We start from the raw sequence: 53,937 nt of genomic DNA, 5'->3' as shown, positions 1-53,937 counted from the left end.
GCTTGGACTGCCGGTGGTTTGCAGGCGCCGATCGATCTCACCGATCGCGACGGCACCTCGGTGTGCTTCAACATCGAGCAGGCGACCCCGGACGGCTGGAAGCCCGCCGACTTCCGCCCGGACACCGGGCCGTACCGCTGCGATGTGCGGCCGTACGCCTTCCGCAGCGACTACGGCGCGCCCCTGACGCTCGGCGATGTCGGAAAATCCATGGCCGACCTGCGGTGACCGGAACGCGACCGGACGGTCTGCCCCCGTAGGGTGGGAGCATGAGCGAGGGGACGGGGGTACCGCGGCGGCCGGGGCGACCGGCGAAGCTGAGCCGGGAGCGGATCGTCGCCGCGGCCGGGGAGCTGCCGCTCCACTCGCTGACCATGCAGGGGGTCGCCGACGTTCTCGGCGTCGACCGCAAGGCGCTGAACTACTACGTCAGTGACCGGGCCGGGCTGCTGCAACTGCTCGCGCTGAATGCCTTCGAGACCGAGATCGCCGGGTTGCGGTTCGGGCCCCAGACCCGGTGGCCGGAGTTGCTCCGGCTCTGCGCGGCGGCGATGCGGGCGGCGTATCTGCAGGTGGGCGGGTTGATCTCGGCGATCGACTTCGGCGCGGTACGCGGGACCGATGCGCTCGGCACCGTCGAGCGCATTCTCACCCGGCTGATCGACGCCGGGTTCACCTCGCAGGAAGCGGGGCGGACGCTGACGCTGTTCGCCGAGATCGCCCGGGCGGCGGCCTACGAGACGCTGGAGAACACCGGGGGTCCGCCGGAGGCGCAGGCGCACAATGTGGTGCACGCGCTGGCCGGGGCAGGCGGCGAGCAGTTCCCGGCGCTGCGCCGGATCGCCGCCGAGCGGGACGCGGTGCGGGACCGGGGCGTGCAGTTCGAGTTCGACCTCGACGTCGCCCTCGCCGGGCTCGCCGCCCGCCTGCGGGACCGATCCTAGCGGGGCGCGACGCCGGCCTCCAGGTCTTCCGGGCCGGCCAGGGGTTCGGCGAAAGTGCACCGTAGGCGAGAAGTCACCGCCCGGTGCGGCGCCCCGGCCGCCACGCACCCGGAGCCCGGCCGGTGTGCCGCTTGATCAGCCGGTGCAACGTCGCCGGGTCGCCGACGCCGACGGCGGCCGCGATCTCGGTGAGCGGCCGATCGGTGGTGCGCAGCAGGTGCAGGGCGTGCCGCAGCCGGACCCGCGCCACCAGTTGCAGCGGGCTGAGCCCGGTGGCGGCGGCGGTGCGGCGGGCCAGGGTTCGCGGGCTCGTCCGGCACTGCCCGGCCAGCGACTCCAGCGTGTGCGGGTGCTCGGGGTGCGCGCGGACGACGGACTCCAGCGCGGCGACCACTTCGTCGCGGGCCGCCAGGTGCGAGGGGATGAGGAAGCTCGCCTGCGAGGCGCGCTGATCGACCACCAGCCGGGCGGCGAGTTCGTCGGTGAGCGCGGCGCCGCCGTGCGCCCGCATGATCGCGAGCATCAGGTCGACGTGGGCGAAGGCGGCGCCCGCGGTGCGGATCGGGCCGTCGCGCAGCACCATGTCGTCGAGCACGACATCGGCGCCGGGCGCGAGCCGGGCGAGTTCGGCGCCGAGCCACCAGGTGGTGACGCAGCGGCGGCCGGCGAGCAGGCCGGCCGCGCCGAGGACGAAGACCGCCGTGCAGGAGGCGGCGATCTCCGCGCCGCGGGCATGCGCCCGGACGAGCCACTGCCCGGCGGCGGCGATGTCGGGGGCGGCCAGGCGGGCGGTGATCTGCGCGCCGTCGGCGGCGCCGAGGCCGGGGACGACAACGATGTCGCGCGGCCGGGCACGGGCGAGCGGCCGGGCCGCCGCGGTGAGCCCGCCACGCACCCGGACCTGCGGCGTCGGTGCGACGAAGCGCAGGTCGAAGGCGGGCTCGCCGAGGATCCGGTTGGCGGCCGAGACCACGTCGACGGTGCTGCCGACCGCGCTCGCGCTCGCGCCGTCGAGCACCAGCAGGTCGATGTCGATCATGTGGCGAATTGTGCAAGAAAACTGTCATGCTCGCCACTGTCCGCGGGGCGGCGCCGACGGCAGAGTCGAGGCGAACGATCCGAACGAACGGAAGGCCCGACATGCCCCTGTTGCGAGTGACGCTGACCCCCGGCGCTTTCGACGACGCGCAGAAGGCGCGGCTGGCGGCCGCGCTCACCGACGCCTCGTGCCGCGCCGAGTCGCTGCCCGACGACCCGGGCAGCCGGATGGGCTCGCTGGTGCTGGTCGATGAACTCGCCCCCGGCGCCTTCTACTCCGCGGGGCACCCGGCCGATGCCGCGGTGGCCGGGGTCTTCGTCGACTGGCAGGTCAGCGCCGGGGTGCTGGACGGGGCCCGCAAGGCGCGCTTCGCCACCGAACTCCAGGACGCGGCGACAGCGGCCCGCGACGGCGACGACGGACGGCTGGTCGTCACCTCGTGCGTGATCCACGAGGTGCCGGAGGGGCAGTGGGCGCAGAACGGCGCGATCCGGCGGCTGCCGGAGATCACCGCCCGCGCCCGCTTCGAGCACCTCACCGCGCTGATCGATCAGCGGTAGCCGGTGCTCTCCGCCAGGTCGGCAGCCTCCCGCATGAGCTTCGGCACGATCTCGCCGAATGCCCGCAGCTTCGGATTGTCACCCGCGCGCTGATATCCCTGTTCCAGCACGATGGCGAGTTTCCAGCGGGCCAGGATCAGGTAGTAGTCCAGGTCGTCGACCTGCCGCCCGGAGACCTCGGCGAAGCGGGCGACGAGCTGGTCGCGCGAGGGCATGCCGCGCACGTCGAGGTAGCCCGCGGTGGCGGCCTCCGGCGCGCCGGTGTCCTCCGGCCAGTCCTTCAGGGCCCAGGCCAGGTCGAGTTTCGGGTCGCCGATGGTGCCCATCTCCCAGTCGACGATCGCCGCGAGCCGGGCGGGGCCGCCGTGCGCGAACATGACATTCGCCCACTGGTAGTCGCCGTGCATGAGCCCGGGGACGAAGTCGAGCGGGCGGTGCGCGTTCAGCCAGGTGGTGGCGGTGTCCATGCCGTCGAGGTCGCGGCCCCTGATCCGCTCGAACATGCCGGTCCAGCGCTGCACCTGGCGGTCGTGGAAGCCGTCGGGTCTGCCGAGGCCGCCGAGGCCGCGGGCCTGCCAGTCCACGGTGGAGAGCAGCGCGACGCCTTCGACCAGGCGGTAGGCCAGGTCGGACGAGTCGCGGTCGAAGGGCTCCGGCCAGCCCGTGCGGTGGTCCATCGGCGACCAGCCGTCGATGTGGCCCATGAGGTAGAAGGCCCGGCCGAGCACGGCCGGGTCGGCGCAGACCGCGACGCCTGCGGCGTGCGGGACGTCGGTGCCGTCGAGCGCGGCGGTGATCCGCCACTCGCGCAGGATGCCCCTGTCCCGCTCGGGCGGGGCGGCGGCGGGCGGGATGCGGAGCACGCTGTGGTGCTCGCCGCGGCGGAGTTCGTAGATCTCGTTCTGCGCGCCGCCGGAGAGCTGGGTGACCTCGAGCGGGGCGCCGGTGCCGAGCCCGGCCGCGTCCAGCCAGGCGGTGAGCCGCGCCGTGTCGATTCCGCTCATCGCTCGTCGCCCAGGAAGTCGGCGTACTGCGCGAGCGCCGCTTCGCGTTTGCGGGGCAGCCACTCGGTGGGCCAGAGCTCCTCGGTGGCGGAGTGGTCGCACAGCACCTGACGGGCGACGGTGGTCTTGTGCACCTCGGTGGGGCCGTCGGCGAGACCCATGACAGCGGCCCCGGTGATCATCTTCATGAGCGGGACCTCGTCGGTGACGCCGAGCGCGCCGTGCACCTGCATGGAGCGCCAGGCGATGTCGTGCAGCACGGTCGGCATGACGGCCTTGACCGCGGCGATGTCCTTGCGGACCTTCCGGTAGTCGTTGTGCTTGTCGATCTTCCACGCGGTGTGCAGCACCAGCAGCCGGAACTGCGCGAGCTGGGCCCAGGAGTCGGCGATGTAGCCCTGCACGAACTGTTTCTCGGCGAGCGAACTGCCCGCGGTCTCCCGGCTCAGCGCCCGCTCGCAGAGCATGTCGAGCGCCTTCTGCGCGAGCCCGATGGTGCGCATGGCGTGGTGGATGCGGCCGCCGCCGAGCCGGGTCTGCGCGATCACGAAGGCCTGGCCCGCACCGCCGAGCAGGGCGGAATCCGGGACCCGCACCCCGCTGTAGTGGATGAGCGCGTGCTGCCCGGCGGCCTCGGGCTCGCCGTAGAGCCGGACGTCGCGCTCGATCTCGATGCCGGGGGTGTCGGTGGGCACCAGGAACATGGACATGCCCTTGTACGCGCCCGCGGCGGGGTCGGTGATCGCCATGACGATGGAGAAGGCGGCGGTCCTGGCGTTGGAGGAGAAGTACTTGCGGCCCTCGAGCACCCAGTCGTCGCCGTCGCGGACCGCGGTGGTGGTGAACTGGCGCGGGTCGGCGCCCGCCTGCGGCTCGGTCATGGAGTAGCAGGAGAAGAGCTCGCCGTCGAGCAGCGGGCGCAGGTACCGCTCCTTCTGCTCGGGCGTGCCGTAGTGCGCGAGGATCTCGGCGTTGCCGGTGTCGGGGGCCTGGCAGCCGAAGACGATCGGGGCCCACGAGCAGCGGCCCAGGATCTCGTTGAGCAGCGCGAGCTTCACCTGGCCGTGGCCCTGGCCGCCCAGGTCGGGGCCGAGGTGGGTGGCCCACAGCCCCTGCTCGCGCACCCGCTGCTTGAGCGGGGCGATGGCAGCGCGGCGCTTGCCGGTGAGTGGCACGAACTGCTCGTGCGGCCAGACCAGGTCCAGCGGCTCCACCTCGGTGCGGACGAACTCGTCCGCCCAGTCCAGCTTGGCCTGATAGTCGGGATCGGTCTCGAAATCCCACGCCATGTCGTTGTCTCCTCGGTCGGTCGGGGTCGGGAAGGTCAGGGCATGCCGCCGTCGGAGCGCAGGGTGGCTCCGGTGGTGAAGCTGGAGGCCTCGGAGGCGAGGAAGAGGGCGGCGCCGACGATCTCGGGCGGGCGGCCAGGGCGTTGCAGGGCGTGCGCGCCGAAGGGGTTGGGCACGGCGTCGATGTCCCAGCCCGCGGTGGCGCCGGTCAGGTGCGGGCCCGCCATCAGGGTGTTGACCCGGACGGTCGGGCCGAAGGCGAGCGCGAGCCCCTCGGTCATGGCATTGAGCCCGGCCTTGGCGGCGGCGTAGGGCACGATCGACGGGCGCGGCCGGATCGAGCCGGACGAGCTGACATTGATGATCGAGCCGCGCCCCGCCGCCACCATGCGCTCGCCGATCAGCACCGAGAGCCGGAACGGGCCCTTGAGGTTCAGGTTCAGCACCGCGTCGAAGAGCTTCTCGCTCACCGAGCCGAGGGTGTCGTAGACCGGCTGCATTCCCGCGTTGTTGATCAGCACGTCGACCCGGCCGAAGCGGCTGTAGGCGGCCTCGACCAGGCCGTCCAGCTGGTCCCAGCGGCCGACGTGCACGGCGTGCGGCAGTGCGGCGCGGCCGGTCTCGCGCTCGATCTCCGCGCAGGTGGCGGCGCAGGTCTCGTAGTCGCGGCCGGCGATGACCAGGTCGGCACCGCAGCGCGCGGCGGCGTACGCCATCTCCCGGCCGAGGCCGCGGCTGCCGCCGGTCACCAGCACCACGCGGCCGGTCAGGTCGAACAGTTCGTCGGCGTAGCCCATGCTCCAGACTCTCGCTCTCAGTTCTCAGAATGCTATTCTTGATTCCGAGAGTGACATACTTGAAACGAGCGCACAAGGAGGCCATCGTGCCGATGCCAGGGCCGATCCGGCAGATCGGATACGTGGTGGCCGATATCGAGGAGCAGGTGCGCGAGTGGCTGGAGCTCGGGATCGGGCCGTGGTACGTGCTGCGCGGGGTGGAACAGACGGGGATCTACCGGGATTCCGCGTGCACCGTCTCGCTGAGCATCGCCTTCGCGCAGTCCGGGGAGGTGCAGCTGGAGGTGGTCCAGCAGGAGAACGACGCCCCGAGCATCTACTCCGACTTCGCCGGCGGCTTCCACCAGCTGGCCTGGTGGGCGGAGGATTTCGAGGCCGCGCTGGCGCGGGTGCGGCGGCCGGTGGTGTGGTCGGCGGACTCCGTGACCCGCTATGCGTTCTTCGAGTCGGACGGTGGTCCCGCGCCGTACCTCGAACTCAGCGAGTACACCGAGCGCGCCGCCGGGCTCGCGCGGATGGTCCGCGACGCCGCCGAGCGCTGGAACGGCGCCGACCCGGTGCGGTCGCTGTGAAGGCCGTCGTGGTGGCGGGCGGGGCGAGCGGGATCGGCGCGGCCACCGCCCGGCGGCTCGGCGCGGCCGGGCACCGGGTGCTGGTGGGCGATTTCGACGCCGAGGGCGCGCGGCGCACCGCGGCGGAGGTGACCGGGGCCGGTAGGACAGCGCTACCGCACGCCTTCGACCTGGCCGAGGAGGACTCGGTGCGGGAACTGATCGCCGCCGCGGTCGGCGAGTTCGGCGGGCTGGACGGGCTCTTCAACGTCGGCGCCGACATGCGCGCGCTGCGCGGCGACACCGACGTCGTCGACATCGACCTCGCCGTGTGGGACCGCTTGCTCACCGTGAACCTGCGCGGCTACCTGCTCACCATGCGCCACGCCATCCCGCACCTGCTCGAGCGCGGCGGCGGCGCCATCGTGAACACCTCGTCGGCCGCCGCCTTCCAGGGCGAACCGGCCCGCCCGGCCTACGCCGCCGCCAAGGCCGGGATCGGCGCGCTCACCAGGCACGTCGCCACTCGCTGGGGCCGCGACGGGATCCGGTGCAACGCGGTGGCGCCGGGCTTCACCGCCACCGAGGCCATCCGCGCGGCCGACCGCTGGCCGGAGCTGGAGGCGGGTGCGCTGCGCCGCATGCACAGCCCGCGGGTCGGCGAGAGCACCGACGTGGCCGGGCTGGTCACCTTCCTGCTCTCCGACGACGGCGCCTGGATCAACGGCCAGGTCCTGAACATCGACGGCGGCACCGTCCTGCGTTGAGTGGAGCCGGGGCAATGTTGCTTCCTGCGGCAATGACCCCGTCGGATAGTTGCGCGAGCGGTAACTACGCTGGTCACGGCTGCCGAAAACCGATGGGGTAGCCTCCCGGAAATGACAGATCCGGTCGATATGAAGCCGCGCAGCCGCGATGTCACCGACGGGATGCAGCGGGCCCCGTCCCGGGCCATGCTGCGCGCCGTCGGGCTGACCGACGACGACTGGGACAAACCGCAGATCGGCATCGCCTCGGCCTGGAACGAGGTGACCCCGTGCAACCTCACCCTGCGCACGCTGGCGCAGCGGGCCAAGGAGGGCGTGCGCGCGGCGGGCGGTGTCGCGCTGGAGTTCGGCACCATCACCGTCAGTGACGGGATCTCCATGGGGCACGAGGGCATGCGCGCCTCGCTGGTGAGCCGCGAGGTGATCACCGACAGCGTGGAGACGGTGGTGCACGCCGAGCGCCTCGACGGCTTCATCGGGCTGGCCGGCTGCGACAAGAGCATCCCGGGCATGCTCATGGCCGCCGCGCGGCTGGACCTGCCCAGCGTCTTCGTCTACAACGGCTCGATCCTGCCCGGCAACCACAACGGCGTCTCGCTCGACATCACCAGCGTCTTCGAGGCCGTCGGCGCCTGCGCCGCCGGCAGGATCGACGAGCACGAGCTGGGCCAGATCGAGCGCAAGGCCTGCCCCGGCGAGGGCGCCTGCGGCGGCATGTTCACCGCCAACACCATGTCCTCGATCGCCGAGGCGCTCGGGCTCAGCCTGCCCGGCTCGGCCTCCCCGCCCGCGGTGGACCGGCGCCGCGAGGACGATGCCCGCAGCTCCGGCGAGGCCATCGTCGGTATGCTGCGGCTCGGCATCCGGCCCAGCCGGATCCTCACCAAGCAGGCCTTCGAGAACGCCATCGCGGTCACCTCCGCGCTGGGTGGCAGCACCAACGCGGTGCTGCACCTGCTCGCCATCGCCAACGAGGCCGGGGTCGAGCTGCACCTCGAGGACTTCAACCGGATCGCCGCCCGGGTGCCACACGTCGCGGACATGAAGCCGGGCGGGCGGTTCCACATGCTGGAGCTGGACCGGGTCGGCGGCGTCCCGGTGGTGCTCAAGCAGCTGCTCGACGCCGGGCTGCTGCACGGCGACTGCCTGACCGTCACCGGCAAGACCATGGCGGAGAACCTGGCCGAGATCGACCCGCCCGCCCCGGACGGTGTCGTGGTGTACCCGATCGACCGCCCGATCCACCGCGACGGCGGGATCAACATCCTCAGCGGCTCGCTCGCGCCGAAGGGCAGCGTGGTCAAGGTCGCCGGGCTCACCGCCGACCAGATGCAGTTCGAGGGCCCGGCCCGGGTGTTCGACGGTGAGGACGGCGCCATGGCCGCCATCCTGGCCGGCGAGATCGAGCCCGGCACGGTGCTGGTGATCCGCTACGAGGGCCCCAAGGGCGGGCCGGGCATGCGCGAGATGCTCGCCATCACCGGCGCGCTGAAGGGCGCCGGGCGCGGCGCGGACTGCGCGCTGGTGACCGACGGCCGGTTCAGCGGCGGCACCTGGGGCTTCTGCATCGGCCACGTGGCGCCGGAGGCGCGCGACGGCGGGCCGATCGCCTTCGTCCGCGACGGCGACCGGATCCGGGTCGACGTGCACGGCAAGGCGCTCGACCTGCTGGTCGACGAGGCCGAGCTGGCCACGCGCCGGGAGGGCTGGGTGCCGAACGAGCCGCGCTACACCCGCGGCGTGCTCGGCAAGTACGCGCGGCTGGTGCAGGGCGCCGAGACCGGGGCCATCACCAACCCGCGCTGAGCACGGTGTCGATCTCGGCGACGAGCCGCGGCGTGAGCGGCTCGTCGCCGAAATCGGCCGCGGCCCAGCAGCGGAAGCCGTCGGCGACCAGCATCTGGGCCAGCCGGGCCAGCCGCACGACATCGACGTCGGGGCCCAGCTCGCCGTCGCGCTGCGCGCGCTGGAACGGCCCGAGGAACAGGTACGCGATATCGGCCGCGCTCGCGCCGTCGCCGAGCACCTGCCGCTCCAGCCGGTAGGTCTCCAGCACCGCCTCGAAGATGAGCTCGGCCGGGAAGCGGCGCGCCCGCTGCTCCAGCGTGCCGATCACCGCGGTGAGCACCTCGCGCAGCCGGTAGGGGCGGGCGACGACCGCCTCGGCGGCGGCGTGCGCCTCGCGCATGGTGAACACCTCGAGCGCGAGCAGGATCTCCTCCCGGCGCGCGAAATACACGTAGAACAGCGCCTTCGAGACCCCCGCCGCCTTGCAGATATCGGTGACGGTGGTGCCCGCGAACCCCTTCGTGCGCCACAGCGCCATCGCCGCCTGCATGATCGCCTCCCGGCTGGCGTGCGAACGCGCCCGTACCGGAGTCGCGCGCTTCTGACGCTGGTCACTTTTGGGAGTTGCTGCCACACAGCGATATTACCCCGCCTCCGATATTGACTACCGTCAGAAAAGTTGCGATCCTCGGGGAGCGCGGGAGCCGGGAGGAACAGCACATGGACGACACCGATCTGCGGGCGCAGTACGCGATCCTGTGGTCGACCCCGGTGGTGGCGCTGGTGCTCGGGGGGCTGTTCGTCGCCTTCCCCGGTTTCTTCCCGCCGATGTCGCCGGGGATGACGGCCGACGAGGTGGCGCGGTTCTACCTCGACAACACCGCGCTCACCCGGTTCAGCATGGTCGGGTTCAACCTGTGCGGGATCATGATCGTGCCGTTCTTCGTGCTGATCGTGGGCCGGATGGCGCGCATGGGCGGGCAGAGCGGGATCCTCGCCTTCTCCTACCTGACCTCGGTGGTGGCGGGCGCGACGCTCTTCGCGCTGTCGAACATCCTCTTCGCGGTCGCGGCCTTCCGTCCGGAGCGCGACCCGGCGCTCGTACAGCTGCTCAACGACCTGGCCTGGCTGCTCTTCATCGCGCCGATCGGCATGCTGGTGGCGCAGTTCGTGCTGCTGGCGCTGGCGGTGTACCTGGACGACCGCGCGGTGTTCCCGCGCTGGGTGGCGCCGTACTCGCTGCTCACCGCGGTGCTCGTGGCGCCATCGGCGGGGGCGGCGGTGTTCCGCAGCGGCCCGCTGGCGTGGGACGGGTTCGTCTCGTTCTGGCTGCGCAACGGCGTCATCGCGCTGTTCGTCGCGGTCATGTTCGTCCAGGTGCGGGCGGCGCTGCGGGAGCAGGAGCGGGCGGCGTGAGGGCGCGGAATCTCGACGTGTGGATCGCCTACTGGGGGTTCGCGGTGTTCTACGCCGCGCTCTCGGTCGGAGTGGTGTTCTTCGGCCGGGCGACCCCGCCACCGCGCCCGGACGTGACCGCCGAGCAGGCCGCGCAGTGGTTCGAGGCGCAGGCGACCGGGATCCGGCTCGGCTTCGGGGTGCTGCTGGTGATCGCGGGCGGCGCGGCGATCTCGAACGGCATCATCGGCTACTTCATGAAGCGCATGTCGTCGGGGCGGTTGCTGGCCTACGCCTACATCGCCGCCATGGGGGTGGGCGCCATTCCCGGGTTCCACCTGATCCTGGTCTGCTGGCTCGCCGCCACCTTCCGCCCGGACCGCGACCCCGGCCTCCAGTACCTGCTCTACGACCTCGGCATGCTCTCCTACAACGGCTCGCTCGGCTGTTTCACCGCTGCCTACGCGGTACTCGCCATCGCGATCTTCTACGACCGCAACGGGATCTTCCCGAAGTGGTTCGCCTACGTCTCGATCTGGCAGATCGTGACCGAGGTGGTCGCCACCCAGATGTGGGTCTTCCGCTCCGGCGCCTTCGCCTGGAACGGCATGATCACCTTCTACATCGCGGTGGTGATCTTCGGGATCTGGATCGCCTGCCTGCTTCCCCTCATGCGCACCGCCGCCAGGGCCGAAACAGTGGACACCCCGGCGCTGTACAGCGCGGAGCCCGCCCGGTGAGCGCCCCGGCCGGACGGATCTCCGGCGACATCCACATGTGGGTGATGATCCTGGGCGACCTGTTCTTCTTCGGCTGCTACTTCCTCACCTACATGGTGTTCCGGGCGCGCTCGCCGGAGCTCTTCGCGGCCGGGCAGCGGCAGCTGCTCCTCGGCCTCGGGGTCGTCAACACCGTCGTGCTGCTGACCGCTTCGCTCTTCGCCGCGCTGGCCGTGCTGGAGATCCGGCGCGGCGCGGCGCGCGCGACACAGCGGTCGCTGCTCGCGGCGGGTGGCTGCGGGGTGCTGTTCGCGGTGCTCAAGGGCTACGAGTGGCAGCATGCCGTCGCGGCCGGGCACACCGTGGCCGACGAGTTCTTCTCCTTCTACTACGTCCTGACCGGGGTGCACCTCGCGCACCTGCTGCTCGGGCTGCTGATCCTCGGCATCGTCGCACGGAGACCGGCGGTCGGCCCGGTCGAACAGGGCGCGCTGTACTGGCACATGATCGACCTGCTCTGGATCGTGATCTTCGCGATCCTCTACCTCATGAGGTGACGCCGTGACCGAGGCCCCGTCGCCGCCGCACTCCCGGCGCGCGCTCGTCCTGGTGTGGCTGGTGCTGGTGGTGAGCACCGTGGCCGCCTGGTGGTTCGCGCCTGGCCACACCACCGAACTGGTCGCGCTGGTCGTGGCGCTGGCCGTCGTCAAGTGCCGCCTGGTGATCCGCTGGTTCATGGAGGTGCGGGCGGCGCCGCGCTGGCTGCGGCTCGGCACCGACGCCTGGCTGGTGCTGCTGTGGGCGGGGCTGGCCGGGGTCTACTTCTGGGGCTGACCGTCCTCCTCCTTCGCCTGCTTGCGCCGCTGCTGCCAGCTCAGCCCGAGCACGACGGCGCCGCCGACCACGATGCCGGTGCAGAAGGTGCCGATCCAGGTGTCCACCTCGGCGGGCGCGCCGTCGAGCACCAGCTTCAGCGCGACGTAGCCGAGGGTGGCGAAGATGCCGGCCAGGACGAACCGGTTGACGGGGTTGTGCACGGGGCGCTCCTGCGTTCGGTGGGGCCGCCCACCGCGGGCGGCACAGGGTAATCCACCCCGCGGCGCGATTCGTTTACACGCGAATCGCCGCGCCACCAAGGTACCGCGACAGGAGCGCCGATCGGCGGGAGAATGGGGGACGGACAGGGGGTGCGACGATGGACGAGCCCGACCCGGTACTACCCGAGCACGACTGGCCACGCGCGCTCGCCCGCGGCACGGCGCTGGCCACCGACTACCTGGCCGGGCTCGCGCCCGGCGCGGTCGGCGTGCTCTACGGCCTCGCCGCCGAGCAGGAGGTGCACGGCTTCGAGGGCGGCAGGCAGCAGGCGCTCGCGCACCTGGCCGCCATGCTCGGCACCTACCCCGAGCACGACGTCGTGCGGGTCTGGCTGGGGTCCGCCGCCGGCGGTGTCGAGCACCGGGCCATCGGGCGCGCCGCCGAGGTCCGGGTGCAGACCCGCGGCTGGGATCCGGCGGTCGGGCCGCTGCAGTACCGGCTCGCGCACGCCTCCCCCTGGGCCACCACCGCCGACATCGAGCACCCCTCGCTCACCCTGCGCCGCGCGGGCACCGCGCCGTCCTGGGAGATCACCTTCATCGAGACCATCTTCGACGACGACGGCGAGGTCGGCACCACCGTCGACCTGGGGCTGAGCTCCGCCTCCTTCGCCGCGCTCACCGACCTGCCCGCCTCCTTCTGGTCCGCGGTCGAGAGCGCCGAGACACTCGACCAGGTGATCACCGCGGCGCACCGCTTCGGCGCCCGCGACACCACCGCCGACGCCCGCCCCTCCTGGATGTTCGGCCCCGCCGCCGCGCCCGACCCGGGTGAGGTCGAGCGCGCCAGGGAACTGCGCAGCCGATTCTGGGAGGTGATCGCCGAGGCGCACCTCGCCACCCGCGACGAGCCGGACTCGGACATGGCGCCCGGCTCGTAGCCCGGCCGCACGCCGGCATTCTGGCGTGATCCCTCCATCACCTGATTGAATCGGACGGGTACACGCGATCGGAAGAGGGCTTCATGGCTTTCGAGCGGCTCACCTGGGGTGATCTGGATACGTTGACACGCAAGCAATTACTGGACCGATTGGTGGTCGAGCAGCAGTACTGGCAGGGGCGGGACCGGGCGCACATGACGGCGCCGGATCTGGCCGCGCGGGCCGAGTTCGGCCGGATTCTCCTCGCGGTGGTGACCCCGGACGGGCCCGCCTCCCAGCGGCACCTGCCGTCGAAGTGGGTGCGCAGCAAGTACGGTGCGCGGGCGGGGTACTGGAGTCAGATTCCGGGGCGGCCGGGTTCGTAGCCGCGCAGGGCGGCGGCCGCGGCCGCGCGGGAGCGGACGCCGAGCTTGGCGCGGGCATTGGCGATGTGGCGGTGCACGGTGTGCGGGCTGAGCGTGAGCCGTTCGCCGATCCGGGCGTCGGTGAGCCCGGCCGCGACCAGCTGCAGGATCTCGCGTTCGCGCTCGGTGACGGCGGCCGGGCCGGGTGGCTCGGGGCGGGCGCGCACGGGGTGGCCGAGTCCGCGCAGAGTGGCATCGGCGACCGCGGAAGCGTCTCCGCGCCAGGGGAAGTGGTCGTCGCCGGTGAGTTCGACCAGGGTCGCGCCGCGCACCCGGCGGGCCACGTCGACGCCGAGGGCGAAGGGCACCGCGCGGTCCGCGCGGCGGTGCAGGACCGTGGTGGGCACGGTGACGGCGGCCAGGTACTCGGTGGCGTCGAGGGCGTAGCTCTCGGCCAGGGCGGAGGCGGCCTGCTCGGCCGTGGCCGAGAGCCGCTGGAAGCGGGCGAAGCGGTCACGCTCGGCTCTGCTCGCGCCCGGCACGAAAACGTCGGCCAGGAGACGGGATCCGAGCCCCCAGTGCGCGGCGACCGCCTCGACCATGGCCCGCCTGGCCGGCTCCGGCGCGATATCGGCGCCGCGCGCGAAAGCACCGTAGAGCACCAGCCGCCGCACCCGGCCGGGCAGGCGAGCGGCGAGGCCGGCGGCGACCGCCGCGCCGGAGGAGCCGCCGAGCAGCGCGACCCGCTCGACCCCGAGCGCCTCCAGCAGTTCGGCGACCACCGCGATCTCGCCGTCCAGGTCGACCGTGGCACCCCCGGAGAGCCCGCGCTCCGGCTGGTCGTAGCGGATCACCGTGAACCGCTCGGCCAACCGGGCGAGGTAGCCGCGGAAGAGCGAGTCCGCCCAGTTCAGCGCGAGGTGGCCGCACCACCAGCCGCCCATCAGCAGTGCGGGGCCGGACCCGGTGACCGCGTACGCGAGCTCGCCGCCGCCGGTCGGCAGGTGGCGGACGATCTGATCCTCGGCGGGCGGCACCCCTCGATGATGGCCGGTTCCGGCCATGCGCGGCAGCCCCCGCGCGGACCACACTGACTTCCATGACCGCTCCGACCCTCGGCCAGCGCTGTTTCGCCGCCTGGTACCCCCGCTTCATGGACCGCGTCGACCGGGCCGGGCAGGCCGAACTGCGCCGCACCCAGCTCGCCGCCGCCCGCGGCCGCACCCTGGAGATCGGCGCGGGCAGCGGCCTCTCCGTCCCGCACTACCCCGCCGAGCTGGCGGAGCTGGTCCTGGTGGAGCCCAATGCGGCGCTGCGCGAACAGCTCTCGGCCCGCACCGAGCTGCCGCTCACCGTGCTCGACGGCGACGCGCACGCACTCGACTTCCCGGACGCCGGCTTCGACACCGTCACCGCCTCGCTGGTCTTCTGCTCGCTCCGCGATCCCGCCGCCGCGCTGGCAGAGGTGCACCGGGTGCTGCGCCCCGGCGGGCAGTTCCTGTTCCACGAGCACGTGCGCGGCACCGGGGCACTCGGCGTCGTGCAGGACATCCTCACTCCGGTGCAGCGCAGGCTCGCCGACGGCTGCCACGCCAACCGGGATTTCGAGGCCCTGCTCGCCGCCTCGGCGCTGACCGTCACCGAGATCACGCACACCCGGATGCCGACCGCGCTGCCGACGATCGCGCCGCTGGTGATCGGCACCGCGGAGCGCGGGTAGTTCACTCCGGGCGCAGCGCGGACAGTGCCAGCCGGGCGTAGCGGCGCCAGACCGCGGGGTCGCCGATCTCCAGCTCGATCAGCGCCCGCGCGACCCCGGCGACCAGCACCTGCACATCCATGGCGGTCGCGTCGGGGCGCAGCCTGCCCTGCGCGTGCGCCAGCGCGAGGAGCTGCTCGAGCTGGTTGTCGAGCCGCTCGTCCTCGATGCCGTCCACGCCGCTGAGCACCTCGACCATGAGCCGGTCCTCGGCGAGCCGGGTGGCGATCCGCTCCAGCAGCGCCTCCAGGGCGTGGTAGGCGTCGGTGCGGGCGGCGTCGAGCGCGGCGCCGGCGAGTTCGTCGATCCAGTCCAGGTGCAGCAGCGCGAGCTCGCGCACCAGGTCGGCCTTGGTCGGGTAGCTGCGGTAGACGGTCGCCTTGCCGACGCCTGCCCGCGCGGCCACCTCGGGAATGGTGGCCTCCAGCCCGTGCTCGGTGAAGACCTCGATCGCGGCGGCGAGCACGCGCTCGGAGTTGTGCCTGGCGTCCACCCTGCGGCGCCGCTGCCGATTCGGTGCCGTCATCGATCCGCTCCTTTGCCGGACTGTGTCCAGGGTCTCATTTCCGCAGCTCACGTGAGTTGCTGCACACTTGAGGCGCTGAAGTGGACCCCGCAGTCCGCATCCTCCTACTCTAGACCCTGTCCGGACCATTCGGTCCATACAGGTGCTTGGAGGACGCTCATGGCGTGGCAGTTGTTCCGGCTGGGCCGGTGGTCGTTCGTGCACCGCAGGGCGGTGGCGGCGATCTGGGTGCTGCTGCTCGTCGTGCTCGGCGTCGGCGCGGCGACGCTCTCCGGCACGACCAGTGACAAGTTCGAGCTGGCCGGGATCGAGTCGACCCGGGCCTTCGACCTCATCGAGGAGCGGGCTCCGCAGTCCTCCCCCGACGGCGCCACGGCGCGGGTGGTCTTCGAGGCACCCGAGGGCCGCTCGCTGACCGAGCCCGGCTACAGCGCCGCGGTCACCGCCGCGCTCGGCGCCCTGCGCACCGAGCACGTCGCCTCGGTGACCGACCCGTTCACCGCGGGCACGCTCACCGGTGACGGCCGCGTCGGCTACGCCTCGGTCGGCTACACGCAGACCTCGAACGAGCTCACCGACGCCGACCGCTCGGCGCTGGAGAACGCCGCGCACGACGCCGAGACCGCCGGGCTGAACGTCGCCATCGGCGGCGACGCCATGAACGAGGTGGAGATGCCGCTGGCCGAGGTCGTCGGCATCGCGGTGGCGCTGCTCGTCCTCGCGGTGACCTTCGGCTCGCTGGTCGCGGCGGGCATGCCGCTGCTCACCGCGCTGGTCGGGGTGGGCATCGGCATGCTGGCGATCACCGCGCTCACCGGCTTCGTCGAGCTCTCCTCCACGACCCCGGCGCTCGGCACCATGCTCGGGCTCGCGGTCGGCATCGACTACGCGCTGTTCATCATGAGCCGCTACCAGAGCGAGGTCCGGGCGGGCCGCTCGCCGGCGGAGGCCGCGGGCCGCGCCGTCGGCACCGCGGGCTCGGCGGTGGTCTTCGCCGGGCTCACCGTGATCATCGCGCTGGTCGGGCTCGCGGTCTGCAATATCGGCTTCCTCACCCAGATGGGGCTCGGCGGCGCCTTCACCGTCGCCGTCGCGGTGCTCATCTCGCTCACCCTGCTCCCCGCCATCCTCGGCTTCGCCGGTGAGCGGGTCATGCGGGGCAAGCCGCGCTACCTGGCCAGGGCCGCCGACGGCGCAGAGCCGCGCACGCACGGCCGCCGCTGGGTCGAGTGGATCGCCGGGAACAAGTGGGGCGCGCTGGCCGGTGGTATCGCCGTCGCGCTGCTCGCCTCGCTCCCGGTCGCCTCGATGCAGCTCGCGCTGCCCGACGACGCGAGCAAGCCCGCGGGCAGCAATGCCCGCACCGCCTACGACCTGATCGCCGAGAACTTCGGCGCGGGCGCCAACGGACCGCTGGTCGTGGTGGTCGACACCGCGAACGCCGCCGACCCGGCCGGAGCGGTCGCCAGGGTGACCAACGACCTGCAGACCATGGCGGGCCGCGCGGGCACCGACGTCGCCACCGTGATCCCGGCGCTCACCAGCGACACCCCGCAGGCGCAGCAGGCCTTCGCCCAGCAGCTCGAGGTCGTGCAGTTCGCGACCGTCACCGTGATCCCCGGCTCCGGGCCGTCGGATCAGGCCACCAAGGACCTGGTCGCGGAGATCCGCGGCGCCGTGGCCGATCTGCCCGCCGAGACCGGCGCGCGGGCCCTGGTGACCGGTCAGACCGCGGTCGGGGTCGATATCGCCAACGAGCTCACCTCGGTGTTCCCGATCTACCTCGCGGTCGTGGTCGGGCTGGCGATCTTCCTGTTGATCGCGGTGTTCCGCTCGCTGTGGGTGCCGCTCAAGGCCGCGCTCGGGTTCCTGCTCTCGGTCGGCGTCTCGCTCGGCGCCACCGTCGCGGTGTTCCAGTGGGGCTGGCTCAACCAGCTCATCGGTTTGGACACCACCTCGCCGGTGCTGTTCATCCTGCCGATCCTGCTGACCGGCATCCTGTTCGGGCTCGCCATGGACTACGAGGTGTTCCTGGTCAGCCGGATGCGCGAGGCGTATGCGCACGGCACCCCGGCCCGCCAGGCCGTGATCGACGGATTCGCGCACAGCGCGCGGGTCGTGGTCGCCGCCGCGATCATCATGATCGGCGTCTTCGCCGGGTTCGCGCTCACCGACGACGTGATCCTGAAGACCATCGGCTTCGCGCTCGCCGTCGGCGTGCTGGCCGATGCCTTCCTGGTGCGCATGCTGATCGTCCCGGCGTTCATGCTGATCGTCGGCGAGCGGATCTGGTGGATGCCGAGGTGGCTCGCGCCGCTGGTGCCGACCTTCGATATCGAGGGTGAGGGGCTCACCGAGCGGCTCGACGTGCCCGCGGACGCGGACGATCGGGTTCCCGCGCTGCGCTGAGAGTTGTTCGCGCGAACGGCGTCGCGGTCGAACGCTAGCCGGAGACCCGTGCTGCCACCAGGTCGGCGAAGGCGGTCGCGACCAGGGCGACCGAAGGATCGGCATCCGCGCGAAGCGGTTGCAGGATCGCCAGGGCGCCGGTGCCGGGCAACTCGACCAGCGCCTGGATCAGCCGGAGCCGGACGCCCGCGTCCGCTTCGTGCGCGGTCAGCAGAGCGGTCAGCGCGGCCAGGATGCGATCCGCGGCGGCCGGATCCCGGGAGAGAGCACCGAGCACCTCGCCCGCGTCCACGTCGTTGGTGCCGGTGACGACCATGTCGATCAGCGCGGGTTCGGCGGCCGTCACCCCGCGAGCGCCTGCGGCCAGCGCGGCCGGGCCACGAACCGCCGGATCCGGATCGGCGAGCGCGGCGGTGAGCAACCGGGTGGCGGTGTCGCCGGGGATCTCGGCGACCGCGAGCACAGCGCGGCGGCGGACCTCGGCATCGGACGACCGCAACCCCGGTGCGAGCCCGGCCAGCCCGTCGCTCCCCGCCCTGGCCAGCGCCCAGCGCAGCGCCCCCGCCATGTTCGGCTCGGACTCGGCGAGCACCGCCGCGGTGAGCAGGTCGGTGGGGACCGGCTCGTTCGCGGCGGGATTGAGCACGGCCTGCAGACGGCGCGGCGGATCGGCGGAGCCGAGGTCGCGAACCAGTTCGACGATGCGCAGCACATCGCGCCAGCCCGCCGGCTCCGCGCCCTCGACCGCGCGCAACCGCTCCAGCAGCTCCCGCTCCCGCTCCAACCGCTCCTCGGTGCGCCGGATGAGATCCGCGACCAGCGTCTGCGGCGCGAACGCCGGATCCTCCAGCGCGCGGGCGACCTCGCGCAGGGAGAGGCCGAGCGTGCGCAGGCTCTCCACGTGGAAGATGCGCCGGATGTCGGCGTCGGCGTACTCGCGGTAGCCGCCGACGGTGCGCCCGGTGGGGCGGACCAGCCCGAGCGCGTCGTAGTGGCGCAGCATCCGGGTGCTGACCCCCGAACGCCGCGCCACCTCGCCGATCAGCACGGGGCGCCGTCCAGCGCGGCGATCCGCTTGGCCGCGTCGATGTCGAAGGCGGCGTCCGGGTCGCGCAGCAGGTGCTCGGTGACCAGGGCGTGCGCGCGCACCGCCGGGTCCGGGCTGGTCTTCGCCGTGGCCAGGACCGGCTCGATCAGGTCGCCGAGCGCGGCGAGTGCCCGGCTCAGGCTGCGTTGCACGTCGCGGCCGCCGCGGGCGAACTGCCCGGCGAGTTCGGCGGCCAGGGCCTTCCGCTCGGCGTCCGGTACCAGGACCACCGCGGCCCGCCACGCGCTGCGGGCGACCTCGTCGTCGGGATCGCGCAGCAGCTCCGGGGTGATCGCGGCCCAGGTGGCCGGGTCACCGATCTTGGAGAGCGTGTGCAGCGCCTGGCTGCGGGCCTGCGCGGGCCCTGACTCGAGTTCGGCGAGCAGCGCGGGCACCGTCTCCGCCGCCGGGAGCCGGGTGAGCGCCCAGGTGAGCATGTCGCGGACGTAGAAGTCGGGCTCGGCCGCGCAGCGCGCGAGCAGCGGGCCGAGCAGCGCGGGGTCCGGGTCGGTGCCCGCGGTGAGCGCGGCCTGCAGCCGGGTCGAGGCGTTCTCGGTGCTCAGCGCGGCCAGCAGCCGCGGGTCGACGGAATGTCCTGGTGTCGGGTTCATGGGAAACACCTCCTTCCGTTCAGTGAAGACGTTGTCACTGTGTCAAGGTCAAGCGTTCGGTGGTGGCAGGATCTCCGGCATGTCCCGCGTACTCGGGTTCGGCGTGGTCGCGCGGGCCTACGAACGCGTCCGGCCGGAGTACCCGCCGGACCTCGCCGAGCACCGCCGCACCCTGAGCGCGCACGACTACCTCGGCCACCTCGGCACCCTCTCCGCCGCGCTGCCCGCACGGGTGGAGATCATCGCCGACATCACCGCACACCTCGCATGAGCAGTTGCGGCGCAACGGCATCGGGCGCGCGGACCCGCCCCGGACGAGGACAGGGACGACCGGGGCGGGCCTGGCACCCGAATCGCACGACGCGCGAGAACGAGCGATCCGGGCACCAGTTCGGAGTTACCCGGCCACGCCGGATCCACGCTGCCGGGAGGCTCCCGAAATGTGACGCACTGCTACATCGCGTATCGACAAGCAGTGCAGCGCATACTGATCGACTCGAGCTTCCGGACACGGCCCCGACGGGGGAGGTCGCCGGCTGCTACGGCGTACTGCTCGCCGGTACCGGTCGGGCACTCCCGACCGAGACGCGCTAAGCGCCGGCGCGCAGTGCCTCGATGAACCACTCCCAGGCGGGAACCTGCGGCTCCCGGGCGGGCCACCCGTTCAGCACGCCGAGCAGCTGCCAGTACCGCTCGACCCGGCGATCGGTGAAGGTCGCCATGGAATCCGCCAGCCGCACCCGGTCCGCCGCGGGCAGCGCCGGGTCGACGATCCGATCCAGCAGCTCCCGGCCGCGCGCCGAATCGGGCGCGACCCCCTCGCTCAGCGCCTGAGCGGCGACCGCGGAGACGCGGGCCGGGTCGGGGCCGGCCCCCGGCTGGGCCCCGGCCGCCCCGGTGACCGCCATCGCGCGCACCCGCTCCTGGAACGAACCGTCCCCGACCAGCTCCGCGAGCTCGACCCAGGCATCCACCTGCTCCGGGCTCGGATCGTCGGGCAGCTCGGCCGGCATGGAGCGCATGCCCCGCGCGATGTGCGCCCCGGGCGCGTCGTCCGGGATGCCTGCGAAGGTCGCGTCCACGAAGTCGTCGATCAGCTGCTGCCGCTCGGCGGCGGACAGCTTGGCCATCTTGTGCATGATTCTCATCTCCTCGGTCGAACTTCCTCGGTGAGCGACCGAACGCAGCACCGCCCGCCGGACCCGCAGCGTGCGGATCTCGGCGTCCAGTGCCCGCACGTGCGCGGCGGCCACGTCGGCCACCGTCGTCTGACGAAGCAGCACCCGGTGCACGGTGGGCAGATCGAGCCCCAGTTCGCGCAGGGTGCGCACCAGGTCGAGCCGGGCCACCGCCTCGGTGTCGTAGAGCCGGTAGCCGGTCGGCGACCTGTCGGTCGGCGGCACGACCCCGGCGTCGGACCAGAAGCGGATGGTCCGCACCGCGAGTCCGGTGCGGCGGGCCAGCTCGCCGATGGTGAACAGTTCGTCGCGGTCACTCACGGGAATCAGCCTCGGGTTTCCAGTAGGTGGAGAGTCAACACCGATTCTCACCGGCAGCGCTCGCGGATCCACCGCGGATGGGTGAATATAGGGCGTGATCTGCCCGCACTGTCAGACCAGCCTGCTCTACCGGCAGCGCCCGAAGCGTATCTGCTCGTCGTGCGGGCGCCCCTTCGCGCTGGAGCCGAAGGAGAGCCCGTTCCGGCTGCACGACCTGCGCCTGCGGCGCCTGGCGGACAGGCTCTCCGACGGAAGGGGCCTGCTCTACACCGGCCCGCAGCTGTACTTCGCGGCCGGCCGCAGGACGCTGCCGAGCACCGGGCGCCACTACCGCTTCGCCGCGGTCGGCTACACGGTGTTGATCGGGATCGTCGGCGGCGCGTTGCTGATCACCGGGGTGCTCCCGGTCGGCCCCGGGCTGGCCGGGATCGCCGCGGTGATCCTGGTGGCGAACCTGCTCCTGCTCCGCATCCGGTCGCGGCTGGCGCGCCGCTCCACCGTCCGGATGGAGCGCAGCTACGCCGATTTCAGCACGCAGGTGCTGCGCCCGTGGCAGCGCGTCTACGGAGCGCCGCCCGCCCGGCTGACCCGCGACGACTTCCGGCCGCCCGCCGTGCCGCGGCCCCGGATCGCACTGCTGTGCCCGGACCGCCCCACCCTGTCCTGCCTGGCCGCCAACGGTGCCCCCGCCACCTGGCAGCTGGCGCTGTGCGAGCGGCCCGAGCAGGTGCCGCCCGGGGTTCCGGTGCTGGTACTGCACGATGCGGGGGTCGCAGGCATCGGCTGGGCGCGCCGGGTGCGCGAGGCGCTGGGCCCGCGCGCCGTCCTGCTCGGGCTCTCCCCCGCGACCGTGCGCACCGCGAGGTGGGCGGTGCGGGTGAAGGAGCAGCCGGTGGAAGCGGCGGAGCTGCCGCCCGCCATCGGCGCCGAGGATCGGCAGTGGCTGCTCGACGGCTGGTGGTCCCCGGTCGCCGCGCTGCCCCCGGCCCGGCTGCTCGCCCTGGTGCAGCGTGGCGTCGACCGGGTGGCCGAGGCCGCCGACCCCGACCGCCGCCGCGCCGGACAGGTAGGTTTCCTGACGTGGCCAACTCCGGCGTGATCGAGCGGTTGCTGCCGCTCGCCGTCGCCCGCGCGACCGCACCGAGCGGACTGCGGGTCACCGAGCGCCAGCTGTACTACGAGCTGTGCCGCCTGCTCGCCCCCGCGCACCGGCTGCGCGGGGGCCCCGGCTTCACCGTCCGGGTCCCACTGCGCTACAGCACCTTCCGGGAGGCGCTCGGTGATCTGCCCGGCCTGCTCACGATTCCGCCGCCGGAGCGGGCCGAGCCGGGACGGCACACTCCCGAGCCGGACCTGTTCGACTACGGCCTGCCCCGGCTGCTCATCTGCCACTCGCACGGGATCGCGCACACGCTGCGCGCCAACGGAGTGCCGGTGGAGTCGGCCTGCCCGGTGCTGAGCGCCGCCGAACTCCCGGCGCACCCCGGGGTCGCGCGCATGCTCGCGAGCGTCGAGGGCACCGCCTACGTCCTGCACGAGGTGAGCACCGCGGGCTTCGCATTCGCCGCGCGGGTCCGCGAACTCGCCGCGCTCCCGGACGAGGTGAGCGTGGTCCCCCTCGGCCTCCGCCCGCGCCAGGCCCGGGCCCTGCACCTGTTCCACCTGCCGGGACCACCCACCGAACCCCCGCCCGGCCCCGACGACCGCGAACGCCGCTGGCTCGCCCGCGGCCACACCGTCGAACTCGAAGCCGTGCGCCCCGCCGCCCTGCTGCGCACCGTCCACCGCCTGGTGCGCGGCGTCCGCTCCCCGCGCACCCCGCTGCTCGAACTCCGCCGCACCAGGGACTCCGGGTTCCTCACCTGGCCCGCCGCGTGACCGGTACCCCGAAAGGAGCCAGCCGTGCCCCCGTACCGGCAGGTCGACTACACCGATGAACTGCTCGCCGACGGCACCGTGCACCGCCGCTACGGCGACGGCCGCCAGGAGTGGCGCAGCCGCGGCCCCGGCGGCACCGTGCTCTGGCGGGACAACGAGGGCCGCTCCGGCCGGGACGAGCCGCTCGGCCCGAAGATCATCCGGCGCGACCACCCCGGCGGCGTCCTCTACGGCCGCGAGGCCGGGTACGGCCGCACCCTCTGGGGCGACGGCGTGCTCACCGTGAACCGCAGCTCCTTCGGCGGCCGGATCGGCGCGGTGCTCGCCACCGTCGCCGGCGGCGCGCTGCTCGGGGCGCTGGTCGTGCCGCCGCTGGTCATGAGCCCGGAGGAAGAGGAGGAGCTGCGCAGCCAGGCGGCGAACAGCGGCTCCGGTGGCGGGGACGACGGCGGCGACGGTTACGGCGACTGGGACGACAGCTACGGCGACGACGACGATTTCGGGTGACCCGATGTCCCGCTGGTGCGCCTTCCCGACCTCCGCCGACCCCGCCGCCCACCTGCGCGCGGTCGGCGCCGAACCGCTCGTCGACAACGGCGGGTACGCCCTCGGCCTGCTGGACGGCCCCGGCACCGCCGCGGGCCCCTTCACCGCGGGCGTGCTCACCGCCGTCGGCGAGGTCACGCTGTTCAACACGGCCGAGCTGCGCGCCCGGCTCGGCACGGGCGCGCCGCCGCCGGGCAGCCCGGACGGCCTGCTCCTGCTGCACCTCTACGAACGCTTCGGCCTGCCCGGCGTCGCCGCCGCCGACGGCATGTTCGCCCTCGGCGTCACCGACGGCCCCGACCTGGTGCTGATCCGCGACCACGTGGGCGCCCGCACCCTGTTCCACGCCCGCGCGGCCGCGGGCTGGGCCGCCTCGACCTCGCTGCGCGCGCTGCGCCGCTGGCCCGCGCTGCGCACCGGTCTGCACCTGCCCGCGGTCCGCGACTTCCTGACCTTCGCCTACCTCCCCGGCCGCGACACCCTGCTGCGCGGCGTGCACGAGGTGCTCCCCGGCCGCTGCGTCCGGCTGCGCCCCGACGGCACCAGCAGCGAGGAGACCTACTGGGAGCCGGCGGAACTCATCGACGACCGCCCCGCGGCCGAGCACGCCCTCGCCCTGCGCGCCCTGCTGGAACAGGCGGTCTCCCGCAGGCTGCCGCAGGGCGAGCCGGTCGCGGTGCTGCTCTCCGGCGGGATCGACAGCAGCCTGGTGACCGCGCTCGCCGCCGAGCTGCACGACCACCCGGTGCGCACCTACTCGATCAGCTTCGGCGACACCGCGCCCAACGAGCTCGGCTACTCCGGGCTGGTCGCCGCGCACTGCGGCACCGAGCACCGGGTGCTCACGGTGCCGGGCGCGACCGTCGCGGCCCGCCTCGCCGACACCGTCGGGCTGCTCGACTCCCCCGTCGGCGACCCGCTCACCGTCCCCAACGCGCTCCTGGCCGAGGCGGTCGCCGCCGACGGCGCCACCGTCGCGCTCAACGGCGAGGGCGGCGACCCGGTCTTCGGCGGCCCGAAGAACCTGCCCATGCTCATCTTCGAGCTCTTCCGGAGCGACCCGGACCCGGACGCCCGCGCCCGCGCCTACATCGACAGCTACCGCAAGTGCCATGCCGACCTGCCCGCCCTGCTCACCCCCGACACCCTGGCCGCGCTCGAATCCGCGCCGGGCCCGGCCGCGCACGTCGCCCCCTACCTGCGTCAGGGCCGGATGAGCACGCTGCTGAACCAGCTCCTGCACGTGAACCTGCGCACCAAGGGCGCCCACCACATCCTCACCAAGGTGGAGCGGCTCACCGCGGCCAGCGGCATCGAGGGCCGCGCCCCGCTCTTCGACCGCGCGGTGATCGATCGCGCCTTCGCCACCCCTCCCGCGCTCAAACTGGCCGGGACCAGCGAGAAGTGGATCCTCAAGGAGTCGGTGCGGGACCTGCTGCCCGCCACCGTCGTCGACCGCCCGAAGAGCGGTATGCGGGTGCCGGTGCAGCAGTGGCTGGACGGCCCGCTGCGCGACCTCGGCCACGACCTGCTGCTCTCCGGCGACCGCGGCCTCTTCCGCGAGGAGACCGTGCGCGGCTGGCTGCGCGGGGAGGGCGCGCTGCTCCCGCGACAGGGTGGCAAACTCTGGCTGGTGTTGTCGCTGGAACTGTGGTTGCGCTCGTTCGACGTGGGCGGGCCGGTCGGATGACCCGGCTCAAGGTGGCGGCCGACGCCGAGAACGAGATCCACGACCTGGCGACCTTCGCCGACCCGGGCCGCAACGTGGTCACCCCGGTCGCGCGCTTCGCCCCCGAGATCGCCGCCGCCGTGGTCGGCGCGTTCGCGCAGATCGTGCGCACCGCCAAGGCCAGCGCCGCCGCGACCACCCCGGATTCCGACGGCATCGTCCGCGCGCAGACCTTCGAGGAGGGCGACGTCTACATGGTCGAGAAGCCCTTCGACGGCTTCTTCGCCGACCGCTACCTCATGGATTTCTACGACACCGCCGAGCGCGGCATCTGCTCGCGCATGCACCTGCACACCGGGCTGCGCTTCGTCCGCATGATGACCGGGCCCGGCACCAGCATCCGGGTCGGCAGCCTGTCGCCGTTCGTGGTCACCGACGTCCCCGGCGTCACCCCGTTCGCGCCCGAGCAGTTCACCGACGACCTGCCCGACACCCCGCCCGGAGTGCACCGCACCAGGCACAACCTGATCGTGCCGCCGTGCTCCTTCGTGGACATGCAGATCCCGCGCGGGGTCAGCCACCAGTTCAACGCCCTCGGCCCGGACGCCGTGATCGACTCGGTACACCCGGAGGAGTCGGTGGAGGTGTTCCGCGAGCGCATGTCCGGCTATCGGATGATGGCGCAGACCGTCTTCCTCGCCGCTGACCTCCCCGCCGCCGAGACCTGCGCCGACCACCGGGCGCCGGAACCGCCGCGCCGGGGATGATCGCGCCTCAGCCGAGGATCACCGCCGCCACCGACTCGACGTACCAGCGCTCGAACCGCGGCGCCGGACCAGCCGGTCATGGCTGCGCACGTCCATGGCCAGCCAGAGCACGTCGACGATCTCCTCGCGCGCGGATCTCCGCGACGAACTCCCGCTCGGCGGGCGCCGCCGGCTCGTCGTCGCCCGCGATCGCCAGGTCGAGCGGATTCCGCCGCGGTGCTTCGCCGCGACTCCCGCCTGCGGCGCCCGGCTCCACCGCACGCTTCCGCTCGCCGTCCCCACCCACCCGGCCTCGCCGCTCACCGGTGCCGCTATCGTCTGCGCTGGAACGGTTTTCACGCTGTCCGGAGTGCTCGCCGTGCTCCGGCAGCGCTTCGGCGCCGGTTACGACGCCTACCGCCCGCGCCGGACCACTCCCGCGATCCAGTTACCTCATAGCGAACACGCGCGGCATCGGGCGAACGGCGGACAGGAATCCGCCGCCGGGCCGGGTAGAACAGAGGGGTGCACCCGGGGCGGATCGCTCGTTTCCGCTCCGGGTGCGGCTCCGCCCCGGATCCCCTGCCAGGGTCGACGACAGTCCCTACCGGGGCGGAGCCAACCACGTGATGGTCGCCCGATCGACCGGCCGGGCGCGGCCGGCGCGACTCGCGGGCCGGGCGGATCGGCCCGGCGGGCCGAGCGTCAGGTCGATGCCGTGCACGATTTCGCGGCGGGAACCGCCCTGTTTCAGAACGGGACCGCGCACCCCGAACCGGTGGTGATCCCGGTCCCGACCTGGATATCGACCGTGGGACCACCCGCCGAGGTCTGGTACGCCATGATCCGGTGCGTGCCGGGGACGACCGGCGTCCAGCGCACCGTGGCGACGCCGTCGACCGGGGTGACGAGGTTGCCGGGGACGAACGTCGAGCTGTCCACGAAGTCGTAGAACGACACCGGCATATCGGTGCTCACGGCGGCGACCAGCGTGTACGTGCACGAGGTGCCGAACGGGGTCACCGGCCCCCAGCTCGCACCGGGCTCGGCGCGGAGTGTGAAGACCTCTGCGGTGGCGGCCGGAGCCGCCACCGCGGGCAATGCCGCCGCCGCGAGGAACGCCGCCGCCATCCCGAGGCGGCGCGCAGTGCTGTCGACCATGCGCGAATTCCTTTCACCGATGAACTTCGGCCACTTCCGTCGTCGGTATACCCGACACCACGAGAAGGAGCCAACCATGGTTATCGTCGCAGGCCACATCTCCGTCGACCCCGCGGATCGCGAGTCCTACCTGGCGGGCTGCGTGACCGTGGTCGAGCAGGCGCGCCGCGCGCCGGGGTGTCTCGACTTCTCGATCAGCGCGGATCCGGTGGATCCGGGGCGGATCGTCGTCTTCGAGCACTGGGAGTCGCAGGCGGCGGTGGAGGCATTCCGGGGTAGCGGGCCCGGGGAGGATCAGAGTGCGCAGGTGCTCTCCGCCTCGGTTGCCGAGTACGACATCGCCGCCGTGCGCTCGCTGACGTAGCGCCGGGCGGGGTGGCTCACCGCCCGGCGTCCAGCACCGTGGTGCGCCGCACATTCGCGGATCGTTTGCGCGTTCGCTCGGCCGGGTACGGCCTCGATGCCGACGCGCGCGAGCGCGAAGCGGTGGCGAACAAGGTGGGTGGATGGTGAGCGGTGAGGTCACAGCCGCCGGCCGGGCGGTTCCGGGAGCCGACCCGGTCGCGGTGACGGTGGTGGTTCCGGTGCACAACGAGCAGCGGTTGCTGCCGCACTGCCTGCGGGCGATTCGGCGCGCGGCGGCGGCGGTGCCGGTTCCGGTGCACACGATCGTGGTGCTGGACGCGTGCAGCGACGATTCGCGAAGCCGGGTGCCGGACTGGGCACACGCCGTGCCCATCGGGGCGCGCAATGTCGGCCGCGCCCGTGCCACGGGTTTCGACCACGCGGCAGCGACATGGCGGAACCTGGATGCACGCGCCGTGTGGTACGCGACCACCGACGCCGACTCGGTGGTCCCCGCGGACTGGCTGACCGGCCAGCTGCGGCACGCCCGCACCGCCGACCTGGTCGCCGGAACGGTCGCGGTGCGCTGGCGCGAACACCGGCCCGCGGTGCGCGCGGAGTACGAACGCCGCTACCGCGCGAACCGCACCGCGCAGCACGGGCACGTGCACGGCGCCAACCTCGGATTCCGCGCCGCCTGCTACCACGCGGTCGGCGGGTTCGCCGCACTTCCCGCCGGTGAGGACGTGGACCTGGTGTCCCGGCTCCGGCGTGCGGGCGCCCGCACGGTCTGGCCCGAGCACCCGGCGGTCCTGACCTGCGACCGCCGCGACAACCGGGTGGAAGGCGGGTTCGGCGGCTACCTGCGGGACCTGGCCGACGCGACCCCGGACTGCGCGTGAGCGCCGGGCGGCCACCCGGCACCCCCCGCCGCGGCGAGATCCCCGCCGACGAAGCCGCGACCTGGCCGCTGCCCGGCCTCGGCCACACCGGAACGCGGTGGCAGGCCCTGACCCGGGCCACCCGCGCCGACATCGTCATCGGCAGGCTGACCGAAGCCCACGCCGACGCCTGTGCGATCACCCACGAACTCGGCGCGCCACCACCGCGGCCGGGCCAGCTGTGGGGCGTATGGGCGGCCGAGCCTCCCGACCCGATTCTGCGCGCCGGGACCACGGGCGGCCGCACGCTGCTCTCCGGCCGCAAACCCTGGTGCTCCGGAGCGGGTATCTGCACCCATGCCCTGGTCACCGCCGAAACCGAGGACGGGGCAGCGCTGTTCGCGGTCGAGCTGTCCGCGCCGGGCGTTGCCGTGGTTCCGGGGAGCTGGCACGGTGTCGGCATGGCCCGCTCGGCGACCCTGTCGGTGGATTTCGACGACGTGCCCGCGCTGCTCGTCGGCGCCCCCGGCGCGTATGTGGAGCGTCCCGGGTTCTGGCACGGGGCGATCGGCGTGAGCGCGTGCTGGCTCGGCGCCGCGCAGGCCGTCGCCGAGCCACTGCTGCGGTCCCGCCGCGACGACCCGATCACCCGCGCGCACCGCGGCGCGGTCGACGCCGCCCTCTACGCGGCACACTCCGCGCTGACCTGCGCCGCGGCCGAGACTGATGCCGAGCCCGGCGATCCGCGCACCGCCCGGATCCGGGCCCGCCGGGTGCGCGCGATCGTCGAGGCCGCCGCCACCGGCACCATCGACCGGGTGGGGCGGGCACTCGGCGCGGGCCCACTGGCCCAGGACCGGGTCCACGCGCAGCGGGTCGCCGACCTCACCGTCTACCTGCGCCAGAGCCACGCCGAGCACGACCTCGCCGACCTCGGGGCCCTCGTGGCCCCGTCCTGACCACCGGAGGTGCCGTCATGGCCGCCCGCCACTTCGATCCCGCCGAGCCGGGAACGCCGACCGCGACCTGGCAACCCCTGATCGCGGGGCTGCCATCGGCCGAACCGGAGATCGGCGCCCTCGTCCTGGTGGCTCCGCACCCCGACGACGAGGTGCTCGGACTCGGCGCGCTCACCGCCGCGCTCACCGACCGCGGGGTACCGGTCACGATCATCGCCGTCACCGACGGCGACGCCTCGCACCCCGGATCGCCGACCCACTCCCCGGCCGCGCTCGCCGAACTCCGGCGCCGCGAGTCGGTGGCCGCCGCGGCCGTGCTCGGAGTCACCGGCATCGTCCACCTCGGCCTGCCCGACGGCGCCGTCACCGACCACGAGGATCGGCTGGCCGAGCTGCTCGCCCCGCACCTGCCCGCGGGTGCGACCGTCGCCGTGCCCTTCCACGCCGACGGCCACCCCGACCACGAGGCCACCGCCCGCGCCGGATCGGCGGCCGCCCGTGCTCGCGGGCTGCCGGTACTGGAATACCCGGTCTGGCTCTGGCACTGGTCGCACCCCGACGACCAGGACATCGATTGGGCCCGCGCCCGGCGGCTGCCCGCCACGCCCGGCTGCGCCGAGCGCAAACGCCGGGCCGCAGCCGCCTTCGCTTCCCAGATCGCACCCCTGTCCCCGCACCCGGCCGACCGGGCGGTACTGCCGGCGCACATCCTGGCCCGACTGCTCGACCTGGAGGAAGTGGTGTTCGCATGAGCCCGCGCAGCGACCCGGAGTTCTTCGACGCCATGTTCCGCGCCGACCCCGACCCGTGGCGCTTCGATACCGATTGGTACGAAATTCGCAAACGCACCCTCCTGACCGCCGTGCTCCCGGCTCCGCGCTACCGCAACGCGCTCGAACCCGGATGCGCCAACGGCCACCTCACCCGGGCGCTGGCCGAACGGTGCGACCACGTCACCGCCACCGACATCGCACCCCGTGCCCTGGAACTGGCCCGCGCCCGCTGCCGCGACCTGCCCCACGTCACCCTGCACGAATGGGCCTTCGGCGCCCCGTGGCAGTGGACCGAACCCTTCGACCTGGTCGTGCTGAGCGAAGTCGCCTACTACCAGCCCGCCCCCGCGCTCACCGACACCATCGCCGACCTCGGGGTCCACCTCGACCCCGGCACCACCGTCCTGGCCGCGCACTGGCGCCACCCCGAACCCGATCACCACCTCGACGGTGACCGCGCCCACCACGTCATCCTGACCACCCTGCCCCACCACCGGATCGCGCACTACCGCGACGACGACGTCGTCATCGACGTCCTCACCACCCGCTGACCGCACCCCGCGCACTCGATCCGACCCGCGCGGACCGTCCGGCAACCGCGCCAGCGCGTACACCCGCGCGACGGGGGTATATCGAACGCGCAACCTGCGGGTGAAACCCGATGCTGCCGAGGCTTTTCGGCCGGTGTCGACGAGGTGTGCGAACGAGTTCGGAGGTCGGCGCGGTGTCGCGAACGATGAGAAGGCAGCAGCGGAACAGCGACGCCGGCCCGGCGGGCAGGGGCGCGCGGAGCGCGAGCGCGACCATGCGCAGGCTGCTCGCGCTGCCACCGCGGTGGAAACGCCGCATCGCCGGACCCGCCGTCCACCGCGACGGCCTGGAACTGGATCTCGACACCCAGCTGCTGCTGCGGATCAACAGCGCGTGGCCCCGGCCCCGCCTGGATCCGGTGACCTCACCCCCGCGGATGCGCACCGCAGCGCGCCGCATGGCCGCCATCGGGGCCGGACGGGCCATCGCCATGTCCGTCACCGACATCACCGTCGCCGGCGCCGAGACACCGCTGCGCGCCCGCGTCTACACCCCGGGGGCCACCGACACCGTGCTGGTGTGGTTCCACGGCGGCGGCTGGATCGCCGGTGACCTCGACACCCACGACGGCCTGTGCCGCGCCCTCGCCGCAGGCACCGCCACCACCGTCGTGTCGGTCGCCTACCGGCTCGCGCCCGAACACCCCTACCCCGCCCCCGTCGACGACGCCTACGCCGCCTACCTCGATATCGTCGGCCGCGCCGCCGAATTCGGTGCCGCACCCGAGCGGATCGCGGTGGGCGGGGACAGCGCGGGCGGCCACCTCGCCGCGCTGATCGCCCAGCGCACGGTGCACCGGGACGCCCCCGGCCCGTTGGCACAACTGTTGCTGTATCCGGTCACCGACCTCACCGGCTCCTGCCCGTCACGCCGGACCTTGGCCCGCGGGTTCGAGCTCACCCACACCGATCTGGAGTTCTTCGCCCGCTGCCTCCTGCCGCCTGCCGTCGACCGCGCCGCGCCCGAAGTGTCCCCGCTGGCCGCCCCGAACCCGGCCGGGGTCGCACCCGCGCTGATCGTCACCGCCGGATTCGATCCCCTGCGCGACGAAGGCGCCCGCTACGCGCGCCACCTGCGCGAGCACGGAGTCCCAGCCACCGAACACCGATTCGACGGCTACACCCACGGCTTCGCCAACAACCGCCTGGCGTTCGGACCGGCCGTCGACCGCATCGCCGAGCTGTTCGCCGCCACCCTCACCGATATCGCGCCCCGGTCCCGAGCAGCCGGGTGAGTAGGCCACATCCGCCACCGGCGTTGCGTCCGGACGCGGCCTCCGCTCCGGAATCCGCGCGGAAGCGATCGAAAAGCGCTGTCACACAGACTGATCCCATCACCGGAGACGGACAGAGGAGATGGGATGACGGACAGCGGGGCGATCACCGCACTCGAGCTCGACGAGCAGATCACCGTGCGCGCCGAGGGTACGGCACTGCGCGGGCACCTGCGGATCCCCTGCGGGGCACGAGCCATCGTGCTCGTCGCGCACGGTAGCGGTACCTGGCGGGACAGCCCGCGCAACTCCCACATCGCCGGGAAGCTCACCGATCGCGGGCTCGGTTCCCTGACGATGGATCTGCTGACCCCCGCCGAGGCGACGACCGATCTGATCTTCGACATCACCCTGCTCGGCAGGCGACTGCTCGCCGTCAGGCACTGGCTGGCCGGGTCCCCGTATCAGTGGATGCCGGTCGGGCTGCTCGGTGTCGGCTCGGACGCGCCGGTGGCGCTCTGGACGGCGGGCGAGCCGGACGTGCGGGTCGGCAGCGTGGTGGTGCACGGCGCCCGACCCGACCTGGCCGCCGACCGCCTGACCCGGGTGCTGGCCCCGACCCTGTTCGTCTCCGGCGGGGCCGACCAGCGGATCCGGCGGTGCGTGCGGACGGCCGCGGCCCTGGTGCCCGCACCGACCCGGATCACCGAGCTGGGGGTGAGCACCAACCCGGTCCCGCGGGACCGGCTCGGCATGTGGTCGTCCTACCTGGCGTCGGTGTGGTTCGGCGAGCACCTCGGCACCGTGCCGCAGCGGCCCTGAAGCTGCCCGGCGACGACCGCGCGCAGCTCAGGCGATGGAGGCGTGCAGGTCGGGGCAGGCGCAGCCGGGCTCGGGCCGCGTGGTGCAGCGGGCGGCGATGAGCTCGGTCTGCGGCCGGATGGACTCGGCGATCCCGCGCAGGTGCTCGCGCTGGGCGGTGGCCCGGTCGCGCAGGGTCCGCGCGGAGACCTCGTCCCCGGCGGCCGCGGCGAGCCGGGCCAGCACCAGGTCCATCGGGCCGAGGCTGACCAGCCCGGTGCCGAGCCCGACGGTCGAGCCGGACCAGGCGGTGAGCCGCTCGAAGAGCAGTGCGGCGGCCTCGGTCTCGCCGAGCGCGACGGCGGCGCGGGCCGAGAACGCGGTCATCATCGGCCGGCCGGGGCCGCGGTGCAGCGGCGGGTTCTCCCGGAACACCGGGCGGGCGCGCTCCAGCTCACCGGCCTGAGCCAGGGCGAGCGCGTAGACGTGGGCGAAGCGCTCCGGCTCCTGCGCGTAGCGCCGCTCGAGCACCGCACGCAACGGGGTCAGGTCGTCGCGGTCCCACGCGGTGGCGAGCTCGGTGCGCAGCAGCGCGTCCTCGTGCCAGGCGCCGACCTCGAGCGCGGCCGCGCGGCAGGCGGCGTAGCGCTGCTCGGCGGCGGCGCGGTCGCCGCGGATCAGGTCGGTGGCGGCCACGAAGCACAGCAGGGCCTGGTGCAGCTCGGGAAAGTGCCCGGCCTCGGCGACGGCGAGCGCCTCCAGCGCGAAGCGCGCCGCCGCGACCAAATCGCCGCGCCTGCACGCGTCGAGGAAGCGCAGGTACAGCGCGAGCGCTCGGTACTCGGCCGATTCGGTGAGCGCGGCCACCCGGCTCAGCTCCGCGGTGGCCGGGCCGCACAGGTCGGCGGAGCCCGCGTCGACCAGCGCGCAGACCACCGTGTTCAGCGCCGCGCACACCAGCGGCCGGTCACCGGCGTGGTAGGCCAGCGCCAGTGCCTCGCCGGCGTGCGCGTACCGCTGCGCGGCGGTCACCGCGCCCTCGGACTCGGTGGCCGAGGTGATCAGCAGCCGGGCCCTCGTGATCCCGGGAAGCGGCTCGGCCAGTGCGTTCTTGAGCGCGGCCCGAATGCGCGGGCTGCCGGTGCCGCGGTAGCGCATGCCGGGGATCACCGGGGCGCTCCAGCAGGTGAGCGCACGGGCGACCAGGGCCGGGTCGGCCAGGCTCTCCGCGATATCGAGCGCGCGTTCGCGGGCCGCGGCCGCCGCGGCGCGGTCGCCCTCGTGCGCCAGCGCGTCGGCGAGCAGGCACAGCGCGTCGATCAGCGCGGCCCGCTCCGCCGGGGCGGCATCGGCCTCGACCGGGGCGGCGCACCCGTTCAGCTCGGCGGCCGCCCGCCACAGGGTCGACGCCTCGGCCCGCCTGCCCGCCGCCGCGCAGCGCGTCGCCGCCTCGACGAGCCGCTCCAGCACCCGGCCCGCGGTGGCGGGGGTGCTGCCGTGCAGCGCGTGCACGGCGAGCGCGGCCGACCCGGCCTCGTCCAGCACGCCGCCCGCGATCCGGTCGGCGGCGAACTCGGCCATGTGGCCGTGCATGCGCCTGCGCCGCATGGGCGGGATGCTGTCGCGCACGATGCGCTGCACCAGCTCGTCGCGGACGGCCACCCGGCCGGAGCCGTCGAAGCGCACCAGCGAGGCCGCCATGGCGTTGTCGAGCAGGTCGGCCACCCGCTCCTCGCCGAGCTCGGCCAGCCTGGCCAGCGCGTCGACATCGATCGGGCCGCCCCAGAGCGCGAGCGCGCGCAGCACCGCGAGCGAACCGGTCGGCAGCCGCTCGGCGACGTCGAGGATCAGGGCCCTGATGCGGTGTGGCGGCTCGCCCGAGTCCGGCCGCGCGGCGATCACCTGCCCCCAGATCCGCAGCTGCATGGGGTTTCCGGCGGTACGCTCGCGCAGGCTGCGCACCAGCGCCTCGTCGCCGATGTCGACGCCGCTGTTGCGCAGGAACTCCCGCGTCCCGGCCAGGTCCAGGCCGGTCAGCTCGACCCGGTCGGTGATCAGGTCGGCCGGCCTGCCCGGCTCGGGGCTGCGATCCGCGACGACGACGAGCACCGCCTCGCCCTGCAGCCAGGTCATGAGCTGCCTGATGCCCTGCAGCGTCGCCGCGTCGGCCCGGTGCGCGCCGTCGAGCGCGATGACGACCGGCCCGCGCAGCGCCAGCTCGCGGCTGCGCCGGTAGATCGCGCGTACCACCCCGAAGACGCCGTCCGCGGCGCGGACCTCCGCGCTGCCGGGCAGCCCCTCGAGCAGCTCGGTCCAGACCCATCCCTCCGGTGCGCCATCCAATTCCGGGCAGGAGGCGAAGGCGGTGTGCCAGCCCCGCGCCGCCAATTCGCCGAGAACGCCGGTCAGCAACGTGGTCTTGCCCGACCCGGCCGCGCCGACCAGCCAGAGTAGTCGCGGGTCGCCGCCTGCCGCCGCGTCGGCCGCGGCGTGGATGGCGGCCGCCTCGGCCGGATAGCAGGCCGGGCGCGGCGGCGGTTTCTCCGGGCGCGGCACGGAGGCCACCACCAGCGCGGTGCCCGGCGGCGGTGTTTCCGGTTCCAGCGAATGGTTCAGAATCGCCATCTCCAGTTCGTGCAGTGGCCTGCCCGGGTCGACCCCGTATTCCGAGCGCAGATGTTCGCGAGTGCGCCGCACGGTCTCCAGCGCGTCGATCTGCTGACCGAGCCGATATTGCGCGGTGGCCAGCAATCGCGTGCTCTCCTCGCGCCCCGGATTGTCGCGGGCGAGCTGATGCAGCGCCGCGACGACATCGGCATCGAGCCCCATCTCCAGCGCGGCGCGGGCCCGCATTTCCATCGCGGTCGCCCGCAGATCCGACAGCCGGGAAACCTCGGCCGACGCCCAGGAGGCGGAGGCGAAGGATTCGAACGCCTCGCCGTGCCAGCACTCCAGCGCCTCGTCCAGCATCCGATATCGGTCCGCCGGCCCGGTTTCGGCGTGCTCGCGCAGATGCTGCTCGTAGCGGTTGAGCAATCGTTCGAAGTGCCAGGAATCCACGCTGTCGGCATCGAGCCGCAGCGCGTAACCGCCATCCTCGGAGACCAGCACGCAGGCCGGTGTCCGCGGTGGCCTGGCCGGCTCGAGGACGCGGCGCAGATTGTGCACCTGCACCTGCAGCACCGACGCAGCCTGGGCGGGCGGGCTGCCCTCCCACACATCCTCGATCAGGCGATCCACCCGCGTGGTCGTCCCGCCGGCCAGGACGAGCCTGCCCAGCAGCGCCTGCTGCCTGCCCGCCTGGAGGCGGGTCGCCCGGCCGTCGAGCACGACCCGCAGCGGGCCGAAGACCTGAACTCGCACCTCTGTCATGAAACGACGCCCCTCCAGCAGCCGGATATTCACATCCGATCCTCGGCAACACATAAACCGACCGGTAAATTACCGCCGGTTCACACAACTGACAAACGGTGGGTAACGGTTGTGTTCGCAAACACGATCGCGCGAGGCATTTCGGGTCAGACCGGAACCTCGGCGAATCCGCACAATTCACAGGACCGCTCCGTCGCGGTCGCATCCAGCACACGCCAGCAGCGCACGCAGCGCCGCTGCCGCACCCGACCCGCGGAAATTTCGCGCAGCACTTCGCGCGCCCCCGGGTCGACCGAAAGCCAAACTCCGGCCACTACCCCGTGCCGCCTTCCGACACGCAGCGAACTCTCAGCGCATTCCATGAGAACCGGGCAGCGACGGCAATATTCGAGCGCCGGCCGTGGGTCGCCCCGCGGCGGCAGCGGGGGCAGGAAGAGCCCCGGCGCGATTCCTGTGCATGCGGCACCACTGCGCCAATCCATACCCTCACCTCTCGCCCCTCCCCGACCGATCCGGAGAACATCTGCACTCTATTCACGAATTTCTCCGAGGCGCTATTCGAAAATGGTCAACACTCGATAACAAAGAAATTCCGAAGAATCGCGGAATCGGCGCGGAAGTAATTGTTCAGCCGAACGCGTGAGAATTGCGCAGCATTTGTTTCCGACCCGAACGGGAGTTGCCCATGACCGCCACCAGGACCGACGCCGCCCCGGCTCCGCGCCCCGCCGCTCCCGAGCCGGCCGCACCCGGCGTCTACCGCGACCGCGACGGCGACGTCTGGGTGCGCGCGGAGCACGGCTGGCTGCTCTGCCTGCAGAACGGCGTCGCCGTCGACACCACCACGGTCTGGCAGTGGGTGGACGGGCACGTGCGCGACTACGCGCCGTTCGCCCTGCTGCTGCCGTCCTGAAATCCACTGTGCGCCGCGCGATCCCGGGCCCGGCCGGGGTCGCGCGGCGCCGCGTCCGGCTATTCTTCGCCACCCTGAGCAGGAGACGATGACCCTTTCACCCGAATTCGCATTCGAACCCGTTCCCCGGCACCGAATCCGGCGGATTCTCGATTCCGCGGCCACCACCCGTCCGCACCGGGTGGTGCTGGTCTGCGCACCACCGGGCAGCGGTAAGACGGTGGCCGTGGCGGAATGGTTCCGCAAGTTCCGCGAAAGTACTCCGGAAGCCGAGACGCACTGGGTGACATGCGCGCCCGGCGGTCCGCCGGTGGCCGAGCTGCTGCCCCCGGGCGGGCGGGCCCCCGCCTGCCCCGCCGCACCGGCCCGGGTGCTGGTGATCGACGACGCGCATCTCGTCAGCGATCCCCGTTCGCTGGCGGCGTTGGACTACCTCATGCACCACGCCGCCGACACCGCGCTGGTGCTGATCGCGCGCCGCGACCCGCCGCTCGCCTGGCATTCGCTGGTCCTGGAGACCCGGGTGACGCGGATCGGCGCCGCCGAGCTCGCGCTCGATCGGCAGGAAACGTCGCACCTGCTCGCCGGCTACGGCATCCAGCCGCAGCGGGCCGACCTGGACGCGCTGCTTCGCCTCACCCAGGGCTGGGCCGCCCCGGTGCGGATAGCGGCCACTCAGCTCGACGGCCGCGGTGACGTCCGCACGGCGACGGCCGCGCTGCTCGACCCGACCGCCGAGGCGGGCGCCTTCCTCGACACGCTCATCGCGCCGCAGCAGGCGCCGGTGCGGAGGTTCCTGATCCGCACCAGCATCCCGGAGCGATTCAGTACCGCGCTGGCCGGGCGGCTGGCCGGCGAGGCCGCTCCGGAGATCCTGGATCGGCTGCTGCGCGAGAACTTCCCGCTGGCGCCGGTGCACCGGGACGGCGCGCTCTGGTTCGGCTACCACCCGCTGGTCCGCGCGCACCTGCTCGGCGCCGCCGAGCGGGCCGGCGTCGGGGCCGAGTGCCACCGGATCACCGCGGCCTGGCATCTGGCCGCCGGCGCGCCCGCCGCGGCGCTGCCGCACGTGCTCGGCGAGAACGGTCAGCGCGGGCTGCCCGCCTTCCTCGGCGATCCGGCGCTGCGCATGATCCTGCAGGGCGCAGGCCGGGCGCTCTTCGACGGCCTCGAGGTCGCGCACGGCGTCGAGGCCGACGACCCGGCGGTCTGGGCGCTGCGCGCCGTCGACGCGGTCGAGCGCGCCGACACCGCGCACGCGCTCACCTACCTCGACCTGGCCTGCCGCCGCACCGGCAACGGCACGGCGGTGCCGAGCGGGCAGCTGGTCGCGCTGATCCTGGCCGCCACGCTGGCCACCGCGCTCGCCATGGCCACCGGGCTCGCCGACGTCCAGCTGCCCGACCTGGTCCCGGCATCGGGGAGCCCGGGGGTGGACGCCTACACCGCCGTCCAGTCCGGCACCGCCCGCGCGGTGCGTGGCGACGGCGCGGGCGGGATCGACGACCTGTACCGCGGGGTGGCGCTGGCCCGGGTCGCGGCCGATCCCCGGCTGGTGCTGCGCGCGGAATCCAGGCTCGCGACCGTGCTGGTCTGGAGCGGACGGCTCACCGCGGGCGCCGAGCGGGCCGAAGCCGCGGCGGCCACCGCAGCCGACGCCGGGCTGCTCGCCACGCTCGGCGAGGCGGAGGCGGCCGCCGCCTACATCGCCTTCCTGCGCGGCACCGAGCCGCCGCTCGCCGCCGGGCCGGACGGCCGACCGCCCCGGCAGTCCGACCCGCCGGCCGCCGGGCCGGACGGCCGGGTGCGGGCCGTACTCGACGGGCTCGCTGGCACCGGTGACGAGGCCGACCGGCACCGCCGCGCCGCCGCGCTCCACCACCACGTCACCGCGCTGCTGCACACCGCCGCGCTCCCCGAGCGCACGGTGACCGAACTGCTGCTGCCGCACGTGATCCGGGTGCTGCTCGACGCCGGGACCCCGCGCACCGCCCGGCTGCTGCTCGGCCACGCCCGCACCGAACTGGGCGACCGGCCCGGCCTCGTCCTGGCCAGGGCGGTGCTCGCCGCCGGGCTGCACCGCCCCGACCTCGCCCGCGCCCTGCTCGACCCGCTGCGCCGCGACCCGGCCGCGGCGGCCCCGCAGCACGCGGTGCTGGTGCACCTGCTCGAGGCGAACGCGCACGCCGCACTCGGCACCCAGGGCAAGGCCCGCGCGGCGCTGGCCCTGGCGCTGGAGCTGGCCGGGCCGGAGCGGATCGTGCGGCCGTTCCTGGAGACACCGGGCATCCTGGAACTGCTCGACGACCACGCAGGCACCTTCACCGAGCACAACGACTTCGCCACGGCCATCCGCGCCCACCCGGGCGCCGAGCGCACCGCCGCGCCGCTGCTCACCGAGACCGAGCGCACCGTGCTCGCCCAGCTGCCGAGCGGCCGCACCGCCCGCCAGATCGCCGACGCGCTCGGCGTCTCGGTGAACACGGTGAAGACCCACCTGCGCCGGATCTACGCCAAGTTCGGCACCAGCAGCCGGGCGGGCACCCTGCAGCACGCACGGCGGGCCGGGCTGCTCTGACCCGGCCCGCCGCGTGCTCAGCGGCCGATCACCGAGTCCTTGATCCGAGCGAACTCGGCCTCGGTGATCGTGCCGCTGTCCAGCAGCCTGCCCGCCTCGCCGATCCGGGAGACCGCGTCGGTGCCCGCGATCACCCGGATGTAGTCGTTGCGCGCCTCCCACTCCCGCAGCGAGGCGGCCTGCGCCCGCTCGGCCATGCCCGGCCCCCGCGCCACCACGTAGACCACGGCGGCGAGCAGGGGAAACAGCACCAGCGCGATGATCCAGCCCCCCTTGGCCCACCCGGAGGTCGTGTGGTCGCCGAACAGATCGGTGACGATCCGGAACAGCACGATCAGGTAGGCGAGGAACAGGAACGACATCACGACGACTCCGGCGATCTCCCAGAACGACACGGCAGGTCCTCTCTCACGGGTCCGGCTGACGCTCTCCAGCCTCGCGCCGGGCACCCCGCGCCGCCCTCATCCGATCCGGGTGACCCGAACCGGTCGCCCGCTCAGCGGAACTCCGCGGCTACCCCTGCGCCGGGATCCGGCCGCGATTCGGCCCGATCCAGCTCCTCGTCCAGGGCCAGCGCCGCCGCGATCTGCGCCAGGTGCGTGAAGGCCTGCGGGAAGTTGCCGAGCTGCTCGCCCGATGGACCGATCTCCTCGGCGAAGAGCCCGACGTGGTTGGCGTAGGTGAGCATCTTGTCGAAGCCGTAGCGGGCCCTGGTCAGCCGCCCCGCCCTGGCCAGCGCCTCCACGTAGAGGAAGCTGCAGAGCGTGAAGGTGCCCTCGCTCCCGGTCAGCCCGTCCGGCGCGGCGGCCGGGTCGTAGCGGTGCACCAGGCTGTCGCTGACCAGCTCGGCCTCCATGGCGTCGAGCGTGCTCAGCCAGTCCGGGTCGCGCGGGGAGAGGAACCCCATGCGCGGCATGAGCAGCAGCGCGGCGTCGAGTACCTCGGTGTCGTAGTGCTGGGTGAAGGCGCGCCGTTCTTCGCTCCAGCCGCGGTCCAGGATCTGCTCGAAGACCGCGTCCCTGGCCGCGGTCCAGCGCGGGAGGTCGGCGGGGCGGGCGTGCGCGGTGGCGGCGCGGACGGCGCGGTCGAAGGCGACCCAGGTCATCAACCGGCTGTAGGTGAAGTTCTGCTGCCCGCCCCTGGTCTCCCAGACGCCCTCGTCCGGGCGGTCCCAGTTGTCACAGAGCCAGTCGACCAGCCCGGCGAAGTTCTGCCAGCCGCGCACCGCGATATCGGTGGTCTGGGCGAGCGCGTCGGCGGCCTCGCCGTAGATGTCGAGCTGGATCTGCCCGGCCGCGCCGTTGCCGATCCGCACCGGCCGGGAGTTCCGGTAGCCCGCGAGGTGGTCCAGAGTCTCCTCGGTCAGCTCGGGGTCGCCGTCGACCCGGTACATGATCTGCAGCGGCTCCCCCGATGCGGTGGCGCCCGCTTCGAGCCGGTCGCGCAGCCAGCGCCGGAAGGCCTGCGCCTCGGCGGTGAAACCCAGGTCGAGCAGGGCGCGCACGGAGAGCGATGCGTCCCGGATCCAGGTGTAGCGGTAGTCCCAGTTGCGTTCGCCGCCGACCTGTTCGGGCAGCCCGGCGGTGAGCGCGGCGATCGGCGCGCCGGTGGGGGCGTAGGTGAGCAGTTTCAGGGTGATGGCCGAGCGGTGCACCATGTCGCGCCAGCGGCCGCGGTAGGTGCTGCCGCGCAGCCAGGTGTGCCAGAACCGGCAGCAGCTGTCGAAGGCGGCGAAGACGCTGCCGGAGCCGGGGGCGGGCGGGGGTGCGCCGCCGGCGGCGGCGGTGCTCAGCACGATCGCGGCCGTGCTGCCCGCCTGGAGCGTGAAATGCGCTGTCACGTCGGTGTTCTCGGCGGTGAGCTCGACCGGGCCGCTGACCTGGACGTGCAGGTCGAGTCCCGGACCGTGGAACAACGCGGCGGCCCCGTCGTCCAGCTCCAGGGTGTGCTCGGCGCGGGCGTAGTCGAAGCGCGGGCGGCAGGCGAAGGCGAAGCCCATGCTCCCCCGGACCACCCGCACGACGCGCACCAGCCGGTGCCGATCGGTGGCGACCGGGTCGCGCAGCGGCTCCATGAAGTCGGCGATCTCGCCGACCCCGCCCGCGGTCATATACCGGGTGATCAGCACGGCGGTATCGGAGAGGTAGAGCTGTCTGGTGGTCACCCGGCCCGCGTCCGGGTCGGCGGTGATGGTGCAGGAGCCGCCGCGCTCGGCGTCGAGCAGGGCGGCGAAGAGGCTGGGCGAGTCGAAGCGCGGGGCGCACCACCAGTCGACGGCGCCCGCCGACGACACCAGCGCGGCGGTCTGCAGGTCGCCGACCATTCCGTGGTCGGCAATGGGTGGGTAGGCGTGCATCGTCGCCCTCCTTCGCGGGTCCGTGGATGTGCGGGATCACGCGACGAGCGGCCGCACTGCCACCCGAAGGCCGGTTCAGCGCGGAGCGCGCCCCTTCCTGCGCGTGAGCAGCGCCCCGCTGAGCACCCCGATCACGAACATGATCAGCAGGATCAGCCACAGCGGCGAGGTCACGGTCACCAGCAGGAACTCGATCCGCACCTTCCCGCGGTTGGACAGCACGAAGATCAGCGCGAGCACCGCGAAGACCAGCGCCAGCCACTGCCCGGTGGAGACCTCGGCCAGCAGCGACCGCCTCGGCCGCGCGGACTCGGATTTCGCGTGCACGGCGCACCTCCCGGTCGGAATCGGCGCCCCCGATGATCCACGTTCCGGCGGTCGTCGCCATCACCCGTTCGGGGTGATATCGGTTCGTCCGCACCGCCCGGACCACGAGGTACGGACCGGGATCGGCCTCGGCAGCGCCCGCGGCGTCCGCCGAACTGTTTCCGCGAGCCGTTCCGGTCAATTCCCCGATCATGAGCGACCCCGAAGAGCGGAAGAACAGCGTCGAAGCCGGACGTGACGATGTCGAGCACCGGCCGGACTCCACCGACCAGACTCCGCCGAACACCGAGGAGCAGGCGGCGGAGATGCAATCCGAGGGTGACACCCCGGCCTGACCGGCCGACGGAGTCAGCCGGGCAGGATGCGGCCGCGCACCTCGCCGAGGTCGATGCGGGTGCCGTCCGGCCCCGGCGCGGTCGCGGTGATGGAGACGACGTCGCCGTCGGCCAGGAACGTGCGCGGTTCGCCGCCGATCACGACCGGTTCGGCGCCGTTCCGGGTCAGCTCGATGAAGGAGCCGCACTGGTCACGAGCGGGGCCGGAAACCGTGCCGGAGGCGAACAGGTCGCCGGTGCGCGCGGTGGCGCCGTTGGCGGTCAGGTGCGCGAGCATCTGCGCGGGTGACCAGTACATGCCCGCGTACGGCGGGCGAGCGACGAGCTGCCCGTTCCAGGAGACCTCGAGCTCGATATCGAGGCCCCAGCGTTCGGCGCCGCGCAGGTAGGGCAGCGGCTCGGGATCCTGGGCCGGGACGGCGATGCGGGCAGCGTCGATGGCGGCCAGCGGGGTGACCCACGGGGAGATCGAGGTGGCGAAGCTCTTGCCGAGGAACGGCCCGAGCGGCGCGTACTCCCAGGACTGGATATCGCGGGCGGACCAGTCGTTCACCACGACGACGCCGAAGACGTGCTCGGCGAGGGCGTCCGGGGTGATGCGCGCGCCGCCCACCCCGACCACGAATCCCAGCTCGGCCTCGATGTCGAGGCGCCGCGACGGCCCGAAGACGGGGCCGTCCGGCGTCGCGAGCTGGCCGCACGGCCGGACGATGTCGGTCCCGGAGACGACGACGGTGCCCGCCCGCCCGTGGTACCCGACCGGCATGTGTTTCCAATTCGGCAGCAGTGGAGGCGAATTCGGGCGCAGGAGCCGCCCGAGGTTGCTCGCGTGCTGCTCGGAGGCGTAGAAGTCGACGTAGTCGGCGATCTCCACCGGCCGGTACAGGGTGAGCTCGGTCAGCGGATACGAGGCGTCGAGTTCGGCGACGAGCGAACGGACTTCGGCCCAGCGCCGCGGCCCCTGCGCGATGAAGGCATTGAGGCTCGGCCGGGCGAACACATCGTCGCCGAGCGCGGCAAACAGGTCGGCAACCCCCTCCCCCACCCGGACCCCGACGCGCGGCGCGTCACCCCCGACGGAGAACACCCCGTACGGCCGTGCCCCGTCGATCACGCCCATGACCAGGCGTAATCGGGATCCTCACACGCCAGCCCGCCCTCGCCCAGCCCGAGCGGGGCGAAGGTGTCGACCATGACCGCGGTCTCCTCGAACCGCTCGGCGCCGAGCGAGCGCTCCGCCGCACCGGGCTGCGGACCGTGCGCGTGCCCGCCGGGGTGCAGCGAGATCGAGCCGAGCCCGATCCCCGACCCCTTCCGCGCCTCGTAGTCGCCGCCGCAATAGAACATCACCTCGTCGGAATCGGTATTGGAATGCGAGTACGGGACGGGGATCGCCAGCGGGTGGTAGTCGACCTTGCGCGGCACGAAATTGCAGATCACGAAGCCGCTGCCCGCGAAGACCTGGTGCACCGGCGGCGGCTGGTGCACCCGCCCGGTGATCGGCTCGAAATCCTCGATATCGAAGGTCAGCGGGTACAGGCAGCCGTCCCACCCCACGACGTCGAACGGGTGCCCGGCATAGACCATGCGGGTGCCGACGATGCCGCGCGCGGTGCGGTGCTTCACCAGCACCTCGACCTCGCTGCCGTCGGCCAGCAGCACCTCGGCGGGCCCGTGCAGATCCCGCTCGCAGTAGGGCGCGTGCTCCAGGAACTGCCCGAACCGGGACAGGTAGCGGTGCGGCGGCGCGATATGGCTGCTCGACTCGATCACGTAGGCCCGCAGCGGTTGCTCGCCGAGGGGGATCCAGCGGTGCGTGGTGGAGGCAGGCAGCAGGACGTAGTCGCCGCGCCGGGCCGGGAGCGCGCCGAAGACCGTCTCCACCCTGGCCACGCCGGACTCGATGAAGACCACCTCGTCACCGGCGGCGTCCCGGTACAGCGGGGACTCCCGGCGCGCGACCACGTAGGAGATCCGCACGTCGGCATTGCCGAGCAGCAGCCGCCTTCCGGTGACGACGTCGATCTCGGCGGGGTCGGGGAACAGGTCGTGCAGCCGGAGATGCCGCGGTTTGAGCGGGTGGTTGGGCATGGTCGCCTGATCCGGCAGCTCCCACACCTCGGCCGCGGTGATGGCCGACGGGCTGCCGCGGTGGTAGAGCAGCGAGGAGTCCCCGGCGAACCCCTCCTCGCCCATCAGCTCCTCGGCGTAGAGCGCGCCGCTCGCGTCCCGGTGCTGGGTGTGCCGCTTCGGCGGCACGTCGCCGAGGCTGCGGTAGTGGGCCATCCCTCAGGTATGCCACGAACCGGGCGCGCGTGAGACCCCGACACGCAGATCAGCGCGGACCCGAGCCGCTGGGCCCGGGTCCGCGCATGGTCACGGCGTCAGATCTCGACGATCTGCTCCTTCGGCGTCCGTGACGGATGCCCCTCCGCCAGGAACTCCCGCGGCACCAGATTCTCGATGTACGCCTTGATCAGCAGCGAGGTGGTCGGGGTGTACCACCGCGCCTGGGCGACGGCGCCGAGCATGATCCACAGCCCGTCCTGCGGCGTCGGCTTCCAGACATTGTTGATCTCACCGTCGGTGCCGAAGCCCCAGACCTTGCCGACCTTCTCGCGCACCTCGGCGCCGAACCACTCCTCGATCGCGGTCTCGATGGGCTCGTAGCCGGTCGCGAGGATCACGGCGTCCAGGGGGACCTCGTCGCCGTTCTTCAGCCGGAGCCCGGTCGCGGTGAAGGTCTCGACGTCATCGGTCTGGATGACGCCGATATCGCCGTCGATGATCCGCTGCGAGGCGCCGACGTCGAGGTAGTAGCCGCCGCCGGTCAGGAAGTAGCTGTAGAAGAAGCCGGTGTCCTCGGGGCCGGAGCCGATCTTCATGCCCGCCGCGCGGAGTTTGTCGTGCAACTCCTTGTCGATCTCGTCGCCGAGCGCGGTCTGGGTGATGAAGTTCTGCTTCAGCTGGGGATACACCATGCCCGACATGAATCGGATGTCGATCAGCTCGACGGGGATGTCCCGGGGGTTGTACGGCGCGTAGGACAGGTTCGCGGTCTCGATATCGAGCACGATCGCGGGCGAACGCTGCAGGATCGTGGAGCTGCCGCCCTGCTTGTGGATGTCGAGCGCGATGTCGTGGCCGCTCGTCCCGGTGCCGACCACCAGGACGTTCTTGCCCGCGTAGTGCTTGCCGTCCACGAACTTGCTGGAGTGCACGACCTCGCCGGCGAAGTCGGGCAGCCCGGCGATATCGGGGATGCGCGGTTTCTGGCTGCCGCCGGTGGTGAGCACGACGTGCCTGGGGCGCAGCTCCCGGACCGAGCCGTCGGCCTGCGCGATCCGGACGGTCCAGCGGCCGGATGCCTCGTCGTAGCTGCCGCCCTTGAACTCCGACGACGTCCAGAAGTTGATGTCGAGCGCCTCGACGTACGCCTCGAACCAGTTCGCGAACTTGTCCTTCGGGATGTACTCGGGGTAGCTGTCCGGGAACTTCAGGAAGGGGAAGTAGAGCATGCCGTGCGGCTGGTGCAGCAGCAGCGACTCGTAGCGCTTGCGCCAGGTGTCGCCGACGCGCTCGTGCTTGTCGATCACCACGTTCGGCACGCCGAGCCGGTTCAGGTGCGCCGCCATCATCACGCCGAACTGGCCGCCGCCGACGAGCAGCACGTCCGGGTCGGAGTCGGTGAAGCTCGATTCGCGGTCGCGGTGCTCGGACCAGCGGACATCGGGGTGGGTGTCGTCGAAGCGGTCGCGGCGCGGCCAGTGCGGCGCGTGATCACGCAGGCCGTCGATGCGGGTGAGCAGGTTGACGGCGCGCCAGCCGGCGGGCGCGGTGGCGTCCTCGACGAGGTAGGCGAGGCCGTCGGCGGTTCCGGCGTCGACCTCGAAGGCGAGGAAGACCTCGATCACCCGCGGCCCGCCCTCCTCCTGCGAGAGCGCGGGCACGGTCGGTTTGCTGTCGTCGACGCGGAAGTCGCGCGGGTTGATGCCATCGATGGTGCCGAGGATCAGGTCGATCAGATTGTCACGGCCGGCGGCCTGCCGGAAGTTCCAGGTGAGCGCTCCCAGATCGCGATAGAAGCTCTCCTCGAGGAACAGCCCCTCGAATCGGCTCCGGTCGCGGGAGGCGAAGGCCTCGTCGAGGGCTGCCAGCCATAGCCGGGCTCCGTCGAGCGCCGGATCGGTTGTGGCATCGAGAGTACTGGTCATGAAGTGCCCCTGAAGTGCGCGCTGAACCGACACCAACCGTGCGGTGTCCTGACGGTAACAACGCTTCCCTCCAGCGTCAATGCCATTCTCCTCCACGGAGGGGGTGCATTTTCGCGGGGCCGGCAATCAGGCGGCGAGCGGGATCTCGCCCTCGGCGATCTGCTGGGCGGTGGCGTAGGCCAGGTGCAGGAAGTCCGCGCCTGCCAGGGCGGCGACGGCGTCGGTGACCAGGCGGGTGGCGCGCGGGGCGAAGACGTGGCCGATGGTGAAACCGGTGATCACCCAGACGTCGAGGCAGAAGGGGCAGCTGAGCAGCTCGCCCAGACTGTGCCGGAGCCCGGACTGCGCCCTCGGGGCCTCGCTCACCTCGCCCGGACCGGCGTCGTCGCCGGTCGGGCGGGTGAACGGGGCCCGGATGGGGGCGGTGACCGCGCCCTTGGTCACCAACCGGGAGACCTTGTGGGCGGCGAGTGCGGTGCCGAGCAGTTCCCTCGTGCTCATGCCGCGGGGCAGGCGCCGCCCGGTCGCGCTGCCGAGCAGGGTGGCGCCGAGCACAACGATGCCGTAGGCGATCAAGGTCGCGAGGTATCCGCCGAGCGGACGTTTCTCGTCGCTCATGATCGTTTCCCCCTGGGGCAGAACATGGTTCGTTCTCCTGACGTCAGTCGAGACCGGCGGCGTCCCCGGCGATGGCCGCGAACCGGGTCCGGGCGGCGGAGACCACCCCGTGCCGGTTGCGGTGTGCTTCCTCGTAGGCGACGACGGCGCGGATGTCGCCGGGCTCGTCGAGGTCGCGGATCGCCTGGACGGTCTCGGTGGCGCCGAGCCGGTCATAGCCGGGGATGGGCAGTTCGTCCTGGTCGAGCAGGCCGGTGGCGGTCCGCACCCGGTGCACGGCATCGGCGGCGCCGTCCTCGCCCTCGTCGGTGGTGACCAGTTCGGCGGTGCGCAGCGCGGAATCGCCCGCGGCGGTCGCCGCCTTCGCCGCGACCTCGGTGGCGTGCGCACCGCGGCTGAGCAGCTGGTCGACGGCGGGCCTGGTGGCGCGGACGGTGTCGAGTGCCCGGTCGATCCGCCGGGCCGACCAGGTGACCGGCAGGTGCACCAGCTTGACCGCGGTGCCGGTCGCCGCCTGCAGCGGGGTGCGGCGCAGCGCGGCCGGGCCGCCGAGCGCCTCCTCGGCGAGGACGGTGCCGAGCCAGTCGACGGTGGCGGAGTGCGCGGCGATCAGCCGGTCGGCCAGTGCCTCGGCCGTCGGATGGTCGGCGGCGGTGGCGAGCGCCCTGATGTAGTGGGCGCGGTCGAGCAGCTGGTGCTCGAGGGCGAGGTCGCCGAGCAGCGCCTCGTCGAACGGCTGGGCCTGCTCGCCGAGCGCCTTGACCGCGGCGGTCGCCCGGCCGAGCAGCGGGCCGATGAGCTGCGGGACGCCGCCGAGCTGGCGGATGACGGCCTCGATCGCGGCGGCGCGGGAGCGGCCGTTCTCCGCGTTCTCGGTGAGTTCGCGCCGGACCGCATCGGTCCTGGCCTGGGCGATCCTGGTCTCGGCGACCTGGATCTCGGTGTGCGTGAGGTCGCGGACGGCGCGCAGCTGGGTGAGCAGGGCCGTGGTGTCGCGTGTGCTCATGGAATTCGTCCTTCGACGTTGTCGTCAGCGGGCGGGACGCGGGTACACCGCACTGTGCACCGCCGTCCCGCGACTACCCCGCCGCACGATCCGAAACCGGAGCCTCAGGGCTCGGTCGGGTCCACGGTGTCCTCGATCTCCTCGACCAGACCGCCCTCGGCACCTCGCCGGTTCGCGGACCGACAACTGAACTTGCTGTGCGGCAGAGCAATTCGGAGCGACTGCCGGAAAGCGAACAGCCGGCTCAGGCGCGGGTCGACGGATCCTCACCACGGCGCAGCGGCGGCAGGTGCTCGACGACGCCCGCGGTGGCGGCCAGCGCGCGGCTCACCCGCCCGCACCCCCGCGCGATCCGGCCGGGGGCGCGCCGGGAGAGCTGGTCGAGCCGGTCCCTGGAGCGGTCCAGCGGCGAGAGCGGGAGCGCGGCAAGGGAATTGCCGGGCGGGCGGCGGGCGACGACGGGGTGCGGGCGGGTCGGCGCGGTGCGGCGAACGACCATCCACGCCAGCCCGACCCGGCGCAGCGTTCCGACACCGGCGACCTGCTGCAGCCGGGGCAGCAGGATGTCCTCCTCGTCGCGCACGTCCGCGCGCAGCAGCGCGGTGATCCGCTCGAGCAGCTCCTCGTAGGCGGGGGTGTCGGGCTCGGTGGTCTCCAGCTCGGTGAACAGTTCGTTGATCTCCTGGTGCTCCTGCTCGACCCGAAGGGTCAGCTCGTGGCCGTCGGGCAGGACCCGGCGCAGCAGCGGCCAGAGCACCGCCTCCTCGGCGAAGGCGTGCGGGAACACCAGCCGGCACAGCGCCGTCAGCGTCTCCTGCCGCTCGGCGCCCGCGGTGGCGGCGACCCGCTGCAGCAGCCGGTCGAGCCGCTGGTGGTCACGGCGCTGCATGACGAGCACGCTGCGCGGACCGCCGAGCTCCGCCTCGGTCGGGGTGGCCAGGTTCCGAGCCATCGGCGTCTCCTCTCGATCCGGGATCGGCAAGCGCCTACCCGGCTTTTTTCCACGGCGAATCGGGGCCGCGGCTCACCGGCGCGCGCCGCGCTGATAGCGGAACACCCCGGCGCCGAGGGCGTAGGACAGGTGCCCGCCGAGCGCACCGCCGACCCCCATGGCGGTGAGCCCGAGCAGGCTCCAGGTCGTCGCGGCCCGATCGGTGCGCGCCCGATAGGCCTTCAGGAACAGCGTGGTGGCCGTGGCGTTGGCGGCGGCGTGGATCAGCGCCACCCGGCGGGCCTCGGTGCCGAGCGCGGGGAACTCCGCCCAACCGGTGACGACGGTCGGCACCGTGGCGGCGAGGCCGAGCCCGATCAGGCTGCGCGCGGCCTCGGGCTGCCCGAGCGAGCGCAGTACCAGCGAGGCGCTCCACGCGCCGATCGGCACGGTGACGAGCAGCGGGTGGACGGGGTGGCCGAGCCAGGAGCCGCGGAGCAGCCCCGCGGCCCTTCCCTCTCCGACGGCGCCCGCCACGATCTCGGCCACCCGGGCGGCGGCCGGGTCGAGGCGTCCGGCGGATTCGGCGGTTCGCAGTGCGGTGTGCAGGTCCATGCCGCGCAGCTACCCCGCAGCGGCGCCGCGACACCCCCGAACCGTCAGGAACGCAGGGTGTCGCTCGGCGAGCGGCCGTAGTGCCTGCGGTAGGCGAGCGCGAAGCGGCCCGCGTGCGCGAAACCCCACTGCCTGGCGATGGCGGCGACCGTCCGGCCACTGCCTGGCCCCGCGGCGACGAGCTGCTCGTGCACGGCGTGCAGCCGCAGCTGCTGGAGGTACTGCAGCGGCGTGGTGTCGAGGTGCTTGCGGAACGCCAGCTGCAGCGCGCGCGGGGTGACGAAGGCGGCCGCGGCGACGTCGGCGAGCGCGATGTCCTCGCGCAGGTGCGTCTCCAGGTAGGCGACGGCGCGGCGCACGGTGTCCGGGCGGGCGTCGCGGCGGTCGGTCGCGGTCGGGCCGGCGAGCGCGGAATTCGGCATGGTGGCGAGCACCGTGGCGGCCAGGTAGTCCGCGGCGGTGCCCGCCACCAGCGAGTCGGCGGGGAACTCCGGGGCGGCCGCGATCTGCTGCAGGTGCTTGATCACCGCGGTCAGCCTGCGGTTGGCGTCGTCGTCGAGCGGGCGGTGGCCCATCAGCCGCACCGGCTCCCCGCCGCGCCCGGCCACCCGGTCCAGCAGCGCGGGGTCGAACAGGGTGATGTCGTAGCGCGCGGAGCGGATGACCCCGGAGTAGGGCAGCTCGGGCGGGGTCAGCAGCCCGGACTGGCCGGGGAGGAAGGTGTCCGGCCCGGTGTCGTGGTAGTTCTCCTCGATCGCGCCGGTGACCACGCTGACCAGGCAGATCTTGTTCAGCGGCTCGGCGTCGTAGGCCATGTCGAAGCCCAGGTGCAGCCGATCCAGGTGCACCGGGCCGAGCACGTCGCGGCGGACGTGCGCCTCGGCCGCACCCTGGCTGTCGTTGCCGATCCGCATGGTGGTGTAGTTCCGGTTCAGGAACTCTTCGGTCTCGCTCAGGTTCGTGCTGTCGAACGTGAGGTTTCGCACCCGCCACCGCCCTCTGTCCAGTGCCTGGGCAGGTGATATCCCGCCCGCGCACGGCTGCTGGCTGAACCGCGTGACGTACTCCAGTGAACTACATCGTTCGCGATAGTCAACCGCATCCCCCGGCGCGTCGCGCCGCCGCTGCTTCGATGTCAGCACCGGATAGCGCTGATTCCTTCCGAAATTGTCTTTCCAACAGTGGATTTCGGCGATTATGTTGCCGATCATTCCGCGCTGTTCTACGGTGTGGGAGTCCGCCACGGTGGAGGTGCGCACCACCGATGCGGCGGACGGAGTGCCCGCGGGCGGGCCCCTGTCCGGCTCGCACGCGGGCGCGGCCCGCCCGCTCAGGCAGCGGGCTCGGCCAGCGCCTGTTCGCGCAGCCGCTCCAGGGTCCGGCTCAGGATCCGGGAGATCTGCATCTGGGAGATGCCCAGGCGGGCCGCGATCTGGCTCTGGGTGAGGTTGTCGAAGAACCGCCAGACCAGGATCTGCCGCTCCCGCTCGGGCAGCTCGCGCAGCAGCGGCCCGACCGTCATGGCGTCCTCGAGCAGGCGGTAGGACGGGTCGACGGCGCCGTTGCGCTGCTCGATACCGGCCGGAACCGAGCCGGGCTCGTCCGAGCCCGCGCTCATCGCCTCCAGCGACTCCGAGCGGTAGCCGTTGCGGGCGAGCAGCGCCTGGGTGACCTCGACCACGTCGACGTCGAGCTCGGCGGCGATCTCGCGCGCCGTCGGCATCCGCTGCAGCCGCTGGGAGAGCAGTTCGATGGTGCCGCCGAGCCGCTGCTGCAGCTCCTTGACCGGGCGCGGCACCCGCACGCCCCAGGCCCGATCGCGGAAGTGCCTGCGCACCTCGCCCATGACGGTCGGCACCGCGAAGGCGAGGAACGGGCTGCCGAGGCCGGGATCGAAGCGGTCGACGGCCTGCACCAGCCCGACCGTGGCGACCTGGGTCAGGTCCTCCAGCGCTTCGCCGCGGCCACCGTAGCGGGCGGCGATGTGCTCGGCCAGCGGCAGCGCCGCGGTGATGATCTCGGCGCGCAGCCGGGCGCGGGCCGGGTCGGCCTCGTCGAGCGCGGCGAGTTCGGTGAGCCGCGGCTCGAGGTCGTCGTAGGAATCAGGACCACGCTTGGCGCGGACAGCAGAGGTCGTCGGGCGCATCGAGGCACCTTCCGTTGTGAAATGCAGAGGCCCGCCCGACCCTGCACAGCGGTTCACTCCACTCAGCGGGTTCCTCGACGGGCCGCCCCGCGATAACCGGAAAGAAATGTGTCGAATCGTCGGCTCGCGGCGGCCTTACCCGCTGAATCCTACCCGCCTTCGGTGCCCGGCGATACCCGAGCCGTCCGCGCACCCGGTCGCCGACACCGAAAAGGGCTGCCTCGCAGCGATATCCGCCGATTGTCCGCTTTCGCCCGAAACGCCGGTGCCGCGCCGCGCGGGCGCTTCCGGCCGGGCCGGGTAAGGTGGAGGTATCCGGAAGACGTATCGCGGCCTCGAATCGGCGCATGCCGCCGGATCATCGCAGCACCCGACAGGACAGGACAGGAACACTCCGGCCGCGGCCATCGCCGCGACCGCCAGGCAGCTCCTGCTGAATCTTCCCGCCGGGCGCACCTTCGGAGCACCGCTCCCCCGAACCCGATCACGAGGACCTTGTGACCAGCAACGACGTACCCGAACTGTTCAGCCACGCCCCCGCGGCCGAACTGCCGACGCAGACCCCTGAGACCGGCGCGGTGCCCACCCCGGTGTTCAGCGATCCGCGCTCCGCGCAGACCCGCGACACCGACTTCGACGCCGCTCCGCCCCGCCGCAACCGGCGCTGATCCACAAGCACATGTGAGGAGCCTCCCATAGCCATCACCCAGGTCGGTCCCTACGCACACCTGAGCCCCGCCGACATCGAAGAACTCGGGCGCGAACTCGACGCCATCCGCGCCGACGTCGCGGGCAGCCTCGGGGCCGCGGACGCGAAGTACATCCGGCACACCATCGCCGCGCAGCGCGCACTCGACGTCGTCTCCCGCGCGCTGGTCGTGTTCGGCCGCTCGCGGAAGACCGTCGCCATCGGCACCGCGGGCACCGCGCTCGCCAAGATCATCGAGAACATGGAGCTGGGCCACAACATCGGCCACGGCCAGTGGGACTGGATGAACGACCCGGAGATCCACTCCGGCACCTGGGAGTGGGACATGATGGGCGCCTCCGCCCACTGGCGCTACTCGCACAACTACCAGCACCACGTCTACACCAACGTGCTCGACCACGACGAGGACCTCGGCTTCGGCATCATGCGGGTCACCAGGGACCAGGAGTGGCGCCCGGCGCACCTGCTCGCCCCGGTCCAGAACCTGCTGCTCGCGCTGACCTTCGAGTGGGGCATCGCGCTGCACGGCCTCTACGCCGAGCTGGACCGCTCGATCAGCAAGCGCGAGCGCCGCGGCCACCTGGCCGCCATCCGCGGCAAGATGCTGCGCCAGGTCGGCAAGGACTACCTGGTGCTCCCGCTGCTGAGCGGGCGGCGCTGGAAGCGCACGCTGGCCGCGAACGCGACCGCCAACATCGTCCGCAACGTCTGGGCCTACCTGGTGATCTTCTGCGGGCACTTCCCGGACGGCGCGGAGAAGTTCGACGCGAGCGTGACCGAGCGGGAGAGCCGCGCGGAGTGGTACCTGCGCCAGATGCTCGGCACCGCCAACTTCGACGCCGGGCGGGTGCTGGCCTTCCTCAGTGGCAACCTCTGCTACCAGATCGAGCACCACCTGTTCCCGGAGCTGCCGAGCAACCGGTACGCCGAGATCGCGGTGCGGGTGCGGGCGGTGTGCGAGCGCTACGACCTGCCCTACACCAGCGGGCCGCTGCTCGCCCAGTACCTGCTCACGCTGCGCACCATCCACAAGCTCTCGCTGCCGGACCGCTTCCTGACCAGGGACTGTCACGACGCGCCGGAGACCGCCTCCGAGCAGAAGTTCGCGGACGCCCCGCTGCCACCGGTCCGGATTCCGGGCCGCCCGCACACCGGGCTGCGCACCGCGCTGCATCGGCTCGGGGCACG

Annotated in this window: 58 protein-coding genes (1 of these 58 only partly in view); 32 read left to right on the top strand and 26 right to left on the bottom strand. The window is 72.9% G+C overall.

Annotated features, from left to right (window positions below):
* Both ACFO0B_RS24950 and ACFO0B_RS24945 read left to right on the top strand, forming a co-directional pair.
* Positions 1-228: the final stretch of an ABC transporter substrate-binding protein gene (locus tag ACFO0B_RS24950; protein WP_378615000.1), read on the top strand. Its footprint begins 1,143 nt before the window's first position; the window shows 228 of its 1,371 coding nt (coding positions 1,144-1,371); its start codon lies off the left edge, out of view; the stop codon is at positions 226-228.
* A 41-nt stretch (positions 229-269) separates the two neighbouring features.
* Positions 270-944: a TetR/AcrR family transcriptional regulator C-terminal domain-containing protein gene (locus ACFO0B_RS24945; RefSeq protein ID WP_378614999.1), complete on the top strand. Its 675-nt coding sequence runs from the start codon at positions 270-272 to the stop codon at positions 942-944.
* Positions 945-1,017: 73 nt separating this feature from the next.
* Here the strand turns inward: ACFO0B_RS24945 and ACFO0B_RS24940 are convergent, their stop codons facing one another.
* On the bottom strand, positions 1,018-1,983 hold the full coding sequence (locus tag ACFO0B_RS24940; RefSeq protein ID WP_378614998.1) for a GlxA family transcriptional regulator: 966 nt from the start codon (positions 1,981-1,983) through the stop codon (positions 1,018-1,020).
* Positions 1,984-2,084: 101 nt separating this feature from the next.
* Here ACFO0B_RS24940 and ACFO0B_RS24935 point away from each other — a divergent pair, with 101 nt between their 5' ends.
* A complete protein-coding gene (locus ACFO0B_RS24935) occupies positions 2,085-2,543 on the top strand; it encodes a tautomerase family protein (protein ID WP_378614997.1) in 459 nt (152 codons plus the stop codon).
* On the opposite strand, the gene ACFO0B_RS24930 is transcribed toward ACFO0B_RS24935, so the two are convergent.
* The 3 genes from ACFO0B_RS24930 to ACFO0B_RS24920 are packed head-to-tail and all read right to left on the bottom strand — an operon-like array spanning position 2,534 to position 5,633.
* Complete coding sequence (locus ACFO0B_RS24930) at positions 2,534-3,547, bottom strand: phosphotransferase family protein (protein WP_378614995.1); 1,014 nt, start codon at positions 3,545-3,547, stop codon at positions 2,534-2,536. The two genes, ACFO0B_RS24935 and ACFO0B_RS24930, sit on opposite strands and share 10 nt — an antisense overlap.
* Complete coding sequence (locus ACFO0B_RS24925; RefSeq protein ID WP_378614994.1) at positions 3,544-4,836, bottom strand: acyl-CoA dehydrogenase family protein; 1,293 nt, start codon at positions 4,834-4,836, stop codon at positions 3,544-3,546. Before ACFO0B_RS24925 ends, ACFO0B_RS24930 begins: the two co-directional genes overlap by 4 nt.
* A 35-nt stretch (positions 4,837-4,871) precedes the next feature.
* A complete protein-coding gene (locus tag ACFO0B_RS24920; protein ID WP_378614993.1) occupies positions 4,872-5,633 on the bottom strand; it encodes an SDR family NAD(P)-dependent oxidoreductase in 762 nt (253 codons plus the stop codon).
* Positions 5,634-5,692: 59 nt separating this feature from the next.
* Between ACFO0B_RS24920 and ACFO0B_RS24915 the strand changes: the two genes are divergently transcribed.
* The 3 genes from ACFO0B_RS24915 (at position 5,693) to ilvD (ending at position 8,757) form a co-directional block, all read left to right on the top strand.
* Positions 5,693-6,205 carry a VOC family protein gene (locus tag ACFO0B_RS24915; protein WP_378614992.1) on the top strand — a complete coding sequence of 171 codons (513 nt, stop codon included), beginning with the start codon at positions 5,693-5,695 and terminating at the stop codon, positions 6,203-6,205.
* Positions 6,202-6,951, top strand: coding sequence for an SDR family NAD(P)-dependent oxidoreductase (locus tag ACFO0B_RS24910; RefSeq protein ID WP_378614991.1), 750 nt, complete (start codon positions 6,202-6,204; stop codon positions 6,949-6,951). Before ACFO0B_RS24915 ends, ACFO0B_RS24910 begins: the two co-directional genes overlap by 4 nt.
* 111 nt (positions 6,952-7,062) lie before the next feature.
* Positions 7,063-8,757: a dihydroxy-acid dehydratase gene (ilvD, locus tag ACFO0B_RS24905; RefSeq protein ID WP_378614990.1), complete on the top strand. Its 1,695-nt coding sequence runs from the start codon at positions 7,063-7,065 to the stop codon at positions 8,755-8,757.
* Here ilvD and ACFO0B_RS24900 read toward each other — a convergent pair.
* Positions 8,741-9,289 (bottom strand): TetR/AcrR family transcriptional regulator, encoded by a 549-nt coding sequence (locus ACFO0B_RS24900; protein WP_378614989.1) that lies wholly within the window; start codon positions 9,287-9,289, stop codon positions 8,741-8,743. The two genes, ilvD and ACFO0B_RS24900, sit on opposite strands and share 17 nt — an antisense overlap.
* 170 nt (positions 9,290-9,459) lie before the next feature.
* Between ACFO0B_RS24900 and ACFO0B_RS24895 the strand changes: the two genes are divergently transcribed.
* From ACFO0B_RS24895 to ACFO0B_RS24880, 4 genes are read left to right on the top strand one after another with little or no spacing between them, the layout of a single operon-like run.
* Positions 9,460-10,155, top strand: coding sequence for a hypothetical protein (locus ACFO0B_RS24895; protein ID WP_378614988.1), 696 nt, complete (start codon positions 9,460-9,462; stop codon positions 10,153-10,155).
* A complete protein-coding gene (locus tag ACFO0B_RS24890; protein WP_378614987.1) occupies positions 10,152-10,874 on the top strand; it encodes a hypothetical protein in 723 nt (240 codons plus the stop codon). The genes ACFO0B_RS24895 and ACFO0B_RS24890 overlap by 4 nt, the downstream gene beginning before the upstream one ends.
* A 35-nt stretch (positions 10,875-10,909) precedes the next feature.
* Complete coding sequence (locus ACFO0B_RS24885) at positions 10,910-11,410, top strand: cytochrome c oxidase subunit 3 (RefSeq protein WP_378615306.1); 501 nt, start codon at positions 10,910-10,912, stop codon at positions 11,408-11,410.
* A 4-nt stretch (positions 11,411-11,414) separates the two neighbouring features.
* Positions 11,415-11,687 (top strand): cytochrome C oxidase subunit IV family protein, encoded by a 273-nt coding sequence (locus ACFO0B_RS24880; RefSeq protein ID WP_378614986.1) that lies wholly within the window; start codon positions 11,415-11,417, stop codon positions 11,685-11,687.
* Here ACFO0B_RS24880 and ACFO0B_RS24875 read toward each other — a convergent pair.
* Positions 11,672-11,890: a hypothetical protein gene (locus tag ACFO0B_RS24875; protein ID WP_378614985.1), complete on the bottom strand. Its 219-nt coding sequence runs from the start codon at positions 11,888-11,890 to the stop codon at positions 11,672-11,674. The two genes, ACFO0B_RS24880 and ACFO0B_RS24875, sit on opposite strands and share 16 nt — an antisense overlap.
* A gap of 158 nt (positions 11,891-12,048) precedes the next feature.
* Here ACFO0B_RS24875 and ACFO0B_RS24870 point away from each other — a divergent pair, with 158 nt between their 5' ends.
* Together ACFO0B_RS24870 and ACFO0B_RS24865 are read left to right on the top strand one after the other, a co-directional pair.
* Complete coding sequence (locus ACFO0B_RS24870; RefSeq protein ID WP_378614984.1) at positions 12,049-12,831, top strand: hypothetical protein; 783 nt, start codon at positions 12,049-12,051, stop codon at positions 12,829-12,831.
* 83 nt (positions 12,832-12,914) lie between these two features.
* Complete coding sequence (locus tag ACFO0B_RS24865; RefSeq protein WP_378614983.1) at positions 12,915-13,196, top strand: hypothetical protein; 282 nt, start codon at positions 12,915-12,917, stop codon at positions 13,194-13,196.
* On the opposite strand, the gene ACFO0B_RS24860 is transcribed toward ACFO0B_RS24865, so the two are convergent.
* Positions 13,169-14,212 (bottom strand): alpha/beta fold hydrolase, encoded by a 1,044-nt coding sequence (locus tag ACFO0B_RS24860; protein ID WP_378614982.1) that lies wholly within the window; start codon positions 14,210-14,212, stop codon positions 13,169-13,171. The two genes, ACFO0B_RS24865 and ACFO0B_RS24860, sit on opposite strands and share 28 nt — an antisense overlap.
* A gap of 62 nt (positions 14,213-14,274) precedes the next feature.
* Between ACFO0B_RS24860 and ACFO0B_RS24855 the strand changes: the two genes are divergently transcribed.
* A complete protein-coding gene (locus tag ACFO0B_RS24855; protein ID WP_378614981.1) occupies positions 14,275-14,895 on the top strand; it encodes a class I SAM-dependent methyltransferase in 621 nt (206 codons plus the stop codon).
* A 1-nt stretch (position 14,896) separates the two neighbouring features.
* Here ACFO0B_RS24855 and ACFO0B_RS24850 read toward each other — a convergent pair whose 3' ends face one another.
* Positions 14,897-15,460, bottom strand: a complete 564-nt coding sequence (locus ACFO0B_RS24850; protein WP_378614980.1) for a TetR/AcrR family transcriptional regulator — start codon at positions 15,458-15,460, stop codon at positions 14,897-14,899.
* Between the two features lie 159 nt (positions 15,461-15,619).
* On the opposite strand from ACFO0B_RS24850, the gene ACFO0B_RS24845 reads away from it, so the two are divergent.
* Positions 15,620-17,869, top strand: coding sequence for an MMPL family transporter (locus ACFO0B_RS24845; protein ID WP_378614979.1), 2,250 nt, complete (start codon positions 15,620-15,622; stop codon positions 17,867-17,869).
* Positions 17,870-17,903: 34 nt separating this feature from the next.
* Here ACFO0B_RS24845 and ACFO0B_RS24840 read toward each other — a convergent pair whose 3' ends face one another.
* Both ACFO0B_RS24840 and ACFO0B_RS24835 read right to left on the bottom strand, forming a co-directional pair.
* Positions 17,904-18,917, bottom strand: a complete 1,014-nt coding sequence (locus ACFO0B_RS24840; RefSeq protein ID WP_378614978.1) for a MerR family transcriptional regulator — start codon at positions 18,915-18,917, stop codon at positions 17,904-17,906.
* Positions 18,911-19,567, bottom strand: coding sequence for a HEAT repeat domain-containing protein (locus ACFO0B_RS24835; RefSeq protein ID WP_378614977.1), 657 nt, complete (start codon positions 19,565-19,567; stop codon positions 18,911-18,913). Before ACFO0B_RS24835 ends, ACFO0B_RS24840 begins: the two co-directional genes overlap by 7 nt.
* A gap of 79 nt (positions 19,568-19,646) precedes the next feature.
* Here ACFO0B_RS24835 and ACFO0B_RS24830 point away from each other — a divergent pair, with 79 nt between their 5' ends.
* Positions 19,647-19,838 carry a hypothetical protein gene (locus ACFO0B_RS24830; RefSeq protein WP_378614976.1) on the top strand — a complete coding sequence of 64 codons (192 nt, stop codon included), beginning with the start codon at positions 19,647-19,649 and terminating at the stop codon, positions 19,836-19,838.
* A gap of 319 nt (positions 19,839-20,157) precedes the next feature.
* On the opposite strand, the gene ACFO0B_RS24825 is transcribed toward ACFO0B_RS24830, so the two are convergent.
* Positions 20,158-21,066 carry a helix-turn-helix domain-containing protein gene (locus ACFO0B_RS24825; protein ID WP_378614975.1) on the bottom strand — a complete coding sequence of 303 codons (909 nt, stop codon included), beginning with the start codon at positions 21,064-21,066 and terminating at the stop codon, positions 20,158-20,160.
* Positions 21,067-21,160: 94 nt separating this feature from the next.
* Between ACFO0B_RS24825 and ACFO0B_RS24820 the strand changes: the two genes are divergently transcribed.
* From ACFO0B_RS24820 to ACFO0B_RS24800, 5 genes are read left to right on the top strand one after another with little or no spacing between them, the layout of a single operon-like run.
* Positions 21,161-22,165 (top strand): hypothetical protein, encoded by a 1,005-nt coding sequence (locus ACFO0B_RS24820; RefSeq protein WP_378614974.1) that lies wholly within the window; start codon positions 21,161-21,163, stop codon positions 22,163-22,165.
* Complete coding sequence (locus ACFO0B_RS24815) at positions 22,147-22,944, top strand: hypothetical protein (RefSeq protein ID WP_378614973.1); 798 nt, start codon at positions 22,147-22,149, stop codon at positions 22,942-22,944. The genes ACFO0B_RS24820 and ACFO0B_RS24815 overlap by 19 nt, the downstream gene beginning before the upstream one ends.
* A 24-nt stretch (positions 22,945-22,968) precedes the next feature.
* Positions 22,969-23,451 carry a hypothetical protein gene (locus tag ACFO0B_RS24810; RefSeq protein ID WP_378614972.1) on the top strand — a complete coding sequence of 161 codons (483 nt, stop codon included), beginning with the start codon at positions 22,969-22,971 and terminating at the stop codon, positions 23,449-23,451.
* A gap of 4 nt (positions 23,452-23,455) precedes the next feature.
* A complete protein-coding gene (locus ACFO0B_RS24805) occupies positions 23,456-25,180 on the top strand; it encodes an asparagine synthetase B family protein (protein WP_378614971.1) in 1,725 nt (574 codons plus the stop codon).
* Complete coding sequence (locus ACFO0B_RS24800) at positions 25,177-25,926, top strand: hypothetical protein (protein WP_378614970.1); 750 nt, start codon at positions 25,177-25,179, stop codon at positions 25,924-25,926. Before ACFO0B_RS24805 ends, ACFO0B_RS24800 begins: the two co-directional genes overlap by 4 nt.
* Before the next feature lie 729 nt (positions 25,927-26,655).
* Here ACFO0B_RS24800 and ACFO0B_RS24795 read toward each other — a convergent pair.
* A complete protein-coding gene (locus tag ACFO0B_RS24795) occupies positions 26,656-27,066 on the bottom strand; it encodes a hypothetical protein (RefSeq protein WP_378614969.1) in 411 nt (136 codons plus the stop codon).
* A gap of 76 nt (positions 27,067-27,142) precedes the next feature.
* Here ACFO0B_RS24795 and ACFO0B_RS24790 point away from each other — a divergent pair, with 76 nt between their 5' ends.
* From ACFO0B_RS24790 to ACFO0B_RS24760, 7 genes are all read left to right on the top strand, one after another.
* Positions 27,143-27,430 carry a putative quinol monooxygenase gene (locus ACFO0B_RS24790; RefSeq protein WP_378614968.1) on the top strand — a complete coding sequence of 96 codons (288 nt, stop codon included), beginning with the start codon at positions 27,143-27,145 and terminating at the stop codon, positions 27,428-27,430.
* Positions 27,431-27,572: 142 nt separating this feature from the next.
* On the top strand, positions 27,573-28,313 hold the full coding sequence (locus tag ACFO0B_RS24785; protein WP_378614967.1) for a glycosyltransferase: 741 nt from the start codon (positions 27,573-27,575) through the stop codon (positions 28,311-28,313).
* A gap of 38 nt (positions 28,314-28,351) precedes the next feature.
* Positions 28,352-29,251 carry an acyl-CoA dehydrogenase family protein gene (locus ACFO0B_RS24780; RefSeq protein ID WP_378615304.1) on the top strand — a complete coding sequence of 300 codons (900 nt, stop codon included), beginning with the start codon at positions 28,352-28,354 and terminating at the stop codon, positions 29,249-29,251.
* Between the two features lie 17 nt (positions 29,252-29,268).
* The gene (locus tag ACFO0B_RS24775; RefSeq protein ID WP_378614966.1) at positions 29,269-30,003 is read left to right on the top strand and encodes a PIG-L deacetylase family protein; all 735 of its coding nucleotides are present in this window, start codon (positions 29,269-29,271) and stop codon (positions 30,001-30,003) included.
* On the top strand, positions 30,000-30,575 hold the full coding sequence (locus tag ACFO0B_RS24770; protein ID WP_378614965.1) for a class I SAM-dependent methyltransferase: 576 nt from the start codon (positions 30,000-30,002) through the stop codon (positions 30,573-30,575). The genes ACFO0B_RS24775 and ACFO0B_RS24770 overlap by 4 nt, the downstream gene beginning before the upstream one ends.
* A gap of 185 nt (positions 30,576-30,760) precedes the next feature.
* Complete coding sequence (locus ACFO0B_RS24765; RefSeq protein ID WP_378614964.1) at positions 30,761-31,849, top strand: alpha/beta hydrolase; 1,089 nt, start codon at positions 30,761-30,763, stop codon at positions 31,847-31,849.
* A gap of 126 nt (positions 31,850-31,975) precedes the next feature.
* On the top strand, positions 31,976-32,650 hold the full coding sequence (locus ACFO0B_RS24760) for a dienelactone hydrolase family protein (RefSeq protein ID WP_378614963.1): 675 nt from the start codon (positions 31,976-31,978) through the stop codon (positions 32,648-32,650).
* 27 nt (positions 32,651-32,677) lie between these two features.
* Here ACFO0B_RS24760 and ACFO0B_RS24755 read toward each other — a convergent pair whose 3' ends face one another.
* Positions 32,678-36,001 (bottom strand): BTAD domain-containing putative transcriptional regulator, encoded by a 3,324-nt coding sequence (locus ACFO0B_RS24755; protein ID WP_378614962.1) that lies wholly within the window; start codon positions 35,999-36,001, stop codon positions 32,678-32,680.
* 146 nt (positions 36,002-36,147) lie between these two features.
* Positions 36,148-36,483, bottom strand: a complete 336-nt coding sequence (locus ACFO0B_RS24750; RefSeq protein WP_378614961.1) for a WhiB family transcriptional regulator — start codon at positions 36,481-36,483, stop codon at positions 36,148-36,150.
* 203 nt (positions 36,484-36,686) lie between these two features.
* Here ACFO0B_RS24750 and ACFO0B_RS24745 point away from each other — a divergent pair, with 203 nt between their 5' ends.
* Together ACFO0B_RS24745 and ACFO0B_RS24740 are read left to right on the top strand one after the other, a co-directional pair.
* A complete protein-coding gene (locus ACFO0B_RS24745) occupies positions 36,687-36,914 on the top strand; it encodes a hypothetical protein (RefSeq protein ID WP_378614960.1) in 228 nt (75 codons plus the stop codon).
* An 88-nt stretch (positions 36,915-37,002) separates the two neighbouring features.
* Positions 37,003-39,492: a LuxR C-terminal-related transcriptional regulator gene (locus tag ACFO0B_RS24740; RefSeq protein WP_378614959.1), complete on the top strand. Its 2,490-nt coding sequence runs from the start codon at positions 37,003-37,005 to the stop codon at positions 39,490-39,492.
* A gap of 17 nt (positions 39,493-39,509) precedes the next feature.
* On the opposite strand, the gene ACFO0B_RS24735 is transcribed toward ACFO0B_RS24740, so the two are convergent.
* From ACFO0B_RS24735 to ACFO0B_RS24725, 3 genes are all read right to left on the bottom strand, one after another.
* The gene (locus ACFO0B_RS24735; protein ID WP_378614958.1) at positions 39,510-39,887 is read right to left on the bottom strand and encodes a hypothetical protein; all 378 of its coding nucleotides are present in this window, start codon (positions 39,885-39,887) and stop codon (positions 39,510-39,512) included.
* A 101-nt stretch (positions 39,888-39,988) separates the two neighbouring features.
* Positions 39,989-41,848: a glycoside hydrolase family 15 protein gene (locus tag ACFO0B_RS24730; protein WP_378614957.1), complete on the bottom strand. Its 1,860-nt coding sequence runs from the start codon at positions 41,846-41,848 to the stop codon at positions 39,989-39,991.
* A gap of 75 nt (positions 41,849-41,923) precedes the next feature.
* On the bottom strand, positions 41,924-42,175 hold the full coding sequence (locus tag ACFO0B_RS24725; protein WP_378614956.1) for a lipopolysaccharide assembly protein LapA domain-containing protein: 252 nt from the start codon (positions 42,173-42,175) through the stop codon (positions 41,924-41,926).
* Between the two features lie 191 nt (positions 42,176-42,366).
* On the opposite strand from ACFO0B_RS24725, the gene ACFO0B_RS24720 reads away from it, so the two are divergent.
* A complete protein-coding gene (locus ACFO0B_RS24720) occupies positions 42,367-42,510 on the top strand; it encodes a hypothetical protein (RefSeq protein WP_378614955.1) in 144 nt (47 codons plus the stop codon).
* A gap of 13 nt (positions 42,511-42,523) precedes the next feature.
* Here ACFO0B_RS24720 and ACFO0B_RS24715 read toward each other — a convergent pair whose 3' ends face one another.
* The 9 genes from ACFO0B_RS24715 to ACFO0B_RS24675 form a co-directional block, all read right to left on the bottom strand.
* Positions 42,524-43,630, bottom strand: coding sequence for a fumarylacetoacetate hydrolase family protein (locus ACFO0B_RS24715; RefSeq protein WP_378614954.1), 1,107 nt, complete (start codon positions 43,628-43,630; stop codon positions 42,524-42,526).
* Complete coding sequence (locus tag ACFO0B_RS24710) at positions 43,621-44,796, bottom strand: homogentisate 1,2-dioxygenase (protein ID WP_378614953.1); 1,176 nt, start codon at positions 44,794-44,796, stop codon at positions 43,621-43,623. Before ACFO0B_RS24710 ends, ACFO0B_RS24715 begins: the two co-directional genes overlap by 10 nt.
* A gap of 98 nt (positions 44,797-44,894) precedes the next feature.
* Positions 44,895-46,724, bottom strand: coding sequence for a flavin-containing monooxygenase (locus tag ACFO0B_RS24705; RefSeq protein ID WP_378614952.1), 1,830 nt, complete (start codon positions 46,722-46,724; stop codon positions 44,895-44,897).
* A gap of 126 nt (positions 46,725-46,850) precedes the next feature.
* A complete protein-coding gene (locus ACFO0B_RS24700) occupies positions 46,851-47,342 on the bottom strand; it encodes a DUF1360 domain-containing protein (protein WP_378614951.1) in 492 nt (163 codons plus the stop codon).
* A gap of 43 nt (positions 47,343-47,385) precedes the next feature.
* Positions 47,386-48,348 (bottom strand): ferritin-like domain-containing protein, encoded by a 963-nt coding sequence (locus ACFO0B_RS24695; RefSeq protein ID WP_378614950.1) that lies wholly within the window; start codon positions 48,346-48,348, stop codon positions 47,386-47,388.
* Between the two features lie 244 nt (positions 48,349-48,592).
* On the bottom strand, positions 48,593-49,300 hold the full coding sequence (locus ACFO0B_RS24690) for a hemerythrin domain-containing protein (RefSeq protein ID WP_378614949.1): 708 nt from the start codon (positions 49,298-49,300) through the stop codon (positions 48,593-48,595).
* 72 nt (positions 49,301-49,372) lie between these two features.
* The gene (locus ACFO0B_RS24685) at positions 49,373-49,894 is read right to left on the bottom strand and encodes a DUF2231 domain-containing protein (RefSeq protein WP_378614948.1); all 522 of its coding nucleotides are present in this window, start codon (positions 49,892-49,894) and stop codon (positions 49,373-49,375) included.
* Between the two features lie 44 nt (positions 49,895-49,938).
* Entirely contained in the window at positions 49,939-50,880 is a 942-nt protein-coding gene (locus tag ACFO0B_RS24680; protein WP_378614946.1) for a helix-turn-helix domain-containing protein, read from the bottom strand.
* Between the two features lie 344 nt (positions 50,881-51,224).
* A complete protein-coding gene (locus ACFO0B_RS24675; RefSeq protein WP_378614944.1) occupies positions 51,225-52,040 on the bottom strand; it encodes a SigB/SigF/SigG family RNA polymerase sigma factor in 816 nt (271 codons plus the stop codon).
* A 497-nt stretch (positions 52,041-52,537) separates the two neighbouring features.
* Here ACFO0B_RS24675 and ACFO0B_RS24670 point away from each other — a divergent pair, with 497 nt between their 5' ends.
* On the top strand, positions 52,538-52,708 hold the full coding sequence (locus tag ACFO0B_RS24670) for a hypothetical protein (RefSeq protein ID WP_378614943.1): 171 nt from the start codon (positions 52,538-52,540) through the stop codon (positions 52,706-52,708).
* Between the two features lie 27 nt (positions 52,709-52,735).
* Positions 52,736-53,937 (top strand): fatty acid desaturase family protein (locus ACFO0B_RS24665; protein ID WP_378615302.1); only part of this gene is annotated, 1,202 nt, incomplete at its 3' end.

This window comes from Nocardia jiangsuensis, from assembly GCF_042650385.1.
In the GTDB taxonomy this organism is placed as follows: Bacteria; Actinomycetota; Actinomycetes; order Mycobacteriales; family Mycobacteriaceae; genus Nocardia; species Nocardia jiangsuensis.
Note: the sequence above shows the minus strand (reverse complement) of the source record. Positions and strands in the feature narration are given on the sequence as shown.

Coding starts and splice junctions, on each gene's coding strand:
- ACFO0B_RS24675 (WP_378614944.1), bottom strand. CDS start 52,040: ATGCGCCCGACGACCTCTGCTGTCCGCGCCAAGCGTGGTCCTGATTCC.
- ACFO0B_RS24785 (WP_378614967.1), top strand. CDS start 27,573: ATGGTGAGCGGTGAGGTCACAGCCGCCGGCCGGGCGGTTCCGGGAGCC.
- ACFO0B_RS24935 (WP_378614997.1), top strand. CDS start 2,085: ATGCCCCTGTTGCGAGTGACGCTGACCCCCGGCGCTTTCGACGACGCG.
- ACFO0B_RS24705 (WP_378614952.1), bottom strand. CDS start 46,724: ATGACCAGTACTCTCGATGCCACAACCGATCCGGCGCTCGACGGAGCC.
- ACFO0B_RS24940 (WP_378614998.1), bottom strand. CDS start 1,983: ATGATCGACATCGACCTGCTGGTGCTCGACGGCGCGAGCGCGAGCGCG.
- ACFO0B_RS24710 (WP_378614953.1), bottom strand. CDS start 44,796: ATGGCCCACTACCGCAGCCTCGGCGACGTGCCGCCGAAGCGGCACACC.
- ACFO0B_RS24690 (WP_378614949.1), bottom strand. CDS start 49,300: ATGGCTCGGAACCTGGCCACCCCGACCGAGGCGGAGCTCGGCGGTCCG.
- ACFO0B_RS24925 (WP_378614994.1), bottom strand. CDS start 4,836: ATGGCGTGGGATTTCGAGACCGATCCCGACTATCAGGCCAAGCTGGAC.
- ACFO0B_RS24930 (WP_378614995.1), bottom strand. CDS start 3,547: ATGAGCGGAATCGACACGGCGCGGCTCACCGCCTGGCTGGACGCGGCC.
- ACFO0B_RS24775 (WP_378614966.1), top strand. CDS start 29,269: ATGGCCGCCCGCCACTTCGATCCCGCCGAGCCGGGAACGCCGACCGCG.
- ACFO0B_RS24760 (WP_378614963.1), top strand. CDS start 31,976: ATGACGGACAGCGGGGCGATCACCGCACTCGAGCTCGACGAGCAGATC.
- ACFO0B_RS24750 (WP_378614961.1), bottom strand. CDS start 36,483: ATGGATTGGCGCAGTGGTGCCGCATGCACAGGAATCGCGCCGGGGCTC.
- ACFO0B_RS24790 (WP_378614968.1), top strand. CDS start 27,143: ATGGTTATCGTCGCAGGCCACATCTCCGTCGACCCCGCGGATCGCGAG.
- ACFO0B_RS24895 (WP_378614988.1), top strand. CDS start 9,460: ATGGACGACACCGATCTGCGGGCGCAGTACGCGATCCTGTGGTCGACC.
- ilvD (WP_378614990.1), top strand. CDS start 7,063: ATGACAGATCCGGTCGATATGAAGCCGCGCAGCCGCGATGTCACCGAC.
- ACFO0B_RS24755 (WP_378614962.1), bottom strand. CDS start 36,001: ATGACAGAGGTGCGAGTTCAGGTCTTCGGCCCGCTGCGGGTCGTGCTC.
- ACFO0B_RS24765 (WP_378614964.1), top strand. CDS start 30,761: ATGAGAAGGCAGCAGCGGAACAGCGACGCCGGCCCGGCGGGCAGGGGC.
- ACFO0B_RS24830 (WP_378614976.1), top strand. CDS start 19,647: ATGTCCCGCGTACTCGGGTTCGGCGTGGTCGCGCGGGCCTACGAACGC.
- ACFO0B_RS24740 (WP_378614959.1), top strand. CDS start 37,003: ATGACCCTTTCACCCGAATTCGCATTCGAACCCGTTCCCCGGCACCGA.
- ACFO0B_RS24770 (WP_378614965.1), top strand. CDS start 30,000: ATGAGCCCGCGCAGCGACCCGGAGTTCTTCGACGCCATGTTCCGCGCC.
- ACFO0B_RS24870 (WP_378614984.1), top strand. CDS start 12,049: ATGGACGAGCCCGACCCGGTACTACCCGAGCACGACTGGCCACGCGCG.
- ACFO0B_RS24795 (WP_378614969.1), bottom strand. CDS start 27,066: ATGGTCGACAGCACTGCGCGCCGCCTCGGGATGGCGGCGGCGTTCCTC.
- ACFO0B_RS24865 (WP_378614983.1), top strand. CDS start 12,915: ATGGCTTTCGAGCGGCTCACCTGGGGTGATCTGGATACGTTGACACGC.
- ACFO0B_RS24805 (WP_378614971.1), top strand. CDS start 23,456: ATGTCCCGCTGGTGCGCCTTCCCGACCTCCGCCGACCCCGCCGCCCAC.
- ACFO0B_RS24730 (WP_378614957.1), bottom strand. CDS start 41,848: ATGCACGCCTACCCACCCATTGCCGACCACGGAATGGTCGGCGACCTG.
- ACFO0B_RS24850 (WP_378614980.1), bottom strand. CDS start 15,460: ATGACGGCACCGAATCGGCAGCGGCGCCGCAGGGTGGACGCCAGGCAC.
- ACFO0B_RS24855 (WP_378614981.1), top strand. CDS start 14,275: ATGACCGCTCCGACCCTCGGCCAGCGCTGTTTCGCCGCCTGGTACCCC.
- ACFO0B_RS24945 (WP_378614999.1), top strand. CDS start 270: ATGAGCGAGGGGACGGGGGTACCGCGGCGGCCGGGGCGACCGGCGAAG.
- ACFO0B_RS24885 (WP_378615306.1), top strand. CDS start 10,910: ATGTGGGTGATGATCCTGGGCGACCTGTTCTTCTTCGGCTGCTACTTC.
- ACFO0B_RS24845 (WP_378614979.1), top strand. CDS start 15,620: ATGGCGTGGCAGTTGTTCCGGCTGGGCCGGTGGTCGTTCGTGCACCGC.
- ACFO0B_RS24900 (WP_378614989.1), bottom strand. CDS start 9,289: ATGCAGGCGGCGATGGCGCTGTGGCGCACGAAGGGGTTCGCGGGCACC.
- ACFO0B_RS24745 (WP_378614960.1), top strand. CDS start 36,687: ATGACCGCCACCAGGACCGACGCCGCCCCGGCTCCGCGCCCCGCCGCT.
- ACFO0B_RS24685 (WP_378614948.1), bottom strand. CDS start 49,894: ATGGACCTGCACACCGCACTGCGAACCGCCGAATCCGCCGGACGCCTC.
- ACFO0B_RS24715 (WP_378614954.1), bottom strand. CDS start 43,630: ATGGGCGTGATCGACGGGGCACGGCCGTACGGGGTGTTCTCCGTCGGG.
- ACFO0B_RS24720 (WP_378614955.1), top strand. CDS start 42,367: ATGAGCGACCCCGAAGAGCGGAAGAACAGCGTCGAAGCCGGACGTGAC.
- ACFO0B_RS24695 (WP_378614950.1), bottom strand. CDS start 48,348: ATGAGCACACGCGACACCACGGCCCTGCTCACCCAGCTGCGCGCCGTC.
- ACFO0B_RS24800 (WP_378614970.1), top strand. CDS start 25,177: ATGACCCGGCTCAAGGTGGCGGCCGACGCCGAGAACGAGATCCACGAC.
- ACFO0B_RS24835 (WP_378614977.1), bottom strand. CDS start 19,567: ATGAACCCGACACCAGGACATTCCGTCGACCCGCGGCTGCTGGCCGCG.
- ACFO0B_RS24920 (WP_378614993.1), bottom strand. CDS start 5,633: ATGGGCTACGCCGACGAACTGTTCGACCTGACCGGCCGCGTGGTGCTG.
- ACFO0B_RS24700 (WP_378614951.1), bottom strand. CDS start 47,342: ATGAGCGACGAGAAACGTCCGCTCGGCGGATACCTCGCGACCTTGATC.